Origin of the sequence: Cupriavidus sp. AU9028 (assembly GCF_019795295.1) — a bacterium.
Lineage (GTDB): Bacteria > Pseudomonadota > Gammaproteobacteria > Burkholderiales > Burkholderiaceae > Cupriavidus.
The window spans coordinates 1-56005 of record NZ_JAIMCG010000013.1 but is presented as its reverse complement, the minus strand read 5'-3'; the positions used below and the strand labels follow the sequence as shown (position 1 = coordinate 56005).

The 56005-nt window shown below is 67.3% G+C and carries 51 protein-coding genes (1 of these 51 cut by a window edge); 21 read left to right on the top strand and 30 right to left on the bottom strand.

The genetic code is table 11. The features are described from left to right. A protein-coding gene (locus K6V06_RS14905; protein ID WP_222244678.1) for an MrcB family domain-containing protein crosses the window boundary here: on the bottom strand, positions 1-471 show its beginning. It extends 2274 nt beyond the left edge of the window; only the first 471 of its 2745 coding nucleotides appear in the window; the start codon lies at positions 469-471; its stop codon lies off the left edge, out of view. A gap of 534 nt (positions 472-1005) precedes the next feature. On the opposite strand from K6V06_RS14905, the gene K6V06_RS20885 reads away from it, so the two are divergent. Continuing rightward, on the top strand, positions 1006-1443 hold the full coding sequence (locus K6V06_RS20885; RefSeq protein WP_370637475.1) for a YHYH domain-containing protein: 438 nt from the start codon (positions 1006-1008) through the stop codon (positions 1441-1443). A 125-nt stretch (positions 1444-1568) separates the two neighbouring features. Next, positions 1569-3662, top strand: a complete 2094-nt coding sequence (locus K6V06_RS14895; protein ID WP_222244676.1) for a bifunctional diguanylate cyclase/phosphodiesterase — start codon at positions 1569-1571, stop codon at positions 3660-3662. A gap of 24 nt (positions 3663-3686) precedes the next feature. On the opposite strand, the gene K6V06_RS14890 is transcribed toward K6V06_RS14895, so the two are convergent. Both K6V06_RS14890 and K6V06_RS14885 read right to left on the bottom strand, forming a co-directional pair. Then, positions 3687-7277 (bottom strand): hypothetical protein, encoded by a 3591-nt coding sequence (locus K6V06_RS14890; protein WP_222244675.1) that lies wholly within the window; start codon positions 7275-7277, stop codon positions 3687-3689. Between the two features lie 219 nt (positions 7278-7496). Then, complete coding sequence (locus K6V06_RS14885; protein WP_222244674.1) at positions 7497-7721, bottom strand: hypothetical protein; 225 nt, start codon at positions 7719-7721, stop codon at positions 7497-7499. A 206-nt stretch (positions 7722-7927) separates the two neighbouring features. Here K6V06_RS14885 and ettA point away from each other — a divergent pair, with 206 nt between their 5' ends. Beyond that, a complete protein-coding gene (gene ettA / locus K6V06_RS14880) occupies positions 7928-9595 on the top strand; it encodes an energy-dependent translational throttle protein EttA (RefSeq protein ID WP_222244673.1) in 1668 nt (555 codons plus the stop codon). A 45-nt stretch (positions 9596-9640) separates the two neighbouring features. Here ettA and K6V06_RS14875 read toward each other — a convergent pair whose 3' ends face one another. From K6V06_RS14875 to K6V06_RS14865, 3 genes are read right to left on the bottom strand one after another with little or no spacing between them, the layout of a single operon-like run. Beyond that, positions 9641-10792, bottom strand: coding sequence for a metallophosphoesterase (locus K6V06_RS14875; RefSeq protein WP_222244671.1), 1152 nt, complete (start codon positions 10790-10792; stop codon positions 9641-9643). 53 nt (positions 10793-10845) lie between these two features. After that, positions 10846-12258: an MATE family efflux transporter gene (locus tag K6V06_RS14870; protein WP_222244669.1), complete on the bottom strand. Its 1413-nt coding sequence runs from the start codon at positions 12256-12258 to the stop codon at positions 10846-10848. Continuing rightward, positions 12251-12790, bottom strand: coding sequence for a helix-turn-helix domain-containing protein (locus K6V06_RS14865; protein ID WP_222244667.1), 540 nt, complete (start codon positions 12788-12790; stop codon positions 12251-12253). The genes K6V06_RS14870 and K6V06_RS14865 overlap by 8 nt, the downstream gene beginning before the upstream one ends. A gap of 295 nt (positions 12791-13085) precedes the next feature. Between K6V06_RS14865 and K6V06_RS14860 the strand changes: the two genes are divergently transcribed. Further along, on the top strand, positions 13086-13838 hold the full coding sequence (locus K6V06_RS14860) for a hypothetical protein (protein ID WP_222244785.1): 753 nt from the start codon (positions 13086-13088) through the stop codon (positions 13836-13838). An 83-nt stretch (positions 13839-13921) separates the two neighbouring features. On the opposite strand, the gene K6V06_RS14855 is transcribed toward K6V06_RS14860, so the two are convergent. Next, a complete protein-coding gene (locus tag K6V06_RS14855; protein ID WP_222244665.1) occupies positions 13922-14371 on the bottom strand; it encodes an Lrp/AsnC family transcriptional regulator in 450 nt (149 codons plus the stop codon). Positions 14372-14571: 200 nt separating this feature from the next. Here K6V06_RS14855 and K6V06_RS14850 point away from each other — a divergent pair, with 200 nt between their 5' ends. The 3 genes from K6V06_RS14850 to K6V06_RS14840 all read left to right on the top strand — a co-directional run bounded on the left by K6V06_RS14850 (position 14572) and on the right by K6V06_RS14840 (position 17794). Continuing rightward, complete coding sequence (locus K6V06_RS14850; protein ID WP_222244663.1) at positions 14572-15747, top strand: saccharopine dehydrogenase family protein; 1176 nt, start codon at positions 14572-14574, stop codon at positions 15745-15747. A 59-nt stretch (positions 15748-15806) separates the two neighbouring features. Then, a complete protein-coding gene (locus K6V06_RS14845) occupies positions 15807-17315 on the top strand; it encodes an aldehyde dehydrogenase family protein (RefSeq protein ID WP_370637477.1) in 1509 nt (502 codons plus the stop codon). Between the two features lie 287 nt (positions 17316-17602). Further along, the gene (locus K6V06_RS14840) at positions 17603-17794 is read left to right on the top strand and encodes a hypothetical protein (protein ID WP_222244659.1); all 192 of its coding nucleotides are present in this window, start codon (positions 17603-17605) and stop codon (positions 17792-17794) included. Positions 17795-18056: 262 nt separating this feature from the next. Here K6V06_RS14840 and K6V06_RS14835 read toward each other — a convergent pair whose 3' ends face one another. The 6 genes from K6V06_RS14835 to hemA all read right to left on the bottom strand — a co-directional run bounded on the left by K6V06_RS14835 (position 18057) and on the right by hemA (position 23380). Then, a complete protein-coding gene (locus K6V06_RS14835) occupies positions 18057-18665 on the bottom strand; it encodes a UbiX family flavin prenyltransferase (protein ID WP_370637474.1) in 609 nt (202 codons plus the stop codon). 36 nt (positions 18666-18701) lie between these two features. Then, positions 18702-19013, bottom strand: coding sequence for a Grx4 family monothiol glutaredoxin (grxD, locus tag K6V06_RS14830; RefSeq protein ID WP_222244657.1), 312 nt, complete (start codon positions 19011-19013; stop codon positions 18702-18704). A 143-nt stretch (positions 19014-19156) separates the two neighbouring features. Further along, on the bottom strand, positions 19157-20065 hold the full coding sequence (prmC, locus tag K6V06_RS14825; RefSeq protein ID WP_222244655.1) for a peptide chain release factor N(5)-glutamine methyltransferase: 909 nt from the start codon (positions 20063-20065) through the stop codon (positions 19157-19159). Between the two features lie 96 nt (positions 20066-20161). Next, positions 20162-20500 (bottom strand): hypothetical protein, encoded by a 339-nt coding sequence (locus tag K6V06_RS14820; RefSeq protein ID WP_222244654.1) that lies wholly within the window; start codon positions 20498-20500, stop codon positions 20162-20164. Between the two features lie 347 nt (positions 20501-20847). Further along, positions 20848-21930, bottom strand: coding sequence for a peptide chain release factor 1 (gene prfA / locus K6V06_RS14815; protein WP_222244651.1), 1083 nt, complete (start codon positions 21928-21930; stop codon positions 20848-20850). Between the two features lie 145 nt (positions 21931-22075). Then, positions 22076-23380, bottom strand: coding sequence for a glutamyl-tRNA reductase (gene hemA / locus K6V06_RS14810; RefSeq protein ID WP_222244649.1), 1305 nt, complete (start codon positions 23378-23380; stop codon positions 22076-22078). A gap of 405 nt (positions 23381-23785) precedes the next feature. On the opposite strand from hemA, the gene K6V06_RS14805 reads away from it, so the two are divergent. Then, positions 23786-23953 (top strand): hypothetical protein, encoded by a 168-nt coding sequence (locus K6V06_RS14805; protein ID WP_255581864.1) that lies wholly within the window; start codon positions 23786-23788, stop codon positions 23951-23953. 17 nt (positions 23954-23970) lie between these two features. Here K6V06_RS14805 and K6V06_RS14800 read toward each other — a convergent pair whose 3' ends face one another. Beyond that, a complete protein-coding gene (locus tag K6V06_RS14800; protein ID WP_222244645.1) occupies positions 23971-24750 on the bottom strand; it encodes a 5'-methylthioadenosine/adenosylhomocysteine nucleosidase in 780 nt (259 codons plus the stop codon). 204 nt (positions 24751-24954) lie between these two features. On the opposite strand from K6V06_RS14800, the gene K6V06_RS20880 reads away from it, so the two are divergent. Both K6V06_RS20880 and K6V06_RS14790 read left to right on the top strand, forming a co-directional pair. Beyond that, complete coding sequence (locus K6V06_RS20880; protein ID WP_222244643.1) at positions 24955-27153, top strand: DUF4401 domain-containing protein; 2199 nt, start codon at positions 24955-24957, stop codon at positions 27151-27153. Further along, positions 27150-27695 carry a GDYXXLXY domain-containing protein gene (locus tag K6V06_RS14790; protein ID WP_222244641.1) on the top strand — a complete coding sequence of 182 codons (546 nt, stop codon included), beginning with the start codon at positions 27150-27152 and terminating at the stop codon, positions 27693-27695. Before K6V06_RS20880 ends, K6V06_RS14790 begins: the two co-directional genes overlap by 4 nt. 18 nt (positions 27696-27713) lie before the next feature. Here the strand turns inward: K6V06_RS14790 and K6V06_RS14785 are convergent, their stop codons facing one another. The 3 genes from K6V06_RS14785 to ychF form a co-directional block, all read right to left on the bottom strand. Beyond that, positions 27714-28316, bottom strand: a complete 603-nt coding sequence (locus tag K6V06_RS14785; protein WP_222244639.1) for a hypothetical protein — start codon at positions 28314-28316, stop codon at positions 27714-27716. A gap of 131 nt (positions 28317-28447) precedes the next feature. Then, on the bottom strand, positions 28448-29497 hold the full coding sequence (locus K6V06_RS14780; RefSeq protein WP_222244637.1) for a YhcG family protein: 1050 nt from the start codon (positions 29495-29497) through the stop codon (positions 28448-28450). Between the two features lie 254 nt (positions 29498-29751). After that, the gene (ychF, locus tag K6V06_RS14775; protein WP_222244635.1) at positions 29752-30843 is read right to left on the bottom strand and encodes a redox-regulated ATPase YchF; all 1092 of its coding nucleotides are present in this window, start codon (positions 30841-30843) and stop codon (positions 29752-29754) included. A 158-nt stretch (positions 30844-31001) separates the two neighbouring features. On the opposite strand from ychF, the gene K6V06_RS14770 reads away from it, so the two are divergent. The 6 genes from K6V06_RS14770 to K6V06_RS14745 all read left to right on the top strand — a co-directional run bounded on the left by K6V06_RS14770 (position 31002) and on the right by K6V06_RS14745 (position 39634). Continuing rightward, positions 31002-32303, top strand: coding sequence for a UbiH/UbiF family hydroxylase (locus tag K6V06_RS14770; RefSeq protein WP_222244633.1), 1302 nt, complete (start codon positions 31002-31004; stop codon positions 32301-32303). A gap of 144 nt (positions 32304-32447) precedes the next feature. After that, complete coding sequence (locus K6V06_RS14765) at positions 32448-33137, top strand: DsbC family protein (RefSeq protein WP_222244783.1); 690 nt, start codon at positions 32448-32450, stop codon at positions 33135-33137. A gap of 163 nt (positions 33138-33300) precedes the next feature. Continuing rightward, the gene (locus K6V06_RS14760) at positions 33301-34290 is read left to right on the top strand and encodes an MDR family oxidoreductase (RefSeq protein ID WP_222244631.1); all 990 of its coding nucleotides are present in this window, start codon (positions 33301-33303) and stop codon (positions 34288-34290) included. Between the two features lie 233 nt (positions 34291-34523). Next, positions 34524-36383 carry a M61 family metallopeptidase gene (locus tag K6V06_RS14755; RefSeq protein WP_222244629.1) on the top strand — a complete coding sequence of 620 codons (1860 nt, stop codon included), beginning with the start codon at positions 34524-34526 and terminating at the stop codon, positions 36381-36383. Positions 36384-36547: 164 nt separating this feature from the next. Beyond that, positions 36548-39058 carry an FUSC family protein gene (locus K6V06_RS14750; RefSeq protein ID WP_222244627.1) on the top strand — a complete coding sequence of 837 codons (2511 nt, stop codon included), beginning with the start codon at positions 36548-36550 and terminating at the stop codon, positions 39056-39058. A 303-nt stretch (positions 39059-39361) separates the two neighbouring features. After that, entirely contained in the window at positions 39362-39634 is a 273-nt protein-coding gene (locus K6V06_RS14745; RefSeq protein WP_222244625.1) for an acylphosphatase, read from the top strand. Between the two features lie 20 nt (positions 39635-39654). Here K6V06_RS14745 and K6V06_RS14740 read toward each other — a convergent pair whose 3' ends face one another. The 8 genes from K6V06_RS14740 to rpe all read right to left on the bottom strand — a co-directional run bounded on the left by K6V06_RS14740 (position 39655) and on the right by rpe (position 47203). Then, a complete protein-coding gene (locus K6V06_RS14740) occupies positions 39655-40500 on the bottom strand; it encodes a uracil-DNA glycosylase (RefSeq protein WP_222244623.1) in 846 nt (281 codons plus the stop codon). Next, positions 40500-41171 carry a CYTH domain-containing protein gene (locus K6V06_RS14735; protein WP_222244621.1) on the bottom strand — a complete coding sequence of 224 codons (672 nt, stop codon included), beginning with the start codon at positions 41169-41171 and terminating at the stop codon, positions 40500-40502. Before K6V06_RS14735 ends, K6V06_RS14740 begins: the two co-directional genes overlap by 1 nt. Before the next feature lie 21 nt (positions 41172-41192). Beyond that, positions 41193-41996, bottom strand: a complete 804-nt coding sequence (trpC, locus tag K6V06_RS14730) for an indole-3-glycerol phosphate synthase TrpC (RefSeq protein ID WP_222244619.1) — start codon at positions 41994-41996, stop codon at positions 41193-41195. Positions 41997-42005: 9 nt separating this feature from the next. Continuing rightward, positions 42006-43034, bottom strand: coding sequence for an anthranilate phosphoribosyltransferase (gene trpD, locus K6V06_RS14725; RefSeq protein WP_222244617.1), 1029 nt, complete (start codon positions 43032-43034; stop codon positions 42006-42008). 74 nt (positions 43035-43108) lie between these two features. Continuing rightward, positions 43109-43678: an aminodeoxychorismate/anthranilate synthase component II gene (locus K6V06_RS14720; protein WP_222244615.1), complete on the bottom strand. Its 570-nt coding sequence runs from the start codon at positions 43676-43678 to the stop codon at positions 43109-43111. Between the two features lie 17 nt (positions 43679-43695). Then, the gene (trpE, locus tag K6V06_RS14715; RefSeq protein WP_222244613.1) at positions 43696-45228 is read right to left on the bottom strand and encodes an anthranilate synthase component I; all 1533 of its coding nucleotides are present in this window, start codon (positions 45226-45228) and stop codon (positions 43696-43698) included. 536 nt (positions 45229-45764) lie between these two features. Continuing rightward, on the bottom strand, positions 45765-46505 hold the full coding sequence (gph, locus tag K6V06_RS14710; protein ID WP_222244611.1) for a phosphoglycolate phosphatase: 741 nt from the start codon (positions 46503-46505) through the stop codon (positions 45765-45767). Then, positions 46502-47203 (bottom strand): ribulose-phosphate 3-epimerase, encoded by a 702-nt coding sequence (gene rpe, locus K6V06_RS14705; protein ID WP_222244609.1) that lies wholly within the window; start codon positions 47201-47203, stop codon positions 46502-46504. Before rpe ends, gph begins: the two co-directional genes overlap by 4 nt. Positions 47204-47409: 206 nt before the next feature. Here rpe and apaG point away from each other — a divergent pair, with 206 nt between their 5' ends. After that, entirely contained in the window at positions 47410-47784 is a 375-nt protein-coding gene (gene apaG / locus K6V06_RS14700) for a Co2+/Mg2+ efflux protein ApaG (RefSeq protein ID WP_222244607.1), read from the top strand. A gap of 88 nt (positions 47785-47872) precedes the next feature. Here apaG and K6V06_RS14695 read toward each other — a convergent pair whose 3' ends face one another. Beyond that, the gene (locus tag K6V06_RS14695) at positions 47873-48112 is read right to left on the bottom strand and encodes a hypothetical protein (RefSeq protein ID WP_222244605.1); all 240 of its coding nucleotides are present in this window, start codon (positions 48110-48112) and stop codon (positions 47873-47875) included. 130 nt (positions 48113-48242) lie between these two features. On the opposite strand from K6V06_RS14695, the gene K6V06_RS14690 reads away from it, so the two are divergent. Beyond that, entirely contained in the window at positions 48243-49454 is a 1212-nt protein-coding gene (locus K6V06_RS14690; RefSeq protein ID WP_222244603.1) for a murein transglycosylase A, read from the top strand. A 78-nt stretch (positions 49455-49532) separates the two neighbouring features. Here K6V06_RS14690 and paaK read toward each other — a convergent pair whose 3' ends face one another. From paaK to paaG, 3 genes are all read right to left on the bottom strand, one after another. Then, the gene (gene paaK / locus K6V06_RS14685) at positions 49533-50837 is read right to left on the bottom strand and encodes a phenylacetate--CoA ligase PaaK (protein ID WP_222244601.1); all 1305 of its coding nucleotides are present in this window, start codon (positions 50835-50837) and stop codon (positions 49533-49535) included. Between the two features lie 77 nt (positions 50838-50914). After that, positions 50915-51310: a hydroxyphenylacetyl-CoA thioesterase PaaI gene (gene paaI / locus K6V06_RS14680; protein ID WP_222244782.1), complete on the bottom strand. Its 396-nt coding sequence runs from the start codon at positions 51308-51310 to the stop codon at positions 50915-50917. A 142-nt stretch (positions 51311-51452) separates the two neighbouring features. Further along, positions 51453-52277, bottom strand: a complete 825-nt coding sequence (paaG, locus tag K6V06_RS14675) for a 2-(1,2-epoxy-1,2-dihydrophenyl)acetyl-CoA isomerase PaaG (protein ID WP_222244598.1) — start codon at positions 52275-52277, stop codon at positions 51453-51455. 468 nt (positions 52278-52745) lie between these two features. Between paaG and K6V06_RS14670 the strand changes: the two genes are divergently transcribed. From K6V06_RS14670 to K6V06_RS14660, 3 genes are all read left to right on the top strand, one after another. After that, entirely contained in the window at positions 52746-53441 is a 696-nt protein-coding gene (locus tag K6V06_RS14670) for an SDR family NAD(P)-dependent oxidoreductase (RefSeq protein WP_222244596.1), read from the top strand. A 106-nt stretch (positions 53442-53547) separates the two neighbouring features. Next, the gene (locus K6V06_RS14665; RefSeq protein ID WP_222244594.1) at positions 53548-54744 is read left to right on the top strand and encodes an amino acid aminotransferase; all 1197 of its coding nucleotides are present in this window, start codon (positions 53548-53550) and stop codon (positions 54742-54744) included. Positions 54745-54845: 101 nt separating this feature from the next. Then, positions 54846-55622, top strand: coding sequence for an enoyl-CoA hydratase (locus tag K6V06_RS14660; RefSeq protein ID WP_222244592.1), 777 nt, complete (start codon positions 54846-54848; stop codon positions 55620-55622). 120 nt (positions 55623-55742) lie between these two features. Here the strand turns inward: K6V06_RS14660 and K6V06_RS14655 are convergent. Then, positions 55743-56005 (bottom strand): hypothetical protein (locus tag K6V06_RS14655; RefSeq protein ID WP_222244590.1); only part of this gene is annotated, 263 nt, incomplete at its 5' end.

Sequence of the window (56005 nt, the reverse complement as noted above, 5' to 3'; positions counted from 1 at the left end):
CAGCTCACAAAACCTGCGGAGGAAGTTGATGAGGAAGACGAGCTCACGCCACTGGTTCTGATTGAATCCCGGGCCGGCACTACCAACGCCAGCAAGAACATCATCATCCAACCAACGCGAGTCAGTAGGTGATGGCTCACCCGACCACGCCCAGATGGATTGGACGGTCTTCCGCTTGTGCGCTGCGGTCAGGCTGCTCGGGCAGAGGTAGAGCAGCCACATCATCTCTGCTACCAACTGCTTAGCTGCGCCCTCAACTGGCGCGAGCTGCTGTTCCAGCTTTTCCAGGAACTTACCGTCGCCGAGATCAGGTCTTCTTACGAAATACTCGTCGAGTAGTTCCAGTGCCGATGATGTCCAAAGCTGCCTGCTTGTAAGGACTGAGCCGTTGCCTAGTAGCGCTGCATCGCGCCAATGTGCGGCCGCCTCCAGGATGGATTTGGGATCGTCGTCTCCGCAATACCTGCTCATACCTCGCCCCCTCAAAAACTATTAGGTACGCCGGCACAGAGGGTGCACTACAGGCACAGCCGCGACGGCTAGCAGGAGAGTACTTTAAATGTGACTGCGGCGATACCCTGCTGGAGGTTTGGTGCCGGGCATTGATTGAAGGGGCGTGATCTTAGTCGGGGCGGTCAGCGCGCTGTCGACCGGCGGGAGAAAGAAGACAACCTGCCACTGGTCCGGGCGGCAGATGCGCTTATCTGATCAACTGCTAAACTCGAGCAGCGTACCGCCGATGATGGTACGCGGAGAGGTTTTCCCAGCCCCACTTGCTTTCGCTCAGTTACTGAATCTAAAGTACAGTGGTTTTTCGTTGCTTACGCTTTCTTTCCCTAGTCTCATAACTTATTGATATAACTGTATATTTGTAATTATCAGGTGGCGGGTTCAAGTCCTGCAGCCGGCCCCAAGACCTCAAAAGGGTCACGAAAGTCTTTTCGTAACCCTTTTTTATTAGCCGCCCATCCTGTCCTGGCCAGCAGTCCCTCCCACGTTCGCAGTATGGCTCCTTCTCAATCGAGACAGGAGAATCGAGCCTACCCAATGCCGTGCATGTCAAACGTATACAGGGCCAGAGCCATGATTCAAACGAGGGGACTTAAAATATCGCCATCCCGGAGTGCCACTATCCAAAAGGTGATTGTCGCAATGATGGCGATGGTGGTTTCGGTAGTTGCGCAGACCGCTTCAGCGCATGGGGGAGGACTTAACGCTGAGGGCTGTCATACCAACAGAAAAACAGGTGAATACCATTGTCATCGGGCTGGGCGCAACCAGGACGTCCGTGGTCTGGAGGATCGGGCAACACGTCCAACTACGGCTTCGGGCGCCTTCCGTACGCCGACACCTACCACCTCAGGGCCGACCTGTTACACAGGTCCGAGAGGTGGCACCTACACCATTACTGCGAGCGGGCGGAAGAACTACGGCGGTTGCTAGCGGGTAGCCGATTAGGGCGGTGTTGTGATGCCGCAATGGGGTTCAAAGGGTAAGGCCAGCAAGTGCTTATCTAATGGCATACTGCCCTCCACACGCCCTGACCCGCGCCGCGCTGGCGCGCCGTAATGACCCCCACCCACGACCCCCTCCTGGTCCTCTTCTCGGTCCTCGTCGCCATCCTGGCGGCCTACACCGGCCTGGACCTCGCCAGCCGCGTCTCGTCCGCGCAAGGTAGAGCCGCGCACGCCTGGCTCCTCGGCAGCGGGGTGGCGATGGGCATTGGCATCTGGTCGATGCATTTCGTCGGCATGCTGGCCTTTCAGTTGCCGATCCCGCTGGGTTATGACCCGCTCCTGACGGTGGTGTCGCTGCTGGTGGCGGTTGGCGCGTCGGCATTTGCGCTATGGCTGGTCTGCCAGAAATCCCTGACCGCCGGCAAGCTGCTGCTGGGCGCTGTGCTGATGGGGTCGGCCGTGGCCGGCATGCATTACACCGGCATGGCGGCGATGCAGATGCGGCCGGGGATCGATTACGACCCGGCGCTGGTCGCGCTGTCGGTCGCGATTGCCGTGGTGGCGAGCGGTGCGGCACTCTGGATCGCCTTCCAGTTGCGTCAGCGCGTACAGCGTTTCCAGCAGGCGAAGCTGGGCGCGGCGATCGTGATGGGCCTGGCGATTGCCTCGATGCATTACACGGGAATGGCCGCGGCGGACTTTCTGCCGGGAAGCGTTTGCCTTGCCGCGGGCTCGGGGCTCGATGGCAACGAATTGGCATTGCCGATCCTGCTGACGACGATTTTCGTGCTGGCGATTGCGTTGCTGATGTCGGTGCTGGATATGCGGATGGAAATGCGGACCGCGGTGCTGGCCGAGTCGCTGGCGCAGGCGAATGCCGAGCTGACGTTTCTCGCATTGCACGACAAGCTGACGAAGCTGCCGAATCGCGCGCTGCTGGAGGACCGGTTCGAGCAGGCGATCCAGTCGGCGGCGCGCATGGAGGAGCGGTTCGCGGTGATGTTCGTGGACCTGGATGGGTTCAAGGGCGTGAACGATGCCTACGGGCATCAGGCGGGCGACCAATTGCTGATCGAGGTGGCGAACCGGATCCGGTCGGCGGTGCGGGCGGAAGATACGGTGTCGCGGGTCGGTGGAGACGAGTTCGTTCTGCTGGCGCGGGTGAAGGCGCCGGAGGATGCGGGCGAGCTGGCGAACCGGTTGTTGCTGTCGCTGCGCGAACCGATTTCGGCTGCGGGGCAGTCGCTGAATGTCTCGGGCAGTATCGGCATTGCGGTGTATCCGGAGGATGGCACGGAGCAGCGTGAGCTGATGCGCCATGCCGACGCGGCGATGTATCACGCGAAGGGGCTGGGCCGGGATGGCTTCTCGTTCTTCGAGCCGTCGATGAATCAGCACGCGCAGGCGCAGCAGTCGCTGGCGCAGGATCTGCGGGTGGCGTTGCGCCAGGGCGGGCTGGAGCTGCATTACCAGCCGAAGGTGGCGGCACCGAATAATCGGGTGCTGGGAGCGGAGGCGCTGCTGCGCTGGAACCACCCGACGCTGGGGATGGTGTCGCCCGATACGCTGATTCCGCTGGCCGAGCGCACCGGCCTGATCGTTCCGCTTGGGCAGTGGGTGTTGAATACGGCGTGCGAACAGTTGGCGAAGTGGCACGCGCACGGCAATACCGACTGGACGATGTCGGTGAATCTGTCGGCATTGCAGTTCGCCGATCCGCATCTGGTGGAAATGGTGCGCTCGGCGATCTCCCGGCATCGCCTGAATCCGGGGCGGCTGATTCTCGAAATCACGGAATCGGTGGCGATGCGGGATGTGGACCTGAGCCTGGCTGTCCTGCAACAGCTGCACGATATGGGCGTGCGCATCGCGATCGATGATTTCGGCACGGGGTATTCGAGCCTGCTGTACCTGAAGCGTATTCCAGCCTGCGAGCTGAAGATCGACCGCGGTTTCGTGCGCGATCTGAAGGAGGAGGGCGAGGATGCAGCGATCGTGTCGGCGATTATCGCGCTGGGCCAGACGCTGAAGCTGAATATCGTGGCCGAAGGAGTGGAGACGGCGGCGCAGCAGGATTTCCTGACCCGGCTGGGCTGCGACATGCTGCAAGGCTATCTGCTGGGCAAGCCGGTGCCGGCGGACGAGTTTCCGGACGGTGGCAGCGGGCGGCTGCTGGTGTCGATGCCCGCGCCTTCCCTGGCCTGATCGCACGAGTGGCGCGGCGCTTTCTCAGGCGCCGCCGGCATTGGTCTGTTTGACGGTCAGGCCACCGGTGACATAGGTAATGGTAATGGTGCGCTTGTCTCCTTCGCCGCCTTCCTGGGTCGTCGACGTGCTGCCCTTGACTGACAGGATTTCGTAGGACGATGTGATCTCGTTGCCGTATTCGTGGACGGTTTTCTTGTCGTTGCTGACTTCCTTGGTGACGGTGACGGTGGTCGGCGCGACTTCGAAGGTGACGACCCTGCCCGATTTTGGCGCGTCATAGTGGCCGGGTCCGCTGAAGTGCATGGTCTTGGTCGAGATGTCGAGCAGCTTCTGGTCTTCGTAGAACACGCCGGTGATGAGGCTGGCACCGCTGACCACTTCGACGGTGTAGTCGGCTTCGACCACGACGTCGCCCGGTGCGGTCGCATCGGCGGTCCCCATTGAGATCGCGCTGTCGCTGATCGGCACGTTGCGATATTCCTTCGGCACGACGGTGCCTTTGGGCGGCGGGCCGATGGTGGTGCCGGGGATATAGCCACCGAATTCTCCTTCGGGGACGACCGCGGTGGATGAAGGGGTAATCCGGATCGTCGCCTTGCCCTGCACGGGCGTTCCCACTACCGCACGACGGAAACTGAAGGAAAACGACAGGCCATTGGCGGCAGTGGTGACATCGCCTTGTGGCTTCCTGGGTTTCGGCACGGGTGCCGGCCCCGGCTTGCCGGTGGGGGAGGGGGCGGTTCCCTGTGGAGGCACGGGACCGGGTGTCGGGGCAGGTTCGGGCTTTGGCTCGGGCTTGGGTTCCGGTTTGGGCCCTGGCGCCGGAGTCGGGGTTGGCGCTGGCGGCGTCGGCGCGGGCGCGGGCTTGATCCGCCCGGTCAGATATTCGCCGATCAGATCCGATTTCTGCTGCGGGGAGAGATTCGGCGCGCTGTTGATGGTGTCGATCATGCCCTTGACCTGCGCGCCCTTGAGCCCTTCCATCGCCAGTTTGGTAGCGTTATCCGATAGCGTGCCGAGGAGCGCGGCGGTTTCCTTGCTGCCCGACATATCGCGGAAAATGCCCGACGCGGTGAGTGCGGAGATGGCGCCGGCGGTGCCGGTTGGGTCGGGCAGCCCCTGTGGATTGACGATATTGACCAGGCTCTGCGGGAATGGCGTGGGGGTCATGCCGGCAGGGGGCGGCTGGTATTTGGAGCCGGCGTCGGCCCCGGTAATGGCGGGTGCCTCGTCGGGGATGGGCGAGGTCTGCCAATCCCAGAAGCGCGTGTTGTCGATGACCTCGTTGGCATTGCAATGACCGAGCTTGGCTTCGGCGAAGATGCCTCTTGTGGGAAGCGTGAGCAATTGCTCGATATAGATGTCGCCGCTGCTGTTGTCGATCTTGTCGAAAACGGAGAGCTCCCGTTCCCGCCCGCTGAAGACTTCGAAGGCGACCATGTCGCCGAGGATTTCCAGCGGTTTGTTGACGATCCAGTCGAGCACGGGCTCGCCGCGGAAGTTGCGGTTGGCGAAACGGGCGGCGCGGTCGTTGGGATCTTCGGATAACCAGTACGCGCGCAGGTAATGGTAGAGATTGGCCTGGAAATGGCGCGTGAGCAGGGTGATTTTCGCCTCGTCTTCCAGCGACAGGAACTGGCGCAAGGTGGGTTGGGGCGGTTTGGACGCGGCCGGTGGCGGGCCGATGGTGATCAACTCCGGCAGGGTGGTGTCATCGGGCAGCGGCACATTCAGTTCCTGGTCGTAAAGCAGGGCCTGCTGGCCGGTCATGCTGAATCCCAGCAGCTTGACGTGCTTCAGCGACCAGTCGCCGCCGCCATCGAGTCCGATGACGAAGCCGCGCAGATCGGACCATTTGAAGGTGGGTTTCTGTTCGGGCCGAATGCTGAAGGTATCGATGTCGCCGGATTCGAAGTCATCGAAACCGGGCCGGCCAAAACGCCGGGGATTGCCGGTGTCGGTGGGGCCGATCTGCTGTGTGTTGCACGCCGTTCCATCCTTGAAGAACAGATCGACGTAGGGAGCGCCGTCGGTGCCATCGTCGCCGGTGGTGAAGGTGATCTCCAGCCGGTTGATTTCCATGTCGCCCGGATCGACGATCTTGGGCAAGGCGTTCCAGCGCGTGGTTTCCTCGCCGAGCCTGGCCTTGGCCAATACCGCTTTTTCCAGCAAATCGAAGATGGGCAGCAGCCGGCGATCGAGCAGGACCTGTTCGAGCAGGGCACGATGGTCGAGCAGCCACTCGGTATCCTCGAAGTCGGGTTTGAAATCGCTGTAGTCGAGCAGGATGGCATTGCGCTCGCGGGCGACGCGGGTAATCAGCCGGAAATGCCGCAGCACCTGGTAATACAGGATCGTCAGCGCATGACCGTGGTTGTAATTGGCGACGGTACGCGTTTGCACGTTGCTCGATTCGGACTGGTCAACCTGCATGACGACGGTCGATTCGAGTTCGCGGATCGCGCTGGACGACTGGTGAAACGCGTCCGCGATCTGCTGCATGGTGTCGGTCTGCACATCGCGCATGCCGCTGCTTTCCGCGGTGCCGCCGCCGATGGCGTTGGTCAGGCCGGCTCCCACGTCGACGATTCCCAGGCTTGCGCCGGCGCCAACGGACGAGGCCATGCCCGCCTGGAAATTGCTGCCTTCCTGCAATTCGTTCAGCACACCATGCACGGTTTCGAACAGGGTGCGATTGCGTTGCTGCTGGTGGGTCAGCTGTTCGGAGAGCTTGGTTTTCTCGTCGCGTTGCGCGCTGTCCTGGCGGGACCAGTCGACGATGGCGATCTTGACCTTTTCGGCTGGCGCGAGCGGCAGGCTGTATTCGATGCGGCCAAGTGAGTGGCCGATGGAAAACCACTCGGACAGGTATTCGACGACGCGTCCCAGTCGGTCGTCGTAGCGCGGGTGGCGATTGGGAATGACTTCGCGATCGCGGGCCAGACGGACGACCTGCCGGAAACGCACCTGCTGCGTGGACAGGTTCGCCGGTAGCAGGGTTTCACAGCCGTCCTCGCCAATCAGCAGCGCGGACGACAGCGAGAAGGAACTGGGCGAGATGCGCCAGTCGAGGATGCTGGGATTCTGCATCGACGCCATCGGCGTGCGGTAACTGCGCGGCACCAGGGTGTCGTCGTCGAATTCCAGCCGCAGCACGATATGGTCGGGCCCGACATCTCCGCTGACGAGGGCATCGGTAATCAGCTGGGTGTCGGCAAATGGAAATACCCACAGATGGGTCATGCCGACGGTCAGTTGCAGTTCGGCGTTGTCGCGGATGACGCCGGCCGTCCTTCTGGCCGCGTCGATGAAGTCCTTCAGCGTGGAAGCCAGTCCGATGACGGACAGATCGAAGGAGCCATAGCCGACGTGGTCGGTGCCGATCTGGCCGAGCGGTACATGCGCCCGCAAGGCGCGAAAGCGCTCGGCAATGGGATCGACCAGTTCTGGCCGGCTGGGATAATCGAGTACGCCGAGCTGGGCAATCGCATAGACCGGTAGCGATTGCAGTACCGCACTGCTTTCGTAATGGCGCGCGAAAACGCTCAGCGCGGTGTACGGCAGATGGACGTTGACCTTGACCTTGGCGGGTTCGGCATCCAGCAGCACCATGCCTTCTGGCCTGGGGAGCTGGATTTGCCTGTGCATCCGCACAAAATTGCGTTCCATCCAGCCCCTCCCGCGAATCGGCTTGCCCGCGCCACATGTTCGACGCGCGCGGGTTGCGGTTTATCGTAGGAGTCGGGAATCGGACTGCAAAGGCGTCCGGTTGCGCCAGTGTTCGCTGGGGAACATTGCCCCGGGGCAGCGCGCGGGCTGCCCGCCAACGTATCAGTGGTGATGATGGTGGTGGTGCGCCCAGTGGATATCGTTCGATTCCACGAAGGAGGCCACCGCATCCTTGTCGCCGGTGGCATGGCGCATCAATTCACCGCATTTGCAGACGCCCTGGTACGGGGTGATATGGGAGCAGGCGGAAACCTTCTGCAGATACAAGATGACGGGTTTGGCGCACTGCTTGCACTTGAAGGTGAGGGTGCGGGCGGGTTTGCTCATGACGATGTTCTCGGGAAAGGCGTGGACGGCATGGTGCCGGTCGAACCCGTGATGATACCGCCGCAGGCAAGACCTCGCCGGGCGCTCGCCCCGTCCAGCTTCTTCCGCCGATTGTCCCGCTGTCCTATCGGTTCCGCGGCAGCGGTTTGCTACACTGCCGCCATTCCCGATCCCAGCAATTCAACTCCAATTTTCCGGTAAGCCGCATGGCACAGTACGTCTATACGATGAACCGCGTGGGCAAGGTCGTTCCGCCCAAGCGTCAGATCCTCAAGGACATTTCCCTGTCGTTCTTCCCCGGCGCCAAGATCGGCGTGCTCGGCCTGAACGGTTCGGGTAAATCGACGCTGCTCAAGATCATGGCGCAGGTCGACAAGGACATCGAGGGCGAAGCCATCCCGATGCCCAACCTGAACATCGGCTACCTGCCGCAGGAGCCGCAGCTCGATCCCGAGCAAACCGTGCGCGAAGCGGTCGAGGCGGGCCTGGGCGAAGTGTTCGAGGCGCGCAAGAAGCTCGACGAAATCTACGCAGCCTATGCCGAGCCGGACGCGGATTTCGACCAGCTTGCCGCCGACCAGGCCAAGTACGAAGCGATCCTCGCGGCCAGCGATGGCAGCAATGCCGAGCACCAGCTGGAAGTCGCGGCCGATGCGCTGCGTCTGCCGCCGTGGGATGCCAAGGTGGGCAACCTGTCCGGTGGCGAGAAGCGCCGCGTTGCGCTGTGTCGTCTGCTGCTCTCCCGCCCGGACATGCTGCTGCTGGACGAGCCGACCAACCACCTGGACGCGGAGTCGGTGGACTGGCTGGAGCAGTTCCTGACGCGCTTCCCGGGCACGGTGGTCGCGGTGACCCACGATCGCTACTTCCTCGACAACGCGGCCGAGTGGATTCTCGAACTGGACCGCGGCCATGGCATCCCCTGGAAGGGCAACTACAGCTCGTGGCTGGACCAGAAGGAAAACCGCCTGAAGCAGGAAGAGGCCAGCGAGTCGGCACGGCAGAAGGCGCTGAAGAAGGAGCTGGAGTGGGTACGCCAGAATCCGAAGGGCCGGCAGGCGAAGTCGAAGGCGCGTCTGGCCCGCTTCGATGAGCTCAGCAGCCAGGAGTACCAGAAGCGCAACGAGACGCAGGAGATCTTCATCCCGGTCGGCGAGCGCCTGGGCAACGAGGTGATCGAGTTCGAGAACGTCAGCAAGGCCTATGGCGACCGTCTGCTGATCGACAACCTGAGTTTCAAGGTGCCGCCGGGCGCGATTGTCGGCGTGATCGGACCGAACGGCGCGGGCAAGTCGACGCTGTTCCGCATGCTGACCGGCAAGGAGCAGCCGGACAGCGGCCAGATCAAGATCGGCCCGACCGTGAAGCTCGCGTATGTCGACCAGAGCCGCGACGCGCTGGATGGCAGCAAGACGGTATTCGAGGAGATCTCGGGCGGGGCCGACGTGCTGACCGTGGGCCGCTACGAGACGCCGTCGCGCGCCTATATCGGCCGCTTCAACTTCAAGGGCTCGGATCAGCAGAAGCAGGTGGGCACGCTGTCGGGCGGTGAGCGCGGCCGGCTGCATCTGGCCAAGACGCTGATTGCCGGCGGCAATGTGCTGCTGCTGGACGAACCGTCGAACGACCTCGATGTGGAAACGCTGCGTGCGCTGGAGGATGCGCTGCTCGAGTTTGCGGGCTGCGTGATGGTGATCTCGCACGACCGCTGGTTCCTCGACCGGATCGCCACGCATATCCTGGCCTTCGAGGGCGAGTCGCACGTGGAGTTCTTCGCGGGCAACTATCAGGAGTACGAGGCGGACAAGAAGCGGCGCCTGGGTGAAGAAGCGGCACGGCCGAAGCGGATTCGCTACAAGCCGATCGCCCGCTGATCGGGGGGCGTCCCCTGGAAGCTTGCCGGCTCGCGCGGCAATTTGTTATCGCGCTGCGCCGGCTGGCTCTCGCGTGAGCCGGATCAGCGTGATCTCCGACGGCGCGCCGAAGCGCTTGGGCGGTCCCCAATACCCGGTGCCGCGGCTGACGTAGATCCACATGGTTTCGTGCCGGTGCAGCCCTGCAACGTAGGGCTGCTGCATCGGCACGAACAGGTTCCAGGGCCAGAACTGCCCGCCGTGGGTGTGTCCCGACAGTTGCAGGTCGAAGCCTGCCGCTGCAGCAGCCGGGGCGGAGCGCGGCTGGTGGGCGAGCAGGATGCGCACTGCCTCGGTGGCCGGCGCTCCGGCGATGGCCCGCTGCGGGTCGCTGCGATGGGTGGGATCGAAGCCGCCGGCGGTGAAGTCGGTGACGCCGGCCAGCACCAGCGTGGCCGCGCCGCGCTGTACCTTGACGTGCTCGTTGAGCAGCACGCGAAGCCCGAGCCGTCGCAGTTCGGCGATCCACGCCCTGGCCCCGGCGTAGTACTCGTGGTTGCCGGTGACGACGTAGACGCCGTGCCTGGCGCGCAGGTCCGCCAGCGGCGCGGTGTGCGGCTGCAACTCCGGTACCGATCCGTCCACCAGATCGCCGGTCAGCGCGATGGCGTCGGCGTGCAGGCCATTGACCCGCTCGACGATGCGTTGCAGGTAGCCTCGCTTGATGGTGGGGCCGACGTGGATGTCGCTGAGCTGCGCGATGGTGAAGCCGTCGAAGGCTGGCGGCAGATTGGCGATGGGCACGTCGACCCGAACCACGGGGGCGACGCGCCGCGCATTGTAGAGCCCGGCCAGCGTGACGGCGAGCGCCAGCCCCAGCGTGATCGCGGCGCTCCAGGCCTGGAGTTCGAGCGGGTACCAGCCGGCCAGCAGGCATACCAGCAGCACCAGCTCGCGGACGACCGACAGCACCAGCAGCGTGGAGAACAGGCCCATCGCGGTCATGCCGAGCCAGCTGACGCGATCCTTCCAGGGCCGCTCCAGCCGGCGCGAAATCAGCGCGGCGGGCATCGCCACGGTGGAGATCGCCAGCCAGAGGGCGATAGCGACCTTCCAGCCGAAGGCGACCGGCAGCGGTGGCAGCAGCCGCATGCCGATGGCCAGGTGAAGCAGGGCAACCAGCGCGGCGGCGGTGAGGATGGAGCGGCGAGGGGACATGGTGCTCCGACCGCCGCGGCGCCCGCGGGTTCTGTCCGGCATGTCCTGCGCGACTAGCGTCCGCTCCAGACGCCGGGGCGCACGCCCAGCGCCGTGACCACGCCATAGGCGGTGATGCCCAGCGCCACGCCAAGGAAATGCCCGTCCAGCCCCATGCCGGCGACGTTGGCCAGCAGCCATCCGCCACCGGCCGCGAGCGCGATGCGAGCGATGCCCGCCGCAATCGGCCAGCGCATCCGTGCCGCCCCCATCGAGGCGAAGTACAGTGCCATGCCCAGGCCAAAGCCGCCGAACGCGGGGCCGACCCAGGACAGCGCCTGCGTGGCGATGGCGGCGACCTCGGCGTCGCTGGTGAACCAGTTGGCAAAGCGCGCCGGCGTCAGGCCAACGGCCAGGCCGGCGCTGCCAGCGATGCCAAGCGCCAGCAGCCCGCCGACCCAAGCGGTGCGGCGCGCCGTCACCCAGTCGCCGCCGCCGACCGCTCGGCCGACCAGCGCGGTCAGCGCGGAGCCCACGCCGAACGCCAACGGAATCATCAGGAATTCAAGGCGCGCGGAGATGCCGTAGGCGGCCACCGCGGCAGTGCCGTATTGCCGCAGTTGGGCGGTGACCAGGATGGTGGCGAGGTTGGCGAGTGCCGCCAGTCCGCAGGCGATCAGCCCGACCGCCAGGATGCGCTGGAACAGGGCGGCATTGGGCCGGATGCGCAGCGTCGGCACGAAGCCTGCGCCGCCGCGCAGCACGACCGCCGCCATGGCCAGCGCCGCCGCCCACGACACCAGCGCGAGCGCGGCGCCGATGCCGGCAAGACCCATCCCGGCCGGCTCGGCCAGCGCCCACGAGGCGAAGGGGAAGGCCAGCCACATTACCCCGAGCACTTGCGCCGCCAGCGCGTGGCGCCCGCCGCCGCGCAGTACCGAGGCCAGCGTATTGGCGAGCCATGCCGGCACCGCGCCCGCGCCGAAGAGCCACAGCGCATAGGTGGCGGCCGCCGCCGCGGCTTCGTTGCCGCCGACCGCGCTCAGCACCGCGTGCGGGAATACGGCGAGCGCAAGGGCGAAGGCCAGGCCGGCGGCCAGCGCGATCAGCACGGCGTGGAGCACCAGCGCGGAGGCATCGTCGCGCTTGCCGGCGCCCAGTGCCCGTGCGATCGCCGAGGACACGCCGCCGCCCATCGCGCCGGCCGACATCTGCTGCAGCAGCAGTGCGAACGGCAGCACCACGGCCCAGCCGGCCAGCGCGGCTGTGCCTTGACGCGCCGCCAGCCAGGTTTCGACCAGCTGCGCTGCCGCCTGCAACAGCGCGATGGCGCTGGTGGGCGCCGCCAGCTTCAGGATGCCGCGCAGCAGGGTGGAGGTGGAAGCAGATGCGGCCACCGGCGCTGCGGTGGAGGCGGCGACCGGGGGCACGGAAGCGGCAGCGGGCCCGAGCGGCGCCGCTGCCGCTGCAATCTTGCCGTCAGACATGGCCGGTCTCCTTTGCGGGCGTGGTGTCGGCGCCGTCCAGGCGTGCGCTTTCGGCGCTGCCGTCGCCAAAGCGCCGGCGCAGCCGCTCCCCCGCACCCGGGCCCGGGGTCACCAGCAGGTCGTCGACGGTAATCGCACTGCCATCCGCGCGGGTCAGCGCAGGGCTGGCGATCTCGTCTCCGGTGACCGCATCGCGCAGTACAGTCAGCGGCCCGGTCGCATCGGTCATCCAGCGGTCCGCCCAGGCCTTGAGCGCGACGAAGGCCGGGAAAAAGTCGCGGCCCCGCTCGGTCAGCCGGTAGATATGGCGGGCGCCTTCCTCGGCCACCTTCTCGAACACGCCATGCTCGACCAGCGTCTTCAGGCGCGCGCTGAGGATGTTGGGCGCGATGCCGAGATTGCGCTGGAAGTCGTCGAAGCGCGTGCTGCCGTAATACGCCTCCCGCATCAGCAGGATGGTCCAGCGCTCGCCGAGCACGGCCATCGACCGCGCGATCGGACACGCCATGCTGGCGAAGTCGGTATGTCCCATGTCTCCCCTTTCACTCTCACTTTCACTTTCAATTTGCAAGTATTGTAGCTTGCAAATTGAAAGTAGGAGGGGCGGCATGATGTTGCCGCCTTCGGAGCGGCGTATAGTCGCGCTGCCAAGTGCGAACAGGCGGAGGGAGAGGGAAGGGTCCTCGGCGGGGATCACTTGGGGAACACCCGGTTCGCGCACCTCTCCAATGCCGGAGCTTTCAACAGGAGTCTCAATGCTTTCCAAGAATGCCGGCCGCGACACGATGCGGCCGACGCCGCAGGGGCGCCTCGTCCGTGCGGGTTTGATGGCGGCCACCCTGCTGGCACTGAGCGCCGCCGCCCATGCTGCCCCGGCGGCGCCGGCTTCCGGTGCAACCACGGGTAGCGCCGCGAACGGCGGGCCTTCCGCCCCGGCCGCCGCAAAGTCCAACGGCGCCGACGCCCTCGCTCCCCTGCTGGAGATGCTGACCATCGGCAATCCGTTGCCGCAACTGCCCGATTGCGCGGACACCCGCACGCCCGACGGCCGCGATGTGCGCGCCTTCTGCGTGGAGTTGCGCGGCGACGGCGTGATGCGCCAGATCGGCGTGCCGCGCGACCGGCGCCCCGCCTTCATGGACGGACCGCACGCGCTGGCGCTGGTGGACCGCAACGCGCTGGTGGGCGTGATCGTGCCAACCGACGGGCTGCGCAACGAGAACCGGGCGATGCAGGCGCTGACCGCGCGCTTCGGCGAACCCTTCCGCCAGGAGCGGGTGCCGATGCTGGACCGCAGCGGCAACAAGGTCGAGACGATTCACGCCGGCTGGAAGGCGCTACCGCTGACGGTGGAGCTGTATGCGATTCCGGACGACCCGAATACCGGCACCATCGAATTGCTGCTGCCCAAGGCGCGCGCGCTGATGGCGCAGCAGGACCAGGCCGTCGCCCAGCAGCTGGAGCCGGCCTCGGCCGCGCAGGGCAAGGCGGCCCCGCAGCAGAAGACGCCGCAACAGAAGGCGCCTCAACAGAAGGCGCCGGCAAAGCCGCCCGAGCCGGGCAAGCCGGGGAGCTGGTAAAGCCGGGGAGCGGGCAAGGGAGTCGGCTGGACAGGGAAGGACCCGGGCGGACCGCGAGGGCCGCCGTGTCCCCGGGTTGCGTCCTATCCCGCCGCCCGCCGGCGATCGATCTTGCGCGCCAGCACGATGCTGGTGCTGGTCTGATTGACCCCATCGAGCGCACCAATTTCATCGAGCAGCGCATCCAGCCGGCTGTGCGATTCGCAGCGGATCACGGCCATGTAGTCGACCGCGCCGCTGACCGAACTGAGTTCGACGATCTCGGGAAAGCGCTGCAGCGCCCGCAGCACCGCCGGCGCGGTCTTGGGCTGCACCGACAGCCCGCAAAACGCCAGCAGGGCGTTGTCCTCCATCTGCTGCCCGAGCCGCACGCCATAACCGGCAATGACGCCGGTTCTCTCCAGCCGCGCGATCCGCGCCACCACCGTCGTGCGCGCGATGCCCAGCTTGCGGGCGAGGTTGGCCGCGCTTTCTCGGGCGTTGGCCTGCAGCAGGGACAGCAGGTGGCGGTCGGTGTTATCGAGAGGGTCCATCGCGGGGACAGGTGTGAAGGGAGGGTGGCAGGCGAACAAGGCGCGCGTCGCGCTAGCAAAACGTCGGCATTCCACGTCAGAACGACGCAGAGTGACGCCTTATCGTCGAACTTATAGCTTCATTCCGACAGGGACGCAAACCATACTTCAGACCGACGCCGCCGTCCGATGCGGCGCAGAACAACGGTCTGGAGTTCATCATGCGTACCGAGCCTATCCTTGCCACCCTCGCCGGCCTGTCCTCCGCGAGCCTCTTCCCAGTCACCGTGCTCGGCGCCGGCAGGATTGGCCGCGCGATCGCCGGCATGCTGGCCGCGACCGGCGACTATGCGGTGACCATTGCCGATCGCGATGGCAGTGCGCTTGCCGGTCTTCCCGACAACGTGCGGGCGATCGCCACCGACGCCGCCGATCCCGGCGCCTGTGCGCAACTGCTCGCCGGAGCGGGGGCGGTGCTCAACGCGCTGCCGTTCCATGTCGCCGTCCCGGTGGCCACCGTTGCCGCCGACATGGGTGTGCACTATTTCGACTTGACCGAGGACGTTGGCTCGACACGCGCCATCCGGGCGCTCGCCGCCGACGCGCGCTCCGTGCTGATGCCGCAGTGCGGGCTCGCGCCCGGCTTCATCGGCGTGGTCGGCCACGCGCTGGCCAGGCGCTTTCTGGATGCGGGGGGCGAGCTGCGCGCGTTGCGCATGCGCGTCGGCGCGCTGCCCCGTTACCCCAGCAATGCACTTAAATACAACCTGACGTGGAGTACCGAGGGGCTGATCAACGAGTACTGCAACCCCTGCGAGGCCATCATCGATGGGCGCCGCGTCGAGGTGCCGGCGCTCGAGGGGCTGGAGCACTTCGCCCTGGACGGCGTGGAGTACGAGGCGTTCCACACGTCCGGGGGCCTGGGCACGTTGCCGGAAACGCTGGCCGGGCGCGCGCGGCAGGTCGACTACAAGTCGATCCGCTATCCGGGGCATAACGCGGTGATGAAGCTGTTGCTGGACGATCTGCGCCTGCGCGAGCGGCGCGACTGGCTGCGCGAGCTGTTTGACAGCGCCATCCCGCAGACCGGGCAGGACGTGGTGGTGGTGTTCGCTACCGCCACCGGGCGGCTGCCGGATCGGCACGGTCGCCCGGGACCGCTGGTGGAAGAGGCGTTTTCGGCGCGGATCGGCGGCGTGGGAACAGGCGCGGGGCATCTGAATGCGATCCAGCTGACCACCGCCGCCGGCATCTGCACCGCACTCGATATGGTGGTGGCGGGGCAGCTGCCGCAGTCCGGCTTCGTGCATCAGGAACAGATGCGGCTGGACGCCTTTCTCGCCAACCGCTTCGGCCGGCACTACACCTGCCACCCGCTACAGGAGGCCATGGTATGAACGCAAACGGGACAGCGCAGCCAGGAGTCAGGGGTGCGGTGCGGGCCTGCTGGGAGTCGATGGGGCTGGAGCCGCCGTGGCAGGACGCCGACGAGGTCGGCGGACACGCAGCCGGGCGGGAGCCGGCGGTGCTGCCCGCACGCTCGCCAATCGACGGCCTCGCATTCGGGCAGTTGCCGGTGCACGGCGCCGCCGAGATCGACGAGCGCATCCGCCGCGCGCACGAAGCGCAGGCCGGCTGGGCCATGGTGCCCGCCCCGGTGAGGGGCCAGGTGGTGCGGCAACTCGGCGACGCGCTGCGGCGACATCGCGAGGCGCTAGGGCGGCTGGTGTCGCTGGAATCGGGCAAGATCCTGCAGGAAGGGCTGGGCGAAGTGCAGGAAATGATCGACATCTGCGACTTCGCGGTCGGCCTGTCGCGCCAGCTGCACGGGTTGACGATAGCCAGCGAGCGGCCGCGCCATGTCATGCGCGAGGTCTGGCATCCCTATGGCGTCTGCGGGGTCATTACCGCGTTCAACTTCCCGGTGGCGGTATGGGCGTGGAACGCCGCGCTGGCGCTGGTCTGTGGCAATGCGGTGGTGTGGAAGCCATCGGAGAAGACGCCCCTGTGTGCGCTGGCGGTGCAGGGGCTGCTCGACCGCGTGCTTGCCGAGGCCGCGCCGGACCATGCCGACATCGCCACGGTGGTATGCGGCGGACGGGAGGCCGGCGAACGGCTGGTGGCGCACCGCGCCGTGCGGCTGGTCAGCGCGACCGGCTCGACGCGAATGGGACGAGGGGTTGCCACCGCCTGCGCGGCAACCTTCAAGCGCAACATCCTGGAGCTTGGCGGCAACAACGCGGCCATCGTGACGCCATCGGCCAACCTCGGACTGGCGCTGCGGGCAATGACGTTCGCCGCGGCAGGGACGGCCGGGCAGCGCTGCACGACGCTGCGGCGCGCCTTCGTCCATGTCGATCATTTCGAGACGGTGCGGGACCGGCTTGCCAGCGTGTTCGCCGGGCTGCCGGTCGGTAATCCGCTGGAGGACGGCACGCTGGTCGGGCCGTTGATCGACCATGTGGCGGGCGACGCGATGGCCAACGCGCTGGCCAGTTGCCGGGCGCAGGGCAATCGCGTGATCGGCGGCGAGCGGCTGCTGGCCGAGCGCTATCCGCGCGCCTGCTATATGCGCCCGGCGCTGGTGGTCACCGACGAGCAGCACGACACCATGCTGACCGAGACCTTCGCGCCGATCCTGTATCTGATGCCCTACACCTCGCTGGACGAGGCGATTGCACTGAACAACGGCGCCGCGCACGGGTTGTCCTCCTGCATCTTCACCGAATCGCTGCGTGAGGCCGAAACGTTCCTGTCCTCGGCCGGCAGCGACTGCGGCATCGCCAACGTCAATATCGGCACCAGCGGCGCGGAGATCGGCGGCGCGTTCGGCGGGGAGAAGGATACGGGCGGGGGCCGGGAGTCTGGCTCGGATGCCTGGAAAGCCTATATGCGGCGGGCAACCAATACCATCAACTATGGCGACGCGCTGCCGCTCGCGCAGGGCGTCCGGTTCCAGTGGTAGGGATGCCTTCGGCCGCTTTGTAGGGAACCGTAACGTGCCTTACATGGGCCTGACCCCGTATTACAGCCCCGCCCCGTATAAAGCGTGCATCTACAATGGTTTTGAAACAGAGGCCGACATGCGCGCGTTGACGATGGGGCTGTTACTGGCAGGGGCGGCAGCCTTGGGCGGCTGCGCCGTCTATCCGGCGTCCTACGAGCCGGTCTATACCGTGCCGCCGCCGGCCTATGTCGGCCCACCGGTGGTGGTGGCACCGCGGCCGTATTACTACGGGCCGCCGCCGATCTATGGCGGCATCTATTTTCGCGGGGGATCGGGCGACCATCATCACCATGGCTGGCACGGTGGGCATCACCGGGGGCATCATCACGGCGCGCATGGCAGGGGCCATGGACGCGGCCACGGTCATGGGCCGGGGAGGGGGCATGGAGGGCATGGCCGAGGTCACGGCCGCTGAGCTGGTCGGTAGTTCCTGCTGAACAGCCGGGTTCGGCATACTGCTGGAGCCGAGCGTGAGCCCCTGATCCCCTGACCCCCTGACCCTCTCCCCGGCCCCTCTCCCGCAAGCGGGCGAGGGGAGCAAACCGGCAGCGCTTGAGTCTCGTCGGTGTTCCCCTTTCTCGCGAGAGGCAAGGGGCGCGAACCGGCAACGCACCCGGATTCCTTCGGTGTTCCCCCTCTCCCGCTTGCGGGAGAGAGCCGGGGAGAGGGCATTCCGGCGCCGATGCAGCACGCCCGCAATCAAACCTGCCCGTTCAATCCCGCCCAGCTCGGCGCCAGGGTTTGCGGCACGTCGATCAGATCGAGCACCCGCCCGACCGTGTGGTCGACCAGTTCCGCGATGGTGGCCGGCTTCTGATAGAAACCGGGCACCGGTGGAAAGACGATGCCGCCCATCTCGGTAACGGCCGTCATATTGCGCAAATGCGCCAGGTTCAGCGGCGTCTCGCGCACCATCAGCACCAGCCGACGCCGCTCCTTGAGGATGACATCCGCCGCGCGCGTGATCAGGTTGTCCGACAGGCCGTTGGCGACAGCGGCAAGGGTGCGCATCGAGCAGGGCGCCACCACCATCGCTTCGGCGCGGAACGATCCGCTCGCGATGGTGGCGCCGATATCGCGCACGTTGTGCACGACGTCGCCGAGCGCCTCGGTGTCGGCCTTGCCCAGGCCGAGTTCATGCTGGACGTTCATCATGCCGGCCGGCGAGACCAGCAGATGCGTTTCGACCCCGGGCGCGGCGCGCAGCACCTGCGCCAGCCGCACGCCGTAGATCGCGCCAGTGGCGCCGGTAATCGCGACGATCACCCGGCGCGGGGAGGCCGGCGCGTTCACGGTCGAAGCAGCCACGGCAGAGGAGCGGGAGCGGTCAGGGCCGGACCCGGATCAGCTCTTGAGCAGGGTCTGCAGTTCGCCGCTCTGGTACATCTCCATCATGATGTCCGAGCCGCCGACGAATTCGCCGTTGACATAGAGCTGCGGGATGGTCGGCCAGTTGGCGTATTCCTTGATGCCCTGGCGGATGCCGTCGTCTTCCAGCACATTGACGGTGGTCGGCGCATCGACGCCGCACGCCTTGAGGATCTGGATGGCGCGGCCCGAGAAGCCGCACATCGGGAACTGCGCGGTTCCCTTCATGAACAGCACGACGGGATGGCCCTTGACGATCTGGTCGATCTTTTGCTGGACGTCGCTCATGGTTCTTGTATTCCGGATAACGTTGAGGTGCCGCCTGGGCCGGGCATCGCACGGCGCCGGGCGGCATCGAGAAAGGGCGAGCGCAGCCTGGTCGGAAGCCGCGCCGGAGAATGCGGTGATTTTACCGGAATCGGCCCGCCGCTTCAGGACAGCGCCCGTGGGGCTTCAGCCGGCGCCCGCCCGCCGGTGCAGCGCTCGTTGTCGCCCAGATCGCGCTCGGTGAAGACCGCCTCGAAGCCGGCCGTCGCAAGCAGCTCGCGCGCCGCCGCGCCCTGGTCGTGGCCGTGCTCCAGCAGCAGCCATCCTCCGGCCTCCAGGCGGGACAAGGCGCCCGCGGCGATGGTGCGCAGGTCGGTCAGGCCATCGGCATGGTCCGTCAGCGCATCGACCGGTTCGAAGCGCAGGTCGCCCTGGCCCAGATGCGGGTCGCCGGCGGCGATATAGGGCGGGTTGCTGACGATCAGATCGAAGCGCTGCGCCGGCACGGCGCCATACCAGTCCGACAGCAGGAACGACACCTGCGCGCCCAGCTGTCCGGCGTTCTCGCGGGCGATCTCCAGCGCGGCCGGGGAGATGTCGGTTGCCCAGACCAGGGCATCCGGCCGCTCGCACGCCAGCGTGATGGCGAGGATGCCCGAGCCCGTGCCCAGGTCCAGCACGCGCGGCGCGTGGCGGCCTTCGAGGCAAGCCAGCGCCCGCTGCACCACCACTTCCGTATCGGGCCGCGGAATCAGCACGCCGGGACCGACGCGGAACGGTCGCCCATAGAACTCGCGCTCGCCGGTCAGGTAGGCCATTGGCTCGCCCGCCAGGCGCCGGCGGACGAGGTCCGTCAGCCGTTGCTGCTGGCCGTGGTCCAGCACATCGGCGTCGCGAGTAATCAGCTGCGTGCGCGTCAACCCGGTGACCAGACCCACCAGCATCCTCGCCTCGAGGACCGGCAGCCCGGCGCCGGCCACCCATCGCAGGGCGTCGCGCACGGTCAGGGTCGGGTTGCCGGCGAGCGGATCGGAGTCGGGCAGGGCAGGTGGATTGACAGGATGCTGGGTCATGCGGATGCATTGGAAAACCGCCCCGCGAGGCACGGGCCGGGCGGGGCGGTTCGGGTGCGGACAGGGTACTGCATCCTGGCCGGGCAGGACGCGAAATTACCTGGCGTTGGCGTCGCTGGCAGCGGTGGTCTCGTCCTTGGTGCGGGCGTCATCGACGGCGTTGCGCGTAGCGTCCTTCGCTTCGCCGTATGCCTCGACGGCCTTGTCCTTGGTACGGGACGCAGCGTCGCCAACATCGGCGGCGACATTGCCCGCCGCGTCCTTGGCGGCGCTCGCTGCCGAGCGGGCGGCAGCCGCGGCATCGCTGGCCGCGGCCCTGGCGGATTCTGCCGCCTGGTCCATCGCCTTGTCGGCGCTGGTTTCAGGGGCTTCTTCCTTCTTGCTGCAGGCCGTCATGGCAACCGTCAACATCAGCATGGCGAGCAGTTTCTTCATCGTTTCGCTCCTCAGGTCGAATGGAATAATCGGAGATCGCTGGATTGGCGCCGGCCTTGATATTGACGTTCTGAGCGCGGCCCGATATCCGCTGCCACCATTATTGCGCCACCACAAAATGCGGCGAAATCGGCGCGATGGATGAGCGGCATGCCTCGCCACCGGGCCGGCGCAAGGGCGCTTTTCGGCGTCTCGGGCTGCGGCCGATTATATCCGTCTCGCAGGGACCGGCTACTGCTGTTGCATGCATTTACATGCGATAGCCCGATTTTGTAAGAGGAATGCGGACACCGCCGAAAATAACCGCGGCGGCATTTTGCCCGCGCCTCCGCCAGTCGGTTTCCCGTTCAGCTGTCGTCGCCCAGCGCCGCCAGCTGGTCCGCCTGGTGCTCGGCCGACAGCGCGCCGATCAGTTCCTCCAGATCGCCGTCCATGATCATGTCGATCTTGTACAGCGTCAGGTTGATGCGGTGATCGGTGACCCGGCCTTGCGGGAAGTTGTAGGTACGGATGCGGTCGCTGCGGTCGCCCGAGCCGATCAGGTTGCGCCGCGTGGTCGCTTCCTTCGCCTGCGCCGCGCGCAGCTGCATGTCCTTCAGGCGAGCCGCCAGCACCTTCATCGCCTTGTCCTTGTTGCGATGCTGGCTGCGGTCGTCCTGGCATTCGACCACGATGCCGGTGGGAAGATGGGTCAGCCGCACCGCGGAGTCGGTCTTGTTGATGTGCTGGCCGCCCGCGCCTGACGCGCGGAAGGTATCGACGCGCAGGTCGGACGGGTTGATCTCGATCTCGGTGAGTTCGTCGGCTTCCGGCATTACCGCGACTGTGCACGCCGAGGTGTGGATGCGGCCCTGCGCTTCGGTGGCGGGGACCCGCTGCACGCGGTGGCCGCCGCTTTCGAACTTCAGGCGCGAGAAGGCAGCCGCGCCGGCAATCCGTACGATCACCTCCTTGTAGCCGCCCAGGTCCGACGGCGACTCGCTCATGACCTCGACCTGCCAGCGCTGCCGTTCGGCGTAGCGGGTGTACATGCGCAGCAGATCGGCGGCGAACAGCGCGCTTTCCTCACCGCCGGTGCCGGCGCGGATTTCGAGGATCAGGTTGCGCTCGTCGTTGGGGTCGCGCGGCAGCAGCAGCGTCTGCAGGCTCGCCTCCAGCTCGGTCAGCTGCTGCTGGGCCGCGCCGATCTCGTCGGCGGCGAAGGCCTTCATTTCCGGATCGTCGAGCAGCGCCTGCGCCGTCGCCAGATCCTCCTGGGCCTGCCGGTAGCGGCCGTACTGCTCCGCTACCGGAGACAACTCGGCATGCTCGCGGGTGAGCTTGCGGTACTGGTCCATGTCCGCGGTCGCATCCTCGCGGGCGAGCAGGGCATTGACTTCATCGAGTCGCTCGGCCAGTTGGTCGAGCTTGGCAAGCATGCTGGCTTTCATCGGAATTCGCGGTTGGAAAGCCGGGCCGGACGAGGCGGCCAGCGGCGTATGACGGGAGGCAAGGCGGAAAGGCTGGGCGCCGGCGGGTGGGCGCAGCGGCGCGGCGCAAGGCGGCACGGGATGGGCCGCCGCGCCGCGCGGTTCGCTAGCGTTCGGAGTGGCTGCTGTGCCGGAACATCGCCGGCACCAGCCGCAGCAGGGCTTCGCGGTCCTCGCCCTGGGTGTGGTTCAGCGCGTGGGTCGGACCATGCAGAAATTTGCGCGTCAAGGCGCCGGACAGCGCTTCGAGTACCGCTTCCGGATCGTCGCCGCGCGCCAGCATCTTGCGCGCGCGCTCCAGCTCGGCCAGGCGCATGGCCTCGCCGCTGGCCTGCAGGTCGCGGATCACCGGCACCACGCTGCGCGTTTCGAGCCAGTGCATGAAATGCTGCACCCGCGTCTCGATGATGGCCTCGGCCTGCGCGACCGCGGCCTGGCGCATCGCGTTGCCCTCGCGCACGATCGCGCCGAGGTCATCGACGGTATAGAGAAAGACGTCGTCCAGGCGCGCGACTTCGGGCTCCACATCGCGCGGCACGGCCAGGTCGACCATCATGATCGGCCGGTGCTTGCGCTGCTTGACAGCCCGCTCCACGGCGCCCAGCCCGATGATGGGCAGCGAGCTGGCCGTCGACGACACCACGATGTCGAACTCGTGCAGCCGGGAATTAAGGTCCGCCAGCCGGATCGCCTCGGTCTGCAGGCCTTGCGCGGCCAGTTGCTCGGCGAGCTTCTCGCCGCGCTCGATGGTGCGGTTGGCCACCACCATCTGGCGCGGGCTCTGCGCGGCGAAGTGCGTGGCGCACAGCTCGATCATCTCGCCGGCGCCGATGAACAGCACGCGCTGATCGGCGATGCTCTCGAAGATGCGCTGGCCCAGGCGTACGGCGGCGGCGGCCATCGATACCGAATGCGCGCCGATCTCGGTCTGGCCCCGCACTTCCTTGGCGACGGCGAAGGTGCGCTGGAAAAGCTGGTTCAGGTAGGTGCCGAGCGCGCCGGCTTCGCCGGCGGTGCGCACCGCGTCCTTCATCTGGCCCAGGATCTGGGTTTCGCCCAGCACCATCGAATCGAGGCCGCTGGCGACGCGGAAGGCGTGGCGCACGGCCTCGGACTGCGGCAACGCGTACAGGTGCGGCGCGAGTTCGCCAGCCGGGATGTTGTGATGCTGCGCGAGCCAGCGCAGCGTGTGCTCGAAGCCCTCGGAGCCGGACAGCACCAGATCGGTGGCGCAGTAGATTTCGGTCCGGTTGCAGGTCGACAGGATCGCGGCTTCCGTCCCGCGCGACCCGGCCAGATGCGCACGCAATCCGGCCAGGGCAGGCTTGACCTGCTCCAGCGGAAACGCCACCCGTTCTCGCAGCGAGACGGGCGCCGTGGTGTGATTGATGCCGATGGCGAGCAGTTGCATGATGGGGACGTTCTTCGGTTCGACCTTCCGGGCCGGAACCGGAGCGCCTGCGCTTGCGCGGCCAGGCGCGCTGCCCGCCGTGGATTGCGCCGCTGGCAGCGAACGAGATTATACCGCCCGGGCGCGATCCTTGCGTTGGGGCGCGCGCCACACTCTGGACCGCCTGTCTCTCCTTCCTATGGCCGGACCATCCACTTTTGGGCTATGGTATCGGCCGCCGACGCCCCGTCGCCCGTGGCGGGGAATCGGTCGGGGAAGGGCGAAGTGCCGCATGCGGCATCGGTCGATCAGAAAAGAGAGCGGAGAGGGAGCGAAAGCGCGATGCTCGGAACGTTCGTGGTAGGGCTGGCAGTCGGAGCCGCCTCCAGAGCATTGCATCCGGCTGGCCGCGTGCCGAGCCTGGCCATGGCGCTGCTGCTGGGCGGCGTCGGCGCGCTGGGCGGGTTCTACCTTGGGCGCGCCTTCGGCGTCTTCACGGATGGGAAGATGATGGGCTGGGTCGCGTCGATCCTCTGCGCCGCATTGCTGGCCGGTGTCGGTGGCATTGTCGGCAGAGTGCGTGCGGGCCGCTGAAGGTTCGCCGCTGCCGCTCATCGCGACTGGCGCGCTCGGTCCTCGAGAAAGCGCCGCAATATGCCCTCAGAATACCGGCTTGCCACCTCGGCGAGAAACGCCGGGAAGTCCACATGGGCGGTATCGTCCGCCCGGTCGGACACCGTTCGCACCAATCCATACGGCACGCCGTATTCGTGGCAGACCTGCGCCACGGCGGCGCCCTCCATTTCCACCGCGAGCAGCTGCGGCAGCCGCTCGCGCAATTCCGCCACGGTCATCGGCGCGTTGATGAACTGGTCGCCGCTGGCGATCAGCCCCTGGTGCAGCCGCGGAGCGTCGACGGCGAAACGATGTCGTACCTGCGCCGGCACGGCTCGCTCGAGGTCCTGCGACAGGAAGCGGTCGGACGCACGGTGCAGCGCTTCGGTCAGCTCGGGGTCGGCGGCAAAGTCGGCATGGCCGAGCAGCGGCACCTCGTGGCGAGGGAAGAGCGGCCGTGCATCGAGGTCATGCTGCAGGGACGAGCCGGCGACCACGACGTCTCCGACCCGGACATCGGCGCCGACGCCGCCGGCCAGGCCGGTGAAGACGATCTCGGTCACGCCAAATTCGCGAATCAGGGTGACGGTCGTGGCGGCCGCGGCGACCTTGCCGATGCGCGCCAGCACCAGCACGCAGGGCTGGCCGTAGAGTTCGCCCGCGTAATAGTCGCGCATGCCGATCCGGCGCACCGTCGCGCGCGCGTCCTGATGCCGCATCGCGGCAATCAGGTCGTCCACTTCATCATGCATCGCGGCGAGGATGCCCAGGGTCATGATCGGTAACGGCGCTGCGGCGCCGGACTGGCGGGTTGGCGAAGGCGCCAGCATACGCGATGGCGCTGCCCGCGGGCTGTCGTCCGGCTCCGGGACGATTTTGAGACGGCGCGCATGGTGCGATGCCGCCCGGGTTTGCTACAGTGCGCGAGCGTCCACCCGGGGCGCCTTCAACATCCATTCGAATTCACACTTCGCGCCGTCATGCCGCTGCGTCATTTTGCCATCGACTTCCGCGCCGACGATGCCGTGCGACACGCGCTGGCCGGCTGGCGCGCCGAAGGCCGCGCGACAGAGGAGGCCGTGGCGCCCCTGTGGGATGCCACCGAACCCGCCCCGGCGCATTGGCACCGCTGGCTCGTACGCGCGCTGCTGATCCTGGGCGTCGCGCTGCTGGCTGCCGGCGTGATCGTCTTCCTTGCCTTCAACTGGCAGGCGATGCACCGTTTCGCCCGCTTTGCGCTGGTCGCCGCGCTGCTCGCCGTGCTGGCGGGCGTGGCCTGGCAACGGTCCAGCCCAGATCTTGTCGTGCAGGCCGCGCTGTGGGGGGCCCAATTGATGACCGGTGCGTTGCTCGCGGTGATCGGGCAGGTTTATCAGACCGGGGCCGACCCCTGGCAACTGTTCGCAGTGTGGGCGGCGCTGTCCGTGCCATGGGCGATGGCGGCCGGGGCCGCCCCGCACTGGTGGATGGTGGTGGTGCTGGTCAACCTTGCGCTGCTGCGCTGGTTCGGCGTGCGGCTGGGCGCCGACACGCCGCCGGAGCTGCTGTTTGGCGTGCCCGGTGGCAAGCGGGCTGCGCTCATCCTGCTGGCGGCAACCGTTGGACAACTGGTTACCTGGCTGCTGCTGCAGGCGCGCTGCCCGCAGCTGGGTCTGCGCGGGCAGACCGGTCCTCGCATGCTGGCCGTGCTCGTCTGCGTCCATGCAATCTGGCTCGGCCTGCATACCCTCTTCGCGACAGATGCGGATCTGCCCGCGCTTGCCCTCTTCCTTTCCCTTTCCCTGGCAGCGCCGCTGCTGCTGGCATGGTGGTTCCGCTCGCGCGGGGCGGACCTCTTCGTACCGAGCGTGTCCGCATTGGCCGTCATCACCTTGATCGTCGCGGCGGTCGGCCGGCTGATGGCCGAAGCCAATACGGGCTCGGAGATCTTCCTGCTGCTCGGCGTACTGACGGTGATGCTGGCGGCTGCGGCGGCCAGCTGGCTGAAGCGGATGGTGGTGGCGCAGCGGGCGGTGCAGGGCGACGTGCCGGATCGGCAGAAGCATCGCGATCCGATCGCGGCGGCCGTCACCCGCGCGTGGCACGCTGTCCGCACCTCCAGGGGCGGCACCTCCAACCAACCGCCGTCGGGACCGCCGTGGGCGATCCGCATGCTCACGGGCGCAGCGGGCTGGCTCGGCGGCCTGTTCTTCCAGGTGTTTCTGCTCGGCACCGTCTTTGTCGCGCTGCGGGAGAGCCCGGGCGTCATGCTCGGCTGCGGCGTGGTGCTGATCGCAATCGCGACGGTGCTGTATCGGCGCGGCCGGCAGCGCCCCGGCATACAGGCGTTTGCGCTGGCGACCAGCATGATAGGACAGGCGCTTGCCGTCTATGCCGCGGCCGATCTCCTTGGCGGCGACGAGGCCGTCGAAAGCGTGGTGTTCTGGATCGGACTGGCCTTGGTGGAAGCGGCCTTGTATCTGCTGGTGACCGACCGGCTGCACCGGCTGCTTTGCGCAATGGCGGCATGCGGGGGCATCACCCTGGCGCTGGCCGTGGCAATCGCGCGAGGCGAGCCCGACCGCTGGCAGGGCGCGGCATGGGCGTTGGCGCTGATGTCGCCCTTGACCTGCGTGCTCTGCGCGATGTTCTGCCGTGTCGAAGCCCGCTTGGCTCGGCAGGGCCGCCAGCCGCGACTTGAGCCCGGCGCCGACGCGCTGCTGCTCTCCGGCCTGGTGGCCGGGCTGCTGCTGACCGGCATCGGTCATCCGTTGCGTGGCCCGCTCGAGCCGCACGGCGATATCGGGCCGGCGCTCTGGATCGGCGGCTGCGCACTGGCGCTGGTGCTCGCCGGATTTTGCTGGATCGAGGCGGCCCGCCTGCGGCTGCCGCGCGGTCAGCGAATCGGCATGACGCTGCTTGTGACGGCGGGAGCGGCGTTGCTTGCCGGCGCCCCGGGCGTACTGGCCGGCGTACTCGCCTTCGCGATGGCCTTGCGACGGTCCTCGGTCGCCTGGCTGGCCTATGCCCTGCCCAGCATCGGCGCCGGCTTTCTCTGGTACTACAGCGCGCTGCACTGGACGCTGGCCGCCAAGTCGGCAACGCTGGTTGCCGCGGGCGTCATGGTGCTGGCCGGCTGGCGCTGGCTGGTTCGGCGTGGTGCGGTGCTGCCCGAGGGCAAGCTGGAGCAGGCGCGATGAACCGGACGCGCGCATGGATCGCCGCGGCACTGCTGCTCACGCTCGCGGTTGGCGGCTTCGGCATCGTTTCGAAGGAGCGTCTGCTCGCCACCGGGCAACCGATGCTGCTGCGTCTGGCTCCGGTCGATCCACGCTCGCTGATGCAAGGCGACTATATGGCGCTGCGCTTTGCCATCGGCGAGCCGATCCTTCAGGCTCTGCATGCGGAGGGCGAGGGCGCGCCCGGTGACAGTCCACGCATCGCGGTGGTGCGGCTGGAGCAGAACGGCGAAGCGGTGTTCGTGCGGCTGCATCGCGGCGAGCCGCTGGCCGAGGGGGAGCGGCTGCTGCGGTTCCAGATCGTGAACGCCGGCTGGCCGGGCGGCAGGGTACAGGTGTCGACCGATGCCTGGTTTTTCCAGGAGGGCCACGCCCAGCGCTATGAAGCGGCCCGCTATGGCGAGTTCCGTGTCAGCGGCAGCGGGGAAGCCTTGCTGGTGGGGATGCGGGACGAACAAGGAAAGCCGATGGGGGCGGAGGGCTCCGGTGGCCAACTGGACTGACCTTCGCTCCAACAAGCCCTATTGATCGCGTTGCAGATCTTCCAGCAGCTTGCGGCGCTCGCTGCGCTTGCGTACCTGTTCGGTATCCACCTTGCAGGCGTGCAGTTCGAGCCGGTCCTCGGTCCTTGTCAACAGGAAGCGCCGACGAGCGCCCACCGGGAGATCTTCGGAGCCGTAGGTCCCAAGCACCACCACGGTAATTGCCTGGATGCGCTCGGAGCGGCTGTCCGCCTCCTGTAGTGCATGCCCCATCAGCCGCTGGAACGAGCCAATGTCGCGGATGCCACCCGGCTGCAGTGGCCCCTGCCGGGTCCGCTCCAGCGGTCGCGACAGCCCTTCGCTATCGGCGTCCTGGATATTCGTGGCCGACCGGACCACGGTGCCGTCCGACGTTTCCAACGTGACGAACACGCTCAACACGTAGACCGGCCCCGAGCTCATATTGGTCAGGAAACAGCTGGAGGCCAGCCCGTCCCCCGGTCCTCGCGTGATCAGCAGGGTCGCGCGCAACTGCCGTCGGTAGCTATGAACGAATACCTGCAGGTAAATGACCCAGACCAGCAGGGTGCCGACGCTGGTGAGCGCGGAAATCAACTGGCTGTGGTCGGTAATCCATTGCAAAGGGTTCTCCGGGCTTCGTTTGTCACACCCTTGTAGCGACTGGTTCGCGTCCGGAAGGTTCGCGCCACATGACAGCCTCCACGCCATCTCGCTCGGCCGGCGAGGCGTCGTCAAGCATCAGGGCAAGAAGCCTACTGCGCGACTCCCCGGTCGCGGCCTTCGTCCATCTCGCCGGCCAGCTCCGCTTCTATCTCTTCGATGCTCGGCAGGTTTTGAGCCAGCGGTTCCTGGAGGTTCTGCAGTAGCTGGAACTCTGCGACGCCTATGGGCTTGTCTATCCCATTCACCGCGTACTGGGCCACGAGCCGGTTCTGTTTCCGGCACAGCAGAAGCCCGATGGTGGGTTTATCGTCTGGCGCTCGCACCTGATCATCGACGACAGACAGATAGAAGTTCAACTGGCCTATGTGCTCGGGCTTGAACGCGCCGGCTTTTAGCTCGACGACCACATAGCACTTCAGGCGCGTGTGATAGAACAGCAAATCGATGAAAAACTCGTCGCCGCCCACATCCAACCGGAATTGGCGGCCAACGAAGGCGAAACCCGCGCCCAATTCCAGCAGGAAACGAGTGATATGGCGGATCAGGGCGTTTTCGATGTCCCGCTCGTGAGCATCATCCGCGAGCCCGAGGAAGTCGAACAGGTACGGGTCCTTCAGCGTTTCGTGGGCAAGCGCCGAATCCGGCGCAGGAAGCCGCAACTGAAAATTGCTGATGGCTCCCCCCTGACGCTCATGAAGCCGGTTCTGTATGTGGCGCTCCAGCGCCAGACGCGACCAACCGTGCGTTACAGCTTCCACTGCGTACCACTCACGCTGCTCTCGCGGGAGTTTGGTCAGCAGGGTGACGATGTGGAACCAGGGCAATTGGTCAGCGGCCTGCTGACCGAATCGGGCGTCGGGGCAGTGCTCTGCGAAGTAGCGCATGTACTTCAGATTGCTGCCCGAAAAACCTTTCATGTCGGGGAAGGCGGCTTTAAGGTCGCGCGCAACCCGCTCAATGACTTTCGATCCCCAGCGTTGCCGTGTCTGCCGCTCGAGGATGTCCCGCCCGATCTCGTGGTATAGCCGGACGAGTTCCGCATTGACGGCCAAGGCCGCGCGGCTGCGAGCAGCACTGATACGGTTCTTCAGCGCTTCGAGCCAATCGATGTAGTCGTTGAGAACAAGATCAGAGGCCATGCTTCAAACGCTCAGGGGTCCAGTTACGGCCTTGGGACGTGCGCTGCCTCGGATACCGACATAGCGGCCGGCTTGATCTGTTGCTACTCCGGCGCAGCGTGCCGCCTCTCCGTCCGTCCCTCGAAAGACGTCGCGATAAGCGAGGGCTACTACTTTGATGCGCTACAACGCCGGGCGAGATCAGGATGACCGGTATTGGCTCGGGATGACGGCCATCCCTTGCTCTCGTCTGCGTCTGCGGACGACCCACAGGATCAAACGTTGAACAAGAAGTTCATCACATCCCCATCCTTCACCACATACTCCTTGCCCTCCGCGCGCATCTTGCCCGCTTCCTTCGCGCCCTGTTCCCCCTTGAAGGCAACAAAGTCCTCGAAAGCGATCGTCTGCGCGCGGATGAAGCCGCGTTCGAAGTCGGTGTGAATCACGCCCGCGGCCTTCGGCGCGGTGTCGCCCACGTGAATGGTCCACGCGCGCACTTCCTTCACACCAGCGGTGAAATACGTTTGCAGCCCCAGCAGCTTGAAGCCGGCGCGAATCACGCGGTCCAGGCCCGGCTCTTCCATGCCCAGGTCAGCCAGGAACACGGCCTTGTCCTCGTCTTCCAGGTCGGCGATCTCGGCCTCGATGGCGGCGCAGACGGCGACAACCGGCGACTTGGTCTGCTCGGCGTACGCGCGCACCGCATCCAGATGCGGGTTGTTCTCGAAGCCGTCCTCGCGCACGTTGGCAACGTACATGGTCGGCTTGGCGGTGATCAGGCAGAACGGGCGCAGCGCGTCCCATTCTTCCGGCGCCAGGTCGAGGGTGCGGACGGCCTTGGCCTGGTCGAGCACGCCCTGGGCCTTTTCCAGCACGCTGACCAGCCGCTGCGCTTCCTTGTCACCGGCGCGGGCCGGCTTGACGTAGCGGGCCAGCGCCTTTTCGACGGTGGCGAGGTCGGCCAGTGCGAGTTCAGTATTGATCACCTCGATGTCGGACAGCGGGTCTACCTTGCCGGCGACGTGGATGACGTTCGGGTCCTCGAAGCAGCGCACCACGTGGGTGATGGCGTCCGTTTCCCGGATATTGGCCAGGAACTGGTTGCCCAGGCCTTCGCCCTTGGAAGCGCCCGCGACCAGCCCGGCGATATCGACGAATTCGACGGTCGCCGGCAGCACGCGCTCCGGTTTCACGATCTCGGCGAGCGCGTTGAGCCTCGGATCCGGCACTTCAACGACGCCCACATTGGGTTCGATGGTGCAGAACGGATAGTTTTCGGCGGCGATGCCGGCCTTGGTCAGGGCATTGAACAGCGTGGACTTGCCGACGTTGGGCAGGCCGACGATGCCGCATTTGAGGCTCATGGTGTCAGGCGTTGGATAGCAAAGCACGTATTCTAGCGGATGGACAGCCGGCTGCCGGAGCTGGCGACGCCGCGGAAACGGGCACGGCGGGCAGTAGGGAAGCCGGCCACACGGTGCGACATCAAGGCCGCGCCGCCCCCGCTGGCTATAATCGCCACATGACCCCAGCCACTGTGTCCGCACGGACGTCTCCCTCCCGCTACCAGATCGCCGTGGTCGGTGGCGGCATTGTCGGAAAGACCTGCGCGCTGCTGCTCGGCCAGCAGGGGATGCAGGTGGCGCTGATCGCCCCGCCTGCCAATGGCGCGCTGGCCCCCGGCGGCGCCGCGCTGGCGCCCCAGCCCGAAGGCCAGTGGGACAGCCGCATCTATGCCTTCTCGGTAAGCTCGCAGCAGTTGCTGTCGCAACTGCGGATCTGGGAGGCGCTGGACCCGGCCCGGGTGCAGCCGGTGCGCGACATGCGGATTTTCGGCGACGACACCGCCGCGTCGCCCTCGGCGGGGCTCAAGGGCGATCTGCATTTTTCGTCGTACGCGGCCGCGGTGCCGCAGCTTGCCTGGATCGTCGAATCGGGCCACGTCGAGCGCGTGCTCGACACCGCGTTGCGCTTCCAGCAGCAGGTTCACCGCCATGAGGTGGCGGCGACCGGCTTCGAGCGGGACGCCGAGGGCGTGACGCTGACGCTGGCGGACGGCTCGCGCGTGCGCGCGAACTGCGTGGTCGGCGCGGACGGGGCGCGTTCGTGGGTCCGCCACCAGAGCCATATCTGCGTGACCACGCGCCGCTACCGGCAGCTTGGCGTGGTCGCCAATTTCGCCACGGAGCTGCCGCACCACGACACGGCATGGCAGTGGTTCCTGGGCACGCCGGCCAAGCTGATGGCGGACGAGGAGCCGTGCACCGGTGAGGTGCTGGCGATGCTGCCGCTGCCGGGCAATCTGGTGTCGATGGTGTGGTCGGCAGACGAGGCGCACGGGCGCGATCTGCTGGCGCTCGATCCGCAGGCGCTTGCGCAAGCGGCGATGGACGCGGCCAGTGGCGCCGTAGGCCGCCAGTTCGGTCGGCTGCGCTGCATCACGCCGGCGCAGGGTTTCCCGCTGATGCTGCAGCATGCCGATTGCATGGCGCAGCCGCATGTGGTGCTGGTCGGCGACGCGGCGCACGTGGTGCACCCGCTGGCGGGACAGGGTATGAACCTGGGCCTGCGGGACGTTGCGGAACTCGGCCGGGTGATGGCCGCCAAAGAGTCGTTCCGCCAGGAGGGCGACCTGCGCCTGCTGCGCCGTTACGAGCGCGCGCGAGCGGCGGATCTGCTGTCGTTGACGGCAGCGACCGATGGCCTGCACCGGCTCTTTTCGCTGCAGGGCTCGGCTGCGCGCTTCGTGCGCAATACCGGACTGCGTGCCGTGGGCGCGCAGTCGATGCTCAAGCGTTTCCTGATCGGGCGCGCGCTCGGCTGACCCGCAGGGTCCGCGCCTTGTGGACCGGCGTCCGCGCATCAACGTAATTTCGGAGAACCCATGCTGCAAATCCCGGGGCGGCCCGCTCCAAAGGCCCACCACTCGTCCGCTTCCCGCCCCCTGCGCGCGCTGCTGGCCGCGCTGATGCTCGCCACCGTGACCGCGGCTGTCGCGGCGCCGGACCCGGCGGCCGAGCGCATCAAGTCGTCGGTGCAAAAGATGGTCGGCGCGCGCGCGGAAGTCAAAAGCGTGGAAAAGACCCCGATCGCCGGCCTGTACGAGGTCAATATCGGCGGGCAGCTCGTCTATGCCGACGCGAGCGGGCGCTACATCCTGAATGGCGAGCTGGTCGATACGCAGGGCGGCGTCAGCCTGACCGAACAGCGGCTGGCCGAGATCAACCGCATCAAATGGTCGGACCTGCCGCTGTCGCAGGCGATCAAATGGACCAAGGGCAACGGCAGCCGGCAGATCGCGGTGTTCTCGGATCCGAACTGCGGCTACTGCAAGCGGATCGAGCAGACCTTCGAGCAGATGGACAACATTACCGTGTACACCTTCCTGTACCCGGTGCTGTCGCCGGACTCGGAAGTCAAGTCGCGCCAGGTCTGGTGCGCGTCGGACCGCACCAAGGCATGGCGCGACTGGATGCTGTCGAAGTCGACCCTGTCGGGCAACGCCAACTGCAAGACGCCGCTGGAGAAGAATGTCGCGCTGGGCCGCAGCCTGAACGTGACCGGCACGCCGGCGGTGTTCTTCACCGACGGCAGCCGCATTCCGGGCGCGGCCGATGCGGCCACGCTGGAGAGCAAGCTGGCCAGCCTGAAGAAGTAAAGCAGTCGTCCACGCGAAAGCGGGGACCCAGTGCCTGCCAAGACGCTGGATTCCCGCTTTCGCGGGAACGACGGGTTGGTTGTTCAAGCTTCGTTCGCAATCCGACCTTGCGCGCCCTCCGCTGCGCGCCAGTTGCCGCACACCACAATCAAAGGAGACATGCATGACCTTCCGGGCCTTGTTGTTGACACAGAACGATGGCGCGACGCAGGCGCAGGTTGCCGATCTGGATGAGGACCAGTTGCCAGCCGAGGGCGACGTGCTCGTCGCGGTCGAGTATTCGACCGTCAACTACAAGGACGGGCTGGCCATCACCGGCCGCGCGCCGGTGGTGCGCAAGTGGCCGATGGTGGCCGGCATCGATGGCGCCGGCACCGTGCTGGCGTCGTCGCACCCGCGCTGGAAGGCGGGCGACAAGGTGGTGCTGAACGGCTACGGCGTTGGGGAGACGCATTGGGGCTGCCTGTCGCAGCGGGCACGCCTGAAGGGCGACTGGCTGGTGGCGCTGCCGGACGGTTTTTCGACGCGGGATGCCATGGCGATCGGCACTGCCGGCTATACCGCCATGCTGTCGGTTCTGGCGCTGGAGCGGGCGGGACTGACGCCCGACGACGGCGAGGTGCTGGTCACTGGCGCCTCCGGTGGCGTGGGGTCCGTTGCCATCGCGCTGCTGGGCAAGCTGGGCTACCGCGTGGTTGCCTCCACTGGCAAGACGGCGGAGGCGGATTTCCTGAAGGCGCTGGGCGCTGCGGAAATCATCGATCGCAACACCTTGTCCTCGCCGGGCAAGCCGCTGCAGAAGGAACGCTTTGCCGCGGTGGTCGATTCCGTTGGCTCGCATACGCTGGTCAATGCCTGCGCACAGGTGCGCTACGGTGGACTGATCACCGCCTGCGGGCTGGCGCAGGGGATGGATTTTCCGGCGAACATGGCGCCGTTCATCCTGCGCGGCGTGACGCTCCTTGGCATCGATAGCGTGATGGCGCCGATGGCACGGCGGGAGCAGGCATGGCAGCGGCTGGCGCAGGATCTGGCGCCGGACCGGCTGGCGGCGCTGACGAGCGAGATCGGGCTTGGGGACGCGATTGCAGCCGGGCAGCGGATCATGGAAGGAGGAGTGCGAGGGCGGGTGGTGGTGGATGTGAACCGCTGAGTCGCTGACGGTTAGGGGGGCAGTGCCGGGGCTGGCGCTCGCTGCCCTCTCCCCCGGCCCCTCTCCCGCGCGGCGGGAGAGGGGAGCAAACCGGCAGCTTGCGTTAGGCCCTGGGGGTTCTCCCCTCGCCCGCTTGCGGGAGAGGGGCCGGGGGAGAGGGCAATCGAGCGCGTCCAATCCCTCCGCGCTCCCCGCACCACGATTCCACATGCCTGGGACGATACAATCCCGGCATGAAGCCGATCCACTACGCCATCGCCCCGCTTCAGCCTGAAGCACATCTGTTCGCGGTCACCGTTACCGTGGACGATCCCGATCCCGCCGGTCAGCGTTTCTCTCTGCCCGCCTGGATTCCCGGCAGCTACATGATTCGCGAATTCGCGCGGCATATCGTGCGGATCGAGGCCCGTACGCCTCGCAAGGGCCGAAGCCGCTCGACCGAGGGCGCGGCTGGCGAGCCGGTGGCGCTGGTCAAGCTGGACAAGCACACCTGGCAGGCGGCGCCGGTGGAGCCGGGCTCGGGACCGCTGACGCTGTCCTACGAGGTCTATGCCTGGGACCTGTCGGTGCGGGCCGCGCATCTGGACGCGACGCACGGCTTCTTCAACGGCACCTCGGTCTTCCTTGCCGCCGAAGGCAGGCAGGACCGTCCCTGCATCGTCGATATCCATCCGCCCCAGGGCGAGGCGTACCGCAATTGGCGCGTGGCGACCGCGCTGCGCGAGGCGCCGGGCCGGCTGGGCGCCCGGCGCTACGGCTTCGGCCGCTATCAGGCCGACGACTACGACGAGCTGGTCGACCATCCGGTGGAGATGGGCGAGTTCGCCCTTGGCACCTTCAAGGCCTGCGGCGCGCAGCACGACGTGGTGTTCACGGGCCGGGTGCCGAACCTCGACATGGAGCGGATCTGCCGCGACCTGAAGCAGATCTGCGAGGCGCAGATCCGGCTGTTCGAGCCGCGCACGGCGCAGGCGCCGTTTCTGGACAGCAACCGTCGCTATGTCTTCATGACGATGGTGACCAGCGACGGCTACGGCGGGCTGGAGCATCGCGCCAGCACGGCGCTGATGTGCGCGCGCGGCGATCTGCCGGTACGCGGCAACGCCGAGATGAGCGAGGGCTATCGCGGCTTCCTCGGCCTGTGCAGCCATGAGTATTTCCATACGTGGAACGTCAAGCGCATCAAGCCGGCGGCGTTCGTGCCGTATCGGCTGGAGAGCGAGACCTACACGCCATTGCTTTGGCTCTTCGAGGGCTTCACCAGCTACTACGACGACCTGATGCTGGTGCGCAGCGGCTGCATCGACGAAGCGCAGTACGTCGCGCTGCTGGAAAAAAGCTGGAACGGCGTGCTGCGCGGCAGCGGCCGCACCAAGCAGAGCGTGGCGGAAAGTTCGTTCGATGCCTGGACCAAGTACTACCGCCAGGACGAGAACGCGCCGAACGCCATCGTCAGCTACTACGCCAAGGGCTCCCTGATCGCGCTGGCGCTGGACCTGACCATCCGCTCGCGCACGGCGGGCAAGCGTTCGCTGGACGACGTGATGCGCGCACTGTGGCGCCGCTACGGCCGCGATTTCTATGCGCCGGGCGCGGCCCAGCGTGGTGTGACCGAGGCCGAGGTGCATGCGCTGGTCGACGAGATCGCCGGTGTGCGCCTGTCCACGCAGTTGCGGGCCTGGACCGAAGGCACCGGCGAGTTGCCGCTGGCGCCGCTGCTGCGCGGCTTCGGCATCGAGACGCAGGCGCGCAAGCCGGGCCGCACCGCCGCCCTGGGCATCAAGACCCGGGCCGAGGACGGCTGGGTGCGCATCGCCCAGGTGCTCGACGGCGGCGCCGGGCAGGCCGCAGGGCTGTCAGCCGGCGACTTGCTGGTGGCGATCGACGGGCTGCGCGTCACGCCGGGCGGTGCCGGACAGGCGGACAAGCTGCTGGCGCGCTATCGTGCCGGGGATACCGTCTCCTGCCATGTGTTCCGCCGGGACGAACTGCATGCGCTGACGGTGACGCTGGCGCGCGAGCCGGCGACCGAGTACAAACTGAAGCTCGGCGAAGCGCGCCACCCGGTCCGGAGCCGCTGGCTGTCGCGATAGCGCCTGGCCGGCGCAAGGCGCCGGACCGCCGTGGCACTGCATGCGCGCCGCGGCTACCGGCAGTACCAGGCAGCACCAGGCAGCACCAGGCAGCACCAGGCAGCACGGATGCCGAGCGTCTGGCTGACCTGCAATCCATCGACTGAACGAACGCGCCGCTACGCATGCAATACGCGCACGATCCCCGCACCTTCCTGTTCTCGCATTACGTCTATCGCGGCCTGCGTTCGGCCACGGGCGTGATCGGCGCCACGCTGATCGCGATGCACTTCGGCGACCTGCCCACGGCGATGGTGGTGTCGATGGGGGCGCTGTGCACCAGCCTGATGGATTTGCCCAGCCCGGTCCATCACAAGTTCAACGAGATGCTGGCCAGCGTGCTGCTGTGCACGCTGGTGACGCTGGTGGTGTCGCTTGCCTCGCCGTTTCCGCGCGTGCTGCCGCTGGTGGTGATCGCCGTGACCTTCCTGTCGGCGATGATGACGGTGTATGGCAACAAGACCATGCCGTTGCAGTTCTCGACGCTGTTCGTGATGACGCTGACGCTCAGCGAGGATTTCGTCGTGCGGCGTGCCTTCGAGCACGCGCTGCTGTTCTGCGCGGGCGCGTCGGCGTACATGACCTATGCGCTGGCGGTCAGCTGGCTACTGCAGCGGCGCACCCGGCAGCAGATCCTGGCCGAGTCGCTGTACGAGCTGGCCGGGTACCTGGAGATCAAGGCCGGGTTCTACGACGCCGGCAACGATTACGAGGAGCAGTTCAACGCGCTGGTGCGCCAGCAGATCATCGTCGCGGAGCGGCAGCAGGCCGCGCGCGACCTCGTGCTGCGCGGCAACCGCACGCCGCACGACGGCCTGCTGGTGCAAGTGCATCTGCGCATGCTGGACCTGTACGAATACATCCTGTCCACCAACACCGACTATCCGCTGCTGCGCCAGACCTTCGGCGGCACGCCGGTGCTGGACGACCTGCGCCGGCTGGTGCGGTTGATGTGCCAGGACGTCGAGACCATTGCCTACGATGTCACGCGCGGTCGGCCCTCCTACAGCGAGACCGATTACCGCGAGGCACTGCGCGCGGCGTCCGACCATATCGCCATGCTGCGGCACCACCATGTCGATCCGGCCGCGATGACGGCGCTCACCGAGACGCTGGACATGATCCGCGGGGCGATTGCACTGGTGGAACAGTTGCACGTAGCCTCGCGCACGCCGGTGGAGCCACGCAGCGTGATGCCGGGCCCGGACATGAAGCCGTTCCTGACACGGCAGCGCTACGAATGGCGGGCGATGCGGGACAACCTGCGCTGGCGCTCCCCAGCCTTCCGCTTCGCGCTGCGCGTCACGCTCGCCGTGTCGGTGGGACTGTGGGTCGCCAACCAGCTGCCCTATGCCTCGCACAGCTACTGGATCCTGCTGACCATCGTGGTCATCCTGAAGCCGAACTTCAGCATGACCAAGCAGCGCTACAACGACCGCCTGATCGGCACGCTGATCGGCTGCCTGATCGCGCTGGGCATCCTGCGCTTCGTGCAGGAACCCCTGGTGCTGCTGGCCGTGCTGTTCGTCTCGCTGGTGGCCAGTGCCACCTTCGTCACCATCAAGTACCGCTATACCGCGATCGCCGCCTGCGTGCAGGTGCTGGTGCAGATCAACCTGCTCGCGCCAGGCAGCCCGCCCATCGTCGGCGAGCGGCTGATCGACACGGTGATCGGCGGCGTGCTCGCCTCGATCTTCAGCTTCGTGCTGCCCAGCTGGGAGTACCGCTCGATTCCGAACCTGGTCGAGAACGTGCTCAAGGCCAATCGCCGCTATATCGCCGCCACCCGCGACCTGCTGCTGCGCCGCAGTGAGGACGACTTCGCCTACCGGGTGGAACGCAAGCAGTTCATGGACAGCCTGTCGGCGCTGATCGGCTCGTTCCAGCGCATGCTCGACGAACCGCGGAGCCGGCATCGCGCGGTCGACAACCTGAATCGCTTCATCGTGCAGAACTACCTGGTGGCCGCGCATGTGGCAGCGGCCCGGGTGCAGGTGCGGCAGCACTACGACGAGCTCGATATGGAAGCCGCCCGCGCCGCCATCGACGAGGCTACCTCCGCGGCAATGCACAGCCTGCTGCTGGCGAGCGACCGGCTGCGCGCCGGCGAGCGGGCGGAGAGCCGGGGAGCCGGCTTCATCCGGCAGCGACAGGCAGCGGCGCAAGCAGCGGCGCAAGCAGCGGCGCAAGCAGCGGGTGGCGATTCGCAGGCCGGTGTCGCGGACGGCACCGGTGCAGGGAGTACGGCAGCGGAGATGCAGCCAGCGGAGCAGGGGGCAGAGCAAAGGGCGGAGCAAGGGGTAGAGCAGGTGCAGGTGGCAGAGCAGGGCGCAGAGCACGGGGCGGCCGTGTCCCAGCAACGTGCCGCACCAGCAGCCGTGTCCGATGCTGACGCTCCTCCCGTCGATGCCTCCGCCGAACTCGACGACCGCCGCGTCCGCATGGCCGACACGGCGGACCGCTGGCACACGGAAACGATGGCGCACCGCGCCGCCGAGCCCGAAGCCGGCCCTGGCGCAACCGAGCGCGGCGCCAACGCCGTGCTATCGCGCCGCCTGCGCGCCCTGCGCACCGACGCCGCCAAGATCGCCCTGCGCACCGGCGCGATCGGCCGCGCCATCCGCGATCCGCGCTGAGCGCGGCGCTTGGGGTGTCCTGCAGGCTCGAGCCGGCTGCGCTACGCTAGCGATGAACTGACCACGGATGCGCTCCCCTCTCCCGCTTGCAGGAGAGGGAGAACACCGGCAGCACTGGAAACGCCGCGGATGTGCTCCCCTCTCCCGCCTGCGGGAGAGGGGCCGGGGGAGAGGGCAGCGGGCGCTGGCCAAGCCTGCCGCGGCCGAAAGACCAACCCCTCTCCCCGACCCTCTCCCCTTGAAGGGGAGAGGGGGAAAACCCCCAGGCATGGCAACACCGCACGATTGCAAGGAGACCCGGCAATGGAAACCTGGCACATGGTCGCGCACGGCAGGGTGCAGGGCGTGGGATATCGCGCCGGCTGCGAGGATCTGGCGATCCGGCTGAACCTGGGCGGTTGGGTCCGCAACCGCAATGACGGCACGGTCGAAGTGATGGCCTACGGCCCGCCCGAGCGGCTGGCGCAGCTGCGCGAGTGGATGGAGAAGGGGCCGCCCGGCGCGCAGGTCCAGCGGCTGGAGGTCGAGCCGGGCGAGGGCGAGTTCGAGCTGTTCGAATGGCGTCCGACCGCCTGACGCCATCGCGACGTCAGGCGTTACGCCGCCGGCGCGCCGTGCCGGCTCCAGTCGATCGGCTCCCGGCCGTGCTGGACCAGCCAATCGTTGGCCTGGCGAAAGTGGCCGCAGCCGAGAAAGCCACGGTGCGCCGACAGCGGCGACGGGTGCGGGGCTTCCAGCACGCAGTGCTCGCCGCGCAGCAGCGCTTTCTTCGCCTGCGCGTGGCTGCCCCACAGCAGGAAGACCAGATGCGGGCGGCTCGCCGCCAGCGCGCCGATCAGGCAGTCGGTGACCGCCTCCCAGCCGCGCCGGGCGTGGCTGGCGGCGCGGCCCTGCTCGACCGTCAGCACGGTGTTCAGCAGCAGTACGCCCTGGCGCGCCCAGCCTTCCAGATTCCCCGACGCGGCCGCCTTGCCGCCACAGCTGCCGGCGCCATACTCGGCCTCGATCTGCTTGAAGATATTGCGCAGGCTGGGGGGCACCCGCACCCCCTCGGGCACCGAGAACGCCAGCCCGTGCGCCTGCGCGATTTCATTGCCGTCCACCACCCCAACGCCGTGATACGGGTCTTGTCCGAGGATCACGACCTTCACGTCGTCCAGAGCGGTCAGATGCAGGGCATGAAAGACTTCCAGCGGAAAGACGGGCTTGCCCGCCGCGCGCTCGCCGTCGACGAAGGCGACCAGTTCCTGCCATGCCGGCGTGGCAAGGCACGGCGCGAGCAGATCGTGCCAGGCCGGCGGCAGCGCGGCCGCCTGTTCTTCCAGCGAGCGCCATGCCCCTGGCGTGGCGCACCGCGATGCCGGGGCCGCCGCTTCCAGGAACAGGTCCGGCTGTGTCTGGGCACGATCGTTACGCCGCTTGCCCACCGCGCGCCCGGCCATCAGCGCACCTCCGACGGGAAGCCCGCCAGCCGGTAGCCGCGCGCGGCCTTGCTGCGATCCGACGGGGTCAGCGCGGCTACCTGCGCCAGTTCGGCGGCCAGCGCGCGCAGCGCCGGTGCGGCCGCCGCAGTATCGCTGCCGATCCATTCCAGTTCGAGCTCGTCGATGGGCTCGCTGCGCGATCCGGGCGGCAGGCTACCGCCGTTGCCCGCGCCGCCGGAGAAGTCGCCCGTCGCGACGATGCTGCCCCGGTCCAGCGCCACCTCGATCTCGCCGCCATCGCGCCGGATACGCCAGACACGCCGGTGGAAGTCCGTGCGGAATACCGGCACCAGCCGCGCCATCAGCGGCGCCAGCAACGCCTGCGCGGCAGGCGGCAGCCGCTCCGGCTGCAACGCCTCGCCATCGACCGGGGTTTCCCATTCATCGCGCACCGCCAGCCCCGCTTCGCTGCGGCCGGCGGTCTTCAGCGTCTGCAGCCATTGCGCGCCGTGCCGGCGCAACCGCAGCGCGGCACGGTTGCGGGCCAGTTCGCCCGCCGGCGTATCGAAATACAGGTTCGCCAGCTCGAACGCGCCACGCGGCTCGCCCTGGCGGTCCAGCCACTGTGCCACTGCGGAGGCGGCGCCCGCATCCGGTATCGCCAGCTTCAGCTCGATTTCCTTGGCCATGCCGTCCCTGTTCCGTCCGGCTCAGGCGAACAGCCGGGCCAGTTCCTTGCCCGGTTCCGGCGCGCGCATGAACGCCTCGCCGACCAGGAAGGCGTGGACATTGGCCTCGCGCATCTTCGCCACATCCTCCGGCCCGAGGATGCCCGACTCGGTCACCACCAGCCGGTCGGCCGGAATGGAGGGCAGCAGGTCCAGCGTATTGTCCAGCGACACCTCGAAGGTGCGCAGGTTGCGGTTGTTGACGCCCACCAGCGGCGTGCGCAGGCGCAGCGCGCGCTCCAGCTCGTCGCCGTCATGCACTTCGACCAGCACGTCCATGCCCAGCTCGTGGGCGCACGCTTCGAGCTCGACCATCAGGCCGGTATCCAGCGCGGCGACGATCAGCAGGATGGCGTCCGCGCCCCAGCTGCGCGCCTCGTAGACCTGGTACAGGTCGACCAGGAAGTCCTTGCGCAGCGCCGGCAGCGGACACGCCGAACGGGCCCGCTTCAGGAAGTCGGCATGGCCCTGGAAGAAGCGCTCGTCGGTCAGCACCGACAGGCAGGCCGCCCCGTGCGTCGCGTAGCTCTCGGCGATTTCCTCCGGCACGAAATGCTCGCGCAGCACGCCCTTGGAGGGCGAGGCCTTCTTGACCTCGGCGATCACGGCGGCCAGGCCAGCGTCGATCTTGCCGCGCAGCGCCGCGCCGAAGCCGCGCGGTGCCAGTCCGCTTTCGTTGCGCAGGCTCTCGGCCTCGGCGCGCAGGCTGGCCAGATCGCGGCGCTTGCGCGCCGCCGCGACTTCCTCGCGCTTGACGTCCAGGATCTTCTGCAGGATGTCGGACATGATTCCTCCTTAGCGGTACTGGCTCGTCGCGCGGACGAACTGGTCGAGCTTGGCACGGGCGGCACCGCTGGCAATCGCCTCGCGCGCCCGCTCGATGCCGTCTTCGATCGAGCTGGCCACATTGGCGGCATACAGCGCGGTGCCCGCATTCAGCGTGACGATCTCGCGCGGCGTGCCGGCGACGTTGCCCAGCGCTTCGAGCAGCATCTCCTTCGATTCCATGGCGTCGGCCACCTTCAGCCCGCGGTTGGAGATCATCGACAGGCCAAAGTCCTCCGGATGGATCTCGTACTCGCGCACCTGCCCGTCCTTGAGTTCGCCCACCATGGTGGCCGCGCCGAGCGACACCTCGTCCATGCCGTCCTTGCCGAACACCACCAGCGCGTGCTGTGCGCCCAGGCGCTGCATCACGCGTACCTGGATGCCGACCAGATCCGGATGGAACACGCCCATCAGGATATTGGGCGCGCCGGCCGGGTTGGTCAGCGGGCCCAGAATATTGAAGATCGTGCGCACGCCCATTTCCTTGCGGATCGGCGCGACGTTCTTCATCGCCGGATGATGGGTGGGCGCGAACATGAAGCCGATGCCGGTCTGCGCGATGCACTCGCCGACCTGCTCGGGCGTCAGCATGATGTTGACACCCAGCGCCTCCAGCACGTCGGCGCTGCCGCTCCTGGAACTGACGCCGCGGTTGCCGTGCTTGGCGATGCGCGCGCCCGCCGCGGCGGCGACAAACATCGACGCGGTCGAAATATTGAAGGTGTGCGAGCCGTCGCCGCCGGTACCGACGATATCGACGAAGTTCTCGCGGTCCTTGACTTCGACCTTGTTGGCGAACTCGCGCATCACCTGCGCCGCCGCCGAGATTTCGCCGATGGTCTCCTTCTTGACGCGCAGCCCGGTCAGGATTGCCGCGGCCATCACGGGCGAGATCTCGCCCTGCATGATCTGCCGCATCAGGTGCAGCATCTCGTCATGGAAGATTTCGCGGTGTTCGATACAGCGCGTCAGCGCTTCCTGGGCGGTGATGGTCATGGCGGCCTCGCTGGCGGAAGAAGGGGTTACGGGGTTCGGGGACGGGGTCGAGGCGAGTGGGGTATCCAGCCGTCTCATGCCGTCGCCTTCAGGAAGTTGGCGAGCATCTCGTGCCCGTGTTCGGACAGGATCGACTCCGGGTGGAACTGCACGCCCTCGACGGCCAGCTTGCGATGGCGCACGCCCATGATCTCGCCGTCGGCGGTCCACGCGGTCACTTCGAGGTCTTCGGGCAGCGTCTCGCGCTCGATTGCCAGCGAATGGTAGCGCGTCACGTCGAATTCGCGCGGCAGGCCGGAGAACACGCCCTGCTGGGTGGTCTCGATCCGGCTGACCTTGCCGTGCATCACCTGCTTGGCGCGGATCACCTTGCCGCCGAAGGCTTCGCCGATGGCCTGGTGGCCGAGGCACACGCCCAGCATCGGTACCTTGCCGGCGAAGTGCTGCAGCACCTGGACCGAGATGCCGGCTTCGGCCGGGCTGCACGGTCCCGGCGAGATGCAGATGCGCTCGGGCGAGAGCGCCTCGATTTCGTCCAGCGTGATCTCGTCGTTGCGGTAGGTGCGCACATCCGCGCCCAGTTCGCCGAAATACTGGACCAGGTTATAGGTGAAGGAGTCGTAGTTGTCGATCATCAGCAGCATGGCCGTTCCCCGTCGTCTTAGAAGTCCGAGTCCAGGCCATCCTGGACCTGCTCTGCCGCGCGAATCACCGCGCGGGCCTTTGCCTCGGTTTCGCGCCATTCGGCTTCCGGGTCGGAATCGGCAACGATGCCGGCGGCCGCCTGCACGTACAGATTGCCGTCCTTGACGATGCCGGTGCGGATTGCGATGGCAAGGTCCATCTCGCCACCGAACGACAGGTAGCCCACCGCGCCACCGTAGATGCCGCGCTTGCGCGGCTCCAGTTCGTCGATGATTTCCATCGCCCGCACCTTGGGCGCGCCGCTCAGCGTGCCGGCCGGGAAGGTGGCACGCAACACGTCCAGGTTGCTGATGCCGTCCTTCAGCGTGCCCTCGACCGAGCTGACGATGTGCTGCACGTGCGAGTACTTCTCGATCACCATCTGGTCGGTCACCTTGACCGAGCCAGTCTGCGCGATGCGGCCGATATCGTTGCGGGCCAGGTCGATCAGCATCACGTGCTCGGCGATTTCCTTCGGATCGTTCAGCAGTTCGGTCGCCAGCTGCGCATCGCGCTCGGGCGTATTGCCGCGTGGACGGGTGCCGGCGAGCGGGCGGATCGTAACGATGCGCTTGTCCTGCGCGTCGGCGCTGTCGGTACCGGCCTTGCGGGCCACCTTGCGCGTCTCCTGCCGCACGAGGATTTCCGGCGAGGCGCCGACGATCTGGAAGTCGCCGAAGTTGTAGAAGTACATGTACGGCGACGGGTTCAGCGAGCGCAGCGCGCGGTACAGCGACAGTGGCGCGTCGCGGTACGGCTTGGTCAGGCGCTGGCCGATCTGCACCTGCATCATGTCGCCGGCGACGATGTACTCCTTGGCCTTGTGCACCGCCGCCAGATAATCCGCCTTGTCGAACTCGCGGTAGACCTCGGTCTGCACCGAGGGGCTGGTCACCGGCACATCGACCGGCTGGCGCAGCTTCATGCGCAGCTCCCGCAGCCGCTGACGGGCGCGCGCGTAGGCTTCGGGCATGGCGGGGTCGGCATAGACGATCAGGTACAGCTTGCCCGACAGGTTGTCGATGACCGCCAGTTCCTCGCACAGCAGCAGCTGGATATCGGGCAGGCCGAGATCGTCCGGCTTTTGCGTGCCGGCCAGCTTCTTCTCGATATAGCGGACCGTGTCGTAGCCGAAGTACCCGGCCAGGCCGCCGCAGAAGCGCGGCAGGCCCGGGCGCAGCGCGACCTTGAAGCGCTGCTCGAAGGCGGCGATGAAGTCCAGCGGGTTGCCTTCATGCTGTTCCACGACCTTGCCGTCGGTGACGACTTCGGTCAGGTTGCCGGTGGCCCGCAGCAGCGTGCGGGCATGCAGGCCGATGAAGGAGTAGCGGCCGAACCGCTCGCCGCCCACCACCGACTCGAGCAGGAAGGTGTTGACTCCCCGGGTTTGCGACTGCGCCAGCTTCAGGTACAGCGACAGCGGCGTTTCCAGGTCGGCGAAGGCCTCGGCGATCAGCGGAATGCGGTTGTAGCCCTCGTCGGCCAGGGATTTGAATTCGAGTTCGGTCATGTCGATCCTCTTGGGACGGCAGCGCCGGCTCAGCGGCCATGGCGCAGCGTCGTGCAATTCGGAAGGGGCTGGCCAAGGCCGCTGCCCCGAGGGCGAGCCGGCGGACACTGCGCCGCTGGCCCGAGGGGGCGTATCGGACGTTCGAGGGTGCGCTGCGGGATTGCCGGAACCCGAAAGGTTAGCACCGGCGCTTCGCAGCGGAGGAGCGGATATGGGCTGACCGGGCAACCGGAACCGCGGGATCGTTCTGCGGGGAAGGATCGGTGGGTCCGGCGCTGGTCCGCTGACCCGCCGGACTGGCCGCCTTGTCAGCCGCGGGTCGCGGCAGGGGCGGTCAGGGGGACTCGCGAACGCTCTTTACGCCTGATGAGAGGCGCGCCAGCGACGCCAGGGCCAAGCCTGCCGGTCACTGTCGGAAAAGATGCGTTTGCGATTCAGGAACATGAAGAGTCGTGTTCTGCGAAGGAATGGGGGCGGGCATAAGCCGGGGCGGATTGCCGAGCGGATGGGCCGGTCGAATCGTTCCCGGTGTGCCGTCACCGATGTGCGGTCAGCAGCTCAGCTGCCTGGACGAGCGAATCGACTATACCATCGGCGTCGACGCCTTGTACAGGGTTGCCATGGTTGTAGCCGTAGGGCACCAGCAGCACTCCCATGCCTGCCGCCCGGGCCGCCAGCGCGTCGTTTTCCGAGTCGCCGATGGCCACCATCGCTTGCGGCTCGAGCCGGAAGGCTTCGGCCACCTTCAGCAGCGGATGCGGATCGGGTTTGCGGAAGGGGAAGGCATCCCCGCCATAGACCAGCTCGAAGTACTGGCCGAGACCGGTCCTGGCCAGCAGCGGGTCGGTGAAGGCATGCGGCTTGTTGGTAACGCAGGCCAGCCGCAGACCGGCCGCCTTCAAGGCCGCCAGCCCCTGCGCGACACCCGGGTAGACCGAGGAATGGGCGCCGTTGATGCGCAGGTACTCGCTGCCGTACAGCGCCAGCGCATCGGCGAACATCGCGTTGGCCGCCGCTGGCGGCAGGCGCACGTCCAGCACCCGGCGGATCAGGTTCTCCGAACCCTTGCCGACGAAGCTGACGATCTCCTGCTCCGACAACGGTGCAATGGGCTCGGCCATGCCGTGCTGACGGGCCAGCGCCAGCAGCATCGCATTGACCGCCGCATGGAAGTCGCCGGCGGTATCCACCATGGTACCGTCCAGGTCGACGATCACCGCGCGGATGCCGCGCCAGTCGGTGCGACGCAGCGCTCCCTTCACCGGCAGGGCCGTCATTGCCCGACCTTCGCCAGTTCGGTGCGGAAGGCCGACAGCACGCCGCGATAGCCGCCATCGGCGTCGGGCTTGCCGAACACGGCCGAGCCGGCGACAAAGGTGTCGGCGCCCGCCGCTGCGATCTGCGCGATGTTGTCGACCTTCACGCCGCCGTCCACCTCCAGCAGGATGCGCCGACCGGTGCGTGCTTCATAGGCATCCAGGCGCTCGCGCACGGCACGCAGCTTGTTCAGCGTCTCGGGAATGAAGGCCTGGCCGCCAAAGCCGGGGTTGACCGACATCAGCAGGATCACGTCGAGGCGGTCCATCACGTGGTCCAGGTAATGCAGCGGCGTCGCCGGGTTGAACACCAGTCCGGCCTGGCAGCCGTGATCGCGGATCAGCGCGAGCGAGCGGTCCACATGGTCGCTGGCTTCCGGATGGAAGGTAATGATGTTGGCGCCGGCCTTGGCGAAGTCCGGGATGATGCGGTCGACCGGCCGCACCATCAGGTGCACGTCGATCGGCGCGGTGACGTGAGGGCGGATCGCCTCGCAGACCAGCGGGCCGACCGTCAGGTTGGGGACATAGTGGTTGTCCATCACGTCGAAGTGGATCCAGTCGGCGCCGGCTTCGGTGACGCGCCGCACTTCCTCGCCCAGGCGGGCGAAGTCGGCGGACAGGATGGACGGGGCAATGCGGAAAGTGGGCTGGCTCATCTGCGCGGCTCTGAAGTCGGGATACGCTGGAACGGCAATACGACGAATCGCCCGCCGGCACGCCGGCCGGAGCGGGCCGCCGGGCTGGGCGCGGAGTCGGCCATTTTACGCTGCCCGGGCGCCACCTGCCGGCGACCGTCACTTGCCCGCCCCCGGGGCTTGCCGCACAATGCCGCTACCCTCTGCAGTCAATCACGCCCCGGACAATGAGCGAGTACGCGTTTTCCGTGTCGGTCAGGACCCAGTACCTGGCCGACCAGTCGGACCCCGATCGAGGGCGCCATGCCTTCGCCTATACCATCACCATCCGCAATACCGGCGAAGTCGCCGCGCAGCTGATCTCCCGCCACTGGTGGATCACCGACAGCGACAACGGCACGCAGGAGGTGGCCGGCCTGGGCGTGGTCGGACACCAGCCGCTGCTCAAGCCGGGCGAGCATTTCGAATACACCAGCTGGGCCACCATCTCGACGCCGGCAGGCTCGATGCGCGGCAAGTACTTCTGCGTGGCCGAGGACGGCCACCGCTTCGAGGTGCCGATCCCCGAGTTCGCGCTGGTGCTGCCGCGAATGCTGCATTGAACCGCGGCGGGCCGGCCAGCGCGCCGCGCCCGGGGCCGAAGCGCTCGCAACGTCGTGCCGCCTTGACTGCCTGAGCCGGCTTGACCGCCTAAGCCGGCGGGTTATCCTTCGGTTGCTCCGTTCCCGGGCCAGGCGCGGGCGTTGCCTTGTCCGCGCGCTGGACGGCCTCGCCGCTGCGCGAAGGATGATCGGCCGGCGCCCGCAGCGGACGCGGATTCTTCTTCGCCGTGCCCATCGTCCACACCACGATGAAGACCAGCAGCAGCAGCGCCACGCCGGCTTCAAGTGCGAACAGCAGCATGGGATGGTCCTGGAAGAACTCGCTCATGGGATTGGCAGGTTTCGCGTTGGCAGGAGCCGCTGGCGCACAGCGGCCGAGCCATTGTAGAGGATGAGACGCCGCGCCGGTCACGGAACTCCGGCCGCCGTCCGGTTTCATATAGCCGCTTCGAGACAAGATGAATCACAACACCCGAACCGCTTCTTCGCTATCCGTTCCGCTCGCCGTGTCCGATTTCCCCTCGCTTCGTTCCGCCTCCTTCTCGTCTACCTTCCACCACGCTCGCGGCACGCCGCTGCTCGCCGGCTGGCGCCGCGCCGCCCTGGGTGGCGCCGCTGCCATCGCCACGCTGCTGGCGGGCTGCATCACCGCGCCCACCCCGCGCGTGGAAGGCGGTACCACGCCGCCGGTGCCGCCGGTCGCCAGTGGCAAGGGCAGATTGCAACCGGCCAGCTGGCAGGAGATCGGCGGCTGGACCCAGGACGACGTGCGGGCAGCGTGGCCGGCGCTGCAGGCCAGCTGCCAGGCCCTGAAGAAGCGCGCGGAGTGGCGCAGCGTCTGCGCCGCCGGCCTGATGGTCGATTCCAGCGACGTCGCGGCGATGCGGGCCTACTTCGAGCAGAATTTCCAGCCCTATCGCGTCATCAATGGCGACGGTACCGACAGCGGCCTGGTCACCGGCTACTACGAACCGATCCTGCGCGGCTCGCGCACCCGGCAGGGCCCGTACCAGGTTCCACTGCACCGCAAGCCGCCGCAGTGGGGCAACCGGCCGCTGCCGGCCCGCGCGGAACTGCTGCGCGACCCCGCCCTGCAGGGCAACGAGGTGGTCTGGGTCGACGACGCGGTCGAAGCAGCGTTCCTGCAGATCCAGGGTTCGGGGCGCATCCGGCTGCCGGACGGCACCATGATGCGTGTGGGCTTCGGCGGCACCAACGACCAGCCGTTCCGCTCGTTCGGCAAATGGCTGCTGGACCGTCGTGAGATCACGCCGGCGCAGGCCACCATGCAGGGCATCAAGGCGTGGGCGCGCGCCAACCCCGGCCGCGTCGAGGAGATGCTGAACGTCAACCCGCGCTATGTGTTCTTCCGCGAGCTGCCGCCCAACAACGACGGCCCGATCGGCGCGCTGGGCGTGCCGCTGACCGCCGAGCGCTCGATCGCCGTCGATCCGGCGACCATTCCGCTGGGCGTGCCGGTATTCCTGTCCACCACGCGGCCGCTGTCGGCCGAGCCGATCCAGCGGCTGATGTTCGCCCAGGACACCGGCAGCGCCATCAAGGGCGGCGTGCGAGCCGACTTCTTCTGGGGGGCCGGGGACATGGCCGGGGAAACGGCAGGGCGCATGAAGCAGGCCGGCCGCATGTGGGTGCTGATGCCGCGCAGCTAGGCGGCAGCGAGGCAGAAGCGAGGCGACGGCGGTCCGGGCGGTCGTCCTCGCGCCAGCGGGGACGACCGGCCTCACCGATCAACGCGGCCGCTGGTCCACGATCCGCCGCGCCTTGCCCACCGAGCGCTCCACGCCGCCCGCCGGCAGGACCTCCACGCTGACCGTCACGCCGATATAGGCCTTGATCTCCTGCACCAGCGCCTCGCGGGCGCCGGCGGTGCTCTCCGGCGTCACGCCCTGCGCGCATTCGACTCGCACGGTCAGCGTATCGAGATGGCCGTCCTTGGCCAGCACGCACTGGTAGTGCGGCGCCAGCTCGGCGCGCTTGAGGATCAGTTCCTCGATCTGCGACGGGAACACGTTGACGCCGCGCACGATCATCATGTCGTCGGAGCGCCCGGTGATCTTCTCCATGCGCCGGAACGCCGCCCGCGCCGTGCCGGGCAGCAGGCGCGTCAGGTCGCGCGTGCGATACCGGACGATGGGCAGCGCTTCCTTGGTCAGCGAGGTAAACACCAGTTCGCCGAAGCTGCCGTCCGGCAGCACTTCACCGGTATCGGGATCGATGATCTCCGGGTAGAAGTGGTCCTCCCAGATGGTCGGGCCATCCTTGGTCTCCGCGCATTCGTTGGCGACACCGGGGCCCATCACCTCCGACAGGCCGTAGATATCGACTGCCGAGATCCCCATGCGCTGCTCGATGGCACGACGCATCTCGGGCGTCCACGGCTCGGCGCCGAAGATGCCGACCCGCAGCGAGGTGCTGGCCGGATCGATGCCCTGGCGCTCGAATTCGTCCGCGATCGCCAGCATATAGCTTGGCGTCACCATGATGATCTCCGGGCGGAAGTCCTGGATCAGCTGCACCTGCCGCTCGGTCTGGCCGCCGCCGAACGGAATCGCCGTCAGTCCGGCCTTCTCCACGCCGTAGTGCGCGCCCAGCCCGCCGGTGAACAGCCCGTAGCCGTAGCTGATGTGGACCTTGTCGCCCCGCCTTGCGCCCGAGGCGCGGATCGAGCGCGCCATCACCGTGGCCCAGGTGTCGATGTCGCGCAGTGTGTAGCCCACCACGGTCGGCTTGCCGGTCGTGCCCGAAGACGCATGGATGCGGGCGATACGGTCCTGCGGCACCGCGAACATGCCGAACGGATAGTTGTCGCGCAGGTCCTTCTTGGTCGTGAACGGGAAACGCGCCAGGTCCGCCAGCGTCCTGACCTGCTCGGGGTGGACGCCCGCCTCGTCGAACTTGCGCCGGTACACCGGCGAGTTCTGGTACGCATGGGTCAGCGACCATTTCAGGCGCTCCAGCTGCAGTGCCTGCAGTTCGTCGCGGCTGGCGGTCTCGATCGGCTCCAGCGGCAAATCGGTCAGGCGGGTGCTCATCGTTGTCTCCTGATGCTGAGCGGTATCGGTTGCGGGCCTCGTCATCTCGTATGCAGCCCGTCGAATTCTCTGGTGGGTCAGGCGTCGGCCAGCGGCACCACGTGCCCCTTGATCTGCGCCGACTTGCCCCGGAACATCGCCACCACCTCGCCGTCGCGATTGGTGACGCGGATGTCGTAGATGCCATGCCGGCCCGACAGGATCTGCTCGGTCGCCTCCGCGGTCAGCAGGTCCCCGCCGCGCACCGGCTTGAGAAACTCGATGGCGCAACCCGCCGCCACCGTGTTGATATTGTGGCTGTTGCAGGCGAAGGCGAAGCAGGAATCGGCCAGCGTGAACATCAGCCCGCCGTGGCAGATGCCGTGGCCGTTCAGGAATTCGTCGCGCACCGGCATCGTCAGCCGCGCGTAGCCGGGGCGGACCGCTTCTACCGTCATGCCGAGCCACTGGCTGCAGCGGTCCGATTCGAACATGCTGGCGGCCGCGGCTTCGGCCAGGGTCTGGGGATCGCTGTCGGCGGACAGCGCAGCGTGCGGGGAAGCAGGGGGCAAGACAGGCTCCTCGTCGTGATGGTGATGGCCGGCCGTTCGGAGCCGGCGGAATCCGTGGCCAGAATCAGCGGCCGCTGAATCGTGCCGGCCGCTTCTGCAGGAAGGCGTTGACGCCTTCGGCATAGTCGTGCGAGGCGCCCAGTTCGCGCTGCAGGTCGCGCTCCATGTCCAGCTGGGCGTCCAGCCCCTGCGTCGCGCTCGCATGCATGGCGTGCTTGATCGCCGCCAGCGCCCGCGTCGGTTGCGCGGCCAGCTGCGTCGCCAGCGCCATCGCCTGCTCGGGCAGCAACGGGTCGTCCATCGCCTCCCAGATCAGCCCCCATTGCTCGGCTTCGTCCGCGGACAGCTTTTCGCCGGTCATCGCCAGGCCCATCGCGCGCGCCATGCCGATCCGCTTGGGCAGGAACCACGTGCCGCCGGAGTCCGGCACCAGGCCGATGCGCACGAAGGCCTGGATAAAGCTGGCCGAGCGGGCCGCCAGCACGATGTCGCAGGCGAGGGCGAGGTTGGCACCGGCGCCCGCCGCCGTGCCGTTGACGGCGGCGATCACCGGCAGCGGCAATGCCTGCAGCCGGCGGATCAGCGGATTGAAGTGCGTGTCGATCAGTTGGCCGAGATCGGTCATGCTGCCCGGCGTGAAATCCAGGTCGGCCAGATCCTGGCCCGCGCAGAAGCCGCGTCCGGCACCGGTCAGCAGCAGCGCCCGCGCGCCGCCGGCCTCCACGCGATCCAGCGCCTCGCGCAGCGCGCCGTGCATCTCGCGCGTGAAGCTGTTGAGCTTGTCGGGGCGGTTCAGCGTGATGGCAGCGACATCGCCGTGCCAGGCAAGCAGGATCGGACCGCTGTCGATGCCGCTGCGGCTGCCGGAGCTGGTAGGGGCGTCTTGCATGGCTGTCTCCTGTTGGCAAGGCGTTCGATGCCGCCTGCCGGATATTCTTGATTTGCGCCCGGGCATCGCGGGCGCCCGCAGAGCGGGCAAGCCGGACAATTAACCGACCGAGCGGTCGGCTAATGGTAGCACCAACGTTCGCCACAGGCCAGTTGTCGTCCGCACGCAGGCGTTTCGTTGTCCCGGCGCCTGGGCATCGCGTCGCCAAGTGCATGCTCGCCATGGACGCCATCGTGCAGATGAGCCCTCGCCCCAGCCGCCATATCGGCACGTCGCATCTGCCGGGCAGGACGGCCGCCAGGCAAGTACGTGGACAGGGGAACCGAAGGTTTCTTGATTGGGGCAAAAATGGAGAAGAACCTTCTCGCTTCCGTGCGGGAACGAGCGGAATCAGGGAAGCTTCTCCCCGCCACCTGTCCTACCATTGCTGTCTTGGCGCCCAGCGGTCGCCGCAGACAGGAATCCGACATGACCTTCACCGATACCCCCGTCCTGATCACTGGCGCGGCAGGCAACCTTGGCCGCGCCGTCGCTTCCGCCTTCGCCTCGGCGGGAGCGCACCTGATCCTGCTCGACCGCGACGTCTCCGCCCTGGTCGAATACGACGAGGCGGACCACCTGCTGCGGCCGGTGGACCTGCTCGACGAGGCCGCCGTGCGCGAGGCGGTGGACGGCGCGCTGCAGCGCTTTGGGGCAATCCGCGTGGTTTGCAATCTGGCAGGCGGGTTTGCGATGGGGACGCCGGTCCATGCCCTCGCTGCGCAGGATTGGGAGCGCCTGCTGGACCTGAACGTGCGCACCCTGCTGAACGTGGCGCGCGCGGCGGTCGCGCCGATGATCGGCAACGGCGGTGGGCGCATCGTCAACGTCGGCGCCCAATCCGCCTCGCGCGGGCTGGGCCTGATGGGAAGCTACTGCGCCACCAAGGACATGGTGGCGCGGATCACCGAATCGATGTCGGCCGAGCTGCGCGACGCCAACATCAACGTCAATGCGGTGCTGCCGAGCATTATCGACACCCCCGAGAACCGCGCCGCGATGCCGGACGCGGACTTCGGCCGCTGGGTAACGCCGCAGGCCCTCGCGGATGTTATTCTCTTCCTCGCTTCCGACGCGGCGCGTGCCATCCATGGCGCGCTGGTCCCGGTGACGAACCGCGCATGAGGAAGCCCGCGTTGTCATGAGGCAGCAGCCCGGGCAACGCAGGGACAAGACAGCATCGGCCGGACCGGCCCTTCCAAGAGCACATACCGAACCTCAGGTGCATTCCATGTTTGAGCATATCGAAGCCTTCCCCGGCGATCCGATCCTCTCGCTGAACGAGGATTTCCAGCAGGACCCGCGGACCGACAAGGTCAACCTGAGCATCGGCATCTACTTCGATGACGAGGGCCGTTTGCCGGTGATGCGCGCAGTCGCGCAGGCCGAAGCGGCGCTGCTGGGCGACCTGGGGCCGCGTCCCTATCTGCCGATGTCCGGCCTGGCGGCGTACCGCGAAGCGGTGCAGACGCTGGTGTTCGGCGAGGATTGCGCTGCCCGCACCGAGCGCCGCATCGCCACGCTGCAGACGCTGGGCGGCTCGGGCGCGCTGCGCGTCGGCGCCGACTTCCTGCGCCGCTACTTCCCCTCCGCGCAGATGTGGATCAGCGACCCCAGCTGGGAAAATCACCGCGTGGTGTTCGATCGCGCCGGCTTCACCGTCAACAGCTACCCGTACTACGATGCGGAAACCGGCGGCCTGAAGTTCGACGCCATGCTGGCGGCCATCGAGGCGATCCCCCAGGGCGACGTGGTGCTGCTGCACGCCTGCTGCCACAACCCGACCGGCGTGGACCTGAACGAAGACCAGTGGCGCCAGGTGATCGGCGTGCTGAAGGCGCGCAAGCTGCTGCCGTTCGTCGACATGGCCTACCAGGGCTTCGGCTCGGGTCTGGACGACGACGCCTTCGCGGTGCGCGAACTGGCACGGCAAGGCGTGCCTTGCCTCGTGGCCAACTCGTTTTCGAAGAACTTCTCGCTGTACGGCGAGCGCTGCGGGGGCCTGAGCGTGGTGTGCGCCAGCGCCGACGAAGCCGGCCGGGTGCTCGGCCAGCTGACCGGTGCCGTGCGCGCCAACTACAGCAATCCGCCGACGCATGGCGCGCGGGTAGTCACGCGCGTGCTGACCACGCCGGAACTGCGCAAGAGCTGGGAGGAGGAGTTGACCTCCATGTGCCAGCGCATCGCCCGCATGCGCCAGGCCATCCACGACCAGCTGCGCGAACATGTCACCGGCGAGAAACTGTCGCGCTATATCAAGCAGCGCGGCATGTTTACCTACACCGGCCTGACGCCGGAGCAGGTCGACCGCCTGAAGAACGAGCACGGCGTCTACGTGCTGCGCTCCGGTCGGATGTGCGTGGCCGGCCTGAACGACCGCAATGTCGGCGTGGTGGCCGACGCGATCGGCAAGGTGCTGGCCGCCTGACGCAAGCCGCCCCGGTATCCGCTTCGGGGCTGTCCCCGCATTTCCCCGCTTGAACGGATCCGCTGCCAACCGGCACGGAATAATGAGAAGGAGGAGAAGAGATGCCGTTTGAACATATCCTCGTGGAGCAGCGTGGCCGGGTTGGGCTGGTCACGCTCAATCGTCCCAAGGCGCTCAACGCATTGAACGACGCGCTGATGGACGAAGTGGGCGAGGCGCTGCTCGCCTTCGATGCCAACGATGACGTGGGCTGCATCGTCATCACGGGGAGCGAGCGCGCCTTCGCCGCTGGCGCCGATATCGGCATGATGGCGTCCTACTCCTATATGGATGTCTACCGGGGCGATTACATCACCCGCAACTGGGAAACCATCCGCCGCATCCGCAAGCCGGTGGTCGCCGCAGTGGCCGGGTACGCGCTCGGCGGCGGGTGCGAACTGGCGATGATGTGCGACATCGTCATCGCCGCGGACACCGCGAAGTTCGGACAGCCCGAAGTCAAGCTCGGCACCATGCCAGGCGCCGGCGGCACCCAGCGCCTGCCGCGGGCCGTGTCCAAGGCCAAGGCCATGGACATGTGCCTGACGGCCCGCATGATGGACGCGGCCGAAGCGGAGCGCGCCGGCCTGGTGTCCCGGGTCGTGCCCGCCGACAAGCTGCTGGACGAAACCATCGCGGCGGCCGAGACCATCGCCGGGTTCTCGCTGCCGGTGGTGATGATGATCAAGGAGTCCGTCAACGCTGCCTACGAGACCTCGCTTGCGGAAGGGGTGCGCTTCGAGCGCCGCCTGTTCCACGCCACCTTCGCCACCGAGGATCAGAAGGAGGGCATGGCCGCCTTCGTCGAGAAGCGTCCGCCGCAATTCCGCCACCGCTGAAGGCTGGGCCGCTCGGGAGGAGCCGAACAGGGCACCTTTCATAAAATGATGACAGGGGTATTGCGTTTCCCGTTTGGCTCCCTTAATATTCGCCCCCTCGCTGCTGAACACGCAGCGGGGTCAGCGGAAAGGGGGCGGCAAAGTCGCTCCCGCAGGTGTGCAGAAGAAGGACCAGCACCTGCCGCGCAACGAGCGATGCTCTGAAAAAAGTTGCGCGAAACGGTTGACGAGAAGCGAAAACGTCTGCATAATCTCGTTTCTCTGCTGCTGACGCAGCAACGCAAGACGGCAGGCAGCACGACGTGCTGCGCGGCTCGAAGCGACAGGCTCTTTAACAACACGAACAACCGATAAGTGTGGGCGCTTGATAGCGGAGCGAACCG

What these genes read in the sequence shown, in the direction of transcription:
- K6V06_RS20885 (WP_370637475.1), top strand. Translation starts at nt 1,006, where the DNA reads ATGGCTCCTTCTCAATCGAGACAGGAGAATCGAGCCTACCCAATGCCG.
- K6V06_RS14895 (WP_222244676.1), top strand. Translation starts at nt 1,569, where the DNA reads ATGACCCCCACCCACGACCCCCTCCTGGTCCTCTTCTCGGTCCTCGTC.
- K6V06_RS14890 (WP_222244675.1), bottom strand. Translation starts at nt 7,277, where the DNA reads ATGGTGCTGCTGGATGCCGAACCCGCCAAGGTCAAGGTCAACGTCCAT.
- K6V06_RS14885 (WP_222244674.1), bottom strand. Translation starts at nt 7,721, where the DNA reads ATGAGCAAACCCGCCCGCACCCTCACCTTCAAGTGCAAGCAGTGCGCC.
- ettA (WP_222244673.1), top strand. Translation starts at nt 7,928, where the DNA reads ATGGCACAGTACGTCTATACGATGAACCGCGTGGGCAAGGTCGTTCCG.
- K6V06_RS14875 (WP_222244671.1), bottom strand. Translation starts at nt 10,792, where the DNA reads ATGTCCCCTCGCCGCTCCATCCTCACCGCCGCCGCGCTGGTTGCCCTG.
- K6V06_RS14870 (WP_222244669.1), bottom strand. Translation starts at nt 12,258, where the DNA reads ATGTCTGACGGCAAGATTGCAGCGGCAGCGGCGCCGCTCGGGCCCGCT.
- K6V06_RS14865 (WP_222244667.1), bottom strand. Translation starts at nt 12,790, where the DNA reads ATGGGACATACCGACTTCGCCAGCATGGCGTGTCCGATCGCGCGGTCG.
- K6V06_RS14860 (WP_222244785.1), top strand. Translation starts at nt 13,086, where the DNA reads ATGGCGGCCACCCTGCTGGCACTGAGCGCCGCCGCCCATGCTGCCCCG.
- K6V06_RS14855 (WP_222244665.1), bottom strand. Translation starts at nt 14,371, where the DNA reads ATGGACCCTCTCGATAACACCGACCGCCACCTGCTGTCCCTGCTGCAG.
- K6V06_RS14850 (WP_222244663.1), top strand. Translation starts at nt 14,572, where the DNA reads ATGCGTACCGAGCCTATCCTTGCCACCCTCGCCGGCCTGTCCTCCGCG.
- K6V06_RS14845 (WP_370637477.1), top strand. Translation starts at nt 15,807, where the DNA reads ATGGGGCTGGAGCCGCCGTGGCAGGACGCCGACGAGGTCGGCGGACAC.
- K6V06_RS14840 (WP_222244659.1), top strand. Translation starts at nt 17,603, where the DNA reads ATGGCGGCATCTATTTTCGCGGGGGATCGGGCGACCATCATCACCATG.
- grxD (WP_222244657.1), bottom strand. Translation starts at nt 19,013, where the DNA reads ATGAGCGACGTCCAGCAAAAGATCGACCAGATCGTCAAGGGCCATCCC.
- prmC (WP_222244655.1), bottom strand. Translation starts at nt 20,065, where the DNA reads ATGACCCAGCATCCTGTCAATCCACCTGCCCTGCCCGACTCCGATCCG.
- K6V06_RS14820 (WP_222244654.1), bottom strand. Translation starts at nt 20,500, where the DNA reads ATGAAGAAACTGCTCGCCATGCTGATGTTGACGGTTGCCATGACGGCC.
- prfA (WP_222244651.1), bottom strand. Translation starts at nt 21,930, where the DNA reads ATGAAAGCCAGCATGCTTGCCAAGCTCGACCAACTGGCCGAGCGACTC.
- hemA (WP_222244649.1), bottom strand. Translation starts at nt 23,380, where the DNA reads ATGCAACTGCTCGCCATCGGCATCAATCACACCACGGCGCCCGTCTCG.
- K6V06_RS14805 (WP_255581864.1), top strand. Translation starts at nt 23,786, where the DNA reads ATGGCGCTGCTGCTGGGCGGCGTCGGCGCGCTGGGCGGGTTCTACCTT.
- K6V06_RS14800 (WP_222244645.1), bottom strand. Translation starts at nt 24,750, where the DNA reads ATGACCCTGGGCATCCTCGCCGCGATGCATGATGAAGTGGACGACCTG.
- K6V06_RS20880 (WP_222244643.1), top strand. Translation starts at nt 24,955, where the DNA reads ATGCCGCTGCGTCATTTTGCCATCGACTTCCGCGCCGACGATGCCGTG.
- K6V06_RS14790 (WP_222244641.1), top strand. Translation starts at nt 27,150, where the DNA reads ATGAACCGGACGCGCGCATGGATCGCCGCGGCACTGCTGCTCACGCTC.
- K6V06_RS14780 (WP_222244637.1), bottom strand. Translation starts at nt 29,497, where the DNA reads ATGGCCTCTGATCTTGTTCTCAACGACTACATCGATTGGCTCGAAGCG.
- ychF (WP_222244635.1), bottom strand. Translation starts at nt 30,843, where the DNA reads ATGAGCCTCAAATGCGGCATCGTCGGCCTGCCCAACGTCGGCAAGTCC.
- K6V06_RS14770 (WP_222244633.1), top strand. Translation starts at nt 31,002, where the DNA reads ATGACCCCAGCCACTGTGTCCGCACGGACGTCTCCCTCCCGCTACCAG.
- K6V06_RS14765 (WP_222244783.1), top strand. Translation starts at nt 32,448, where the DNA reads ATGCTCGCCACCGTGACCGCGGCTGTCGCGGCGCCGGACCCGGCGGCC.
- K6V06_RS14760 (WP_222244631.1), top strand. Translation starts at nt 33,301, where the DNA reads ATGACCTTCCGGGCCTTGTTGTTGACACAGAACGATGGCGCGACGCAG.
- K6V06_RS14755 (WP_222244629.1), top strand. Translation starts at nt 34,524, where the DNA reads ATGAAGCCGATCCACTACGCCATCGCCCCGCTTCAGCCTGAAGCACAT.
- K6V06_RS14750 (WP_222244627.1), top strand. Translation starts at nt 36,548, where the DNA reads ATGCAATACGCGCACGATCCCCGCACCTTCCTGTTCTCGCATTACGTC.
- K6V06_RS14745 (WP_222244625.1), top strand. Translation starts at nt 39,362, where the DNA reads ATGGAAACCTGGCACATGGTCGCGCACGGCAGGGTGCAGGGCGTGGGA.
- K6V06_RS14740 (WP_222244623.1), bottom strand. Translation starts at nt 40,500, where the DNA reads ATGGCCGGGCGCGCGGTGGGCAAGCGGCGTAACGATCGTGCCCAGACA.
- K6V06_RS14735 (WP_222244621.1), bottom strand. Translation starts at nt 41,171, where the DNA reads ATGGCCAAGGAAATCGAGCTGAAGCTGGCGATACCGGATGCGGGCGCC.
- trpC (WP_222244619.1), bottom strand. Translation starts at nt 41,996, where the DNA reads ATGTCCGACATCCTGCAGAAGATCCTGGACGTCAAGCGCGAGGAAGTC.
- trpD (WP_222244617.1), bottom strand. Translation starts at nt 43,034, where the DNA reads ATGACCATCACCGCCCAGGAAGCGCTGACGCGCTGTATCGAACACCGC.
- K6V06_RS14720 (WP_222244615.1), bottom strand. Translation starts at nt 43,678, where the DNA reads ATGCTGCTGATGATCGACAACTACGACTCCTTCACCTATAACCTGGTC.
- trpE (WP_222244613.1), bottom strand. Translation starts at nt 45,228, where the DNA reads ATGACCGAACTCGAATTCAAATCCCTGGCCGACGAGGGCTACAACCGC.
- gph (WP_222244611.1), bottom strand. Translation starts at nt 46,505, where the DNA reads ATGACGGCCCTGCCGGTGAAGGGAGCGCTGCGTCGCACCGACTGGCGC.
- rpe (WP_222244609.1), bottom strand. Translation starts at nt 47,203, where the DNA reads ATGAGCCAGCCCACTTTCCGCATTGCCCCGTCCATCCTGTCCGCCGAC.
- apaG (WP_222244607.1), top strand. Translation starts at nt 47,410, where the DNA reads ATGAGCGAGTACGCGTTTTCCGTGTCGGTCAGGACCCAGTACCTGGCC.
- K6V06_RS14695 (WP_222244605.1), bottom strand. Translation starts at nt 48,112, where the DNA reads ATGAGCGAGTTCTTCCAGGACCATCCCATGCTGCTGTTCGCACTTGAA.
- K6V06_RS14690 (WP_222244603.1), top strand. Translation starts at nt 48,243, where the DNA reads ATGAATCACAACACCCGAACCGCTTCTTCGCTATCCGTTCCGCTCGCC.
- paaK (WP_222244601.1), bottom strand. Translation starts at nt 50,837, where the DNA reads ATGAGCACCCGCCTGACCGATTTGCCGCTGGAGCCGATCGAGACCGCC.
- paaI (WP_222244782.1), bottom strand. Translation starts at nt 51,310, where the DNA reads ATGTTCGAATCGGACCGCTGCAGCCAGTGGCTCGGCATGACGGTAGAA.
- paaG (WP_222244598.1), bottom strand. Translation starts at nt 52,277, where the DNA reads ATGCAAGACGCCCCTACCAGCTCCGGCAGCCGCAGCGGCATCGACAGC.
- K6V06_RS14670 (WP_222244596.1), top strand. Translation starts at nt 52,746, where the DNA reads ATGACCTTCACCGATACCCCCGTCCTGATCACTGGCGCGGCAGGCAAC.
- K6V06_RS14665 (WP_222244594.1), top strand. Translation starts at nt 53,548, where the DNA reads ATGTTTGAGCATATCGAAGCCTTCCCCGGCGATCCGATCCTCTCGCTG.
- K6V06_RS14660 (WP_222244592.1), top strand. Translation starts at nt 54,846, where the DNA reads ATGCCGTTTGAACATATCCTCGTGGAGCAGCGTGGCCGGGTTGGGCTG.